The 57,671-nt window shown below is 50.4% G+C and carries 45 protein-coding genes, 4 pseudogenes and 1 CRISPR repeat array (1 of these 50 only partly in view); of the genes and pseudogenes, 2 read left to right on the top strand and 47 right to left on the bottom strand.

All coding sequences use genetic code 11. The features are described 5' to 3' along the window. Window positions 1–319 precede the first annotated feature (319 nt). Window positions 320–1,324: a CRISPR direct-repeat array (repeat unit 29 nt; unit sequence CGGTTTATCCCCGCTGGCGCGGGGAACAT). 96 nt (window positions 1,325–1,420) lie between these two features. From cas2e to tssB, 44 genes and pseudogenes are all read right to left on the bottom strand, one after another. Further along, window positions 1,421–1,714, bottom strand: coding sequence for a type I-E CRISPR-associated endoribonuclease Cas2e (cas2e, locus tag FEM44_RS05315; protein ID WP_000063170.1), 294 nt, complete (start codon window positions 1,712–1,714; stop codon window positions 1,421–1,423). After that, window positions 1,711–2,634, bottom strand: coding sequence for a type I-E CRISPR-associated endonuclease Cas1e (cas1e, locus tag FEM44_RS05320; RefSeq protein ID WP_135523284.1), 924 nt, complete (start codon window positions 2,632–2,634; stop codon window positions 1,711–1,713). Before cas1e ends, cas2e begins: the two co-directional genes overlap by 4 nt. Continuing rightward, a complete protein-coding gene (gene cas6e / locus FEM44_RS05325) occupies window positions 2,631–3,281 on the bottom strand; it encodes a type I-E CRISPR-associated protein Cas6/Cse3/CasE (RefSeq protein ID WP_135523285.1) in 651 nt (216 codons plus the stop codon). Before cas6e ends, cas1e begins: the two co-directional genes overlap by 4 nt. After that, window positions 3,263–4,009, bottom strand: coding sequence for a type I-E CRISPR-associated protein Cas5/CasD (gene cas5e / locus FEM44_RS05330; RefSeq protein ID WP_135523286.1), 747 nt, complete (start codon window positions 4,007–4,009; stop codon window positions 3,263–3,265). Before cas5e ends, cas6e begins: the two co-directional genes overlap by 19 nt. A gap of 10 nt (window positions 4,010–4,019) precedes the next feature. After that, window positions 4,020–5,075: a type I-E CRISPR-associated protein Cas7/Cse4/CasC gene (cas7e, locus tag FEM44_RS05335; protein WP_135523287.1), complete on the bottom strand. Its 1,056-nt coding sequence runs from the start codon at window positions 5,073–5,075 to the stop codon at window positions 4,020–4,022. Window positions 5,076–5,086: 11 nt separating this feature from the next. After that, window positions 5,087–5,626, bottom strand: a complete 540-nt coding sequence (casB, locus tag FEM44_RS05340) for a type I-E CRISPR-associated protein Cse2/CasB (RefSeq protein WP_001402458.1) — start codon at window positions 5,624–5,626, stop codon at window positions 5,087–5,089. Then, window positions 5,623–7,185, bottom strand: coding sequence for a type I-E CRISPR-associated protein Cse1/CasA (casA, locus tag FEM44_RS05345; protein WP_138158922.1), 1,563 nt, complete (start codon window positions 7,183–7,185; stop codon window positions 5,623–5,625). Before casA ends, casB begins: the two co-directional genes overlap by 4 nt. Before the next feature lie 97 nt (window positions 7,186–7,282). Continuing rightward, window positions 7,283–9,940, bottom strand: a complete 2,658-nt coding sequence (cas3, locus tag FEM44_RS05350; protein WP_135523288.1) for a CRISPR-associated helicase Cas3' — start codon at window positions 9,938–9,940, stop codon at window positions 7,283–7,285. A gap of 503 nt (window positions 9,941–10,443) precedes the next feature. Next, window positions 10,444–10,722 carry a PerC family transcriptional regulator gene (locus FEM44_RS05355; protein WP_135523365.1) on the bottom strand — a complete coding sequence of 93 codons (279 nt, stop codon included), beginning with the start codon at window positions 10,720–10,722 and terminating at the stop codon, window positions 10,444–10,446. A 69-nt stretch (window positions 10,723–10,791) separates the two neighbouring features. Further along, window positions 10,792–11,430, bottom strand: coding sequence for an IbrB-like domain-containing protein (locus tag FEM44_RS05360; RefSeq protein WP_135410386.1), 639 nt, complete (start codon window positions 11,428–11,430; stop codon window positions 10,792–10,794). Then, a complete protein-coding gene (locus FEM44_RS05365; RefSeq protein ID WP_135523289.1) occupies window positions 11,415–12,647 on the bottom strand; it encodes a phosphoadenosine phosphosulfate reductase in 1,233 nt (410 codons plus the stop codon). Before FEM44_RS05365 ends, FEM44_RS05360 begins: the two co-directional genes overlap by 16 nt. Window positions 12,648–13,129: 482 nt before the next feature. Further along, on the bottom strand, window positions 13,130–15,298 hold the full coding sequence (locus FEM44_RS05370; RefSeq protein WP_135523290.1) for an AAA domain-containing protein: 2,169 nt from the start codon (window positions 15,296–15,298) through the stop codon (window positions 13,130–13,132). Between the two features lie 237 nt (window positions 15,299–15,535). Further along, window positions 15,536–15,811 carry a hypothetical protein gene (locus FEM44_RS25410; RefSeq protein WP_240726881.1) on the bottom strand — a complete coding sequence of 92 codons (276 nt, stop codon included), beginning with the start codon at window positions 15,809–15,811 and terminating at the stop codon, window positions 15,536–15,538. 507 nt (window positions 15,812–16,318) lie between these two features. Continuing rightward, on the bottom strand, window positions 16,319–16,843 hold the full coding sequence (locus FEM44_RS25415) for a VasL domain-containing protein (RefSeq protein ID WP_240726891.1): 525 nt from the start codon (window positions 16,841–16,843) through the stop codon (window positions 16,319–16,321). Window positions 16,844–16,894: 51 nt separating this feature from the next. Further along, a pseudogene (locus FEM44_RS25420) lies at window positions 16,895–17,026 on the bottom strand (POTRA domain-containing protein); the annotation flags it as partial. A 342-nt stretch (window positions 17,027–17,368) separates the two neighbouring features. Further along, window positions 17,369–17,683: pseudogene (locus FEM44_RS25425) on the bottom strand (type VI secretion system ImpA family N-terminal domain-containing protein); the annotation flags it as partial. Window positions 17,684–17,737: 54 nt separating this feature from the next. After that, window positions 17,738–18,043 (bottom strand): hypothetical protein, encoded by a 306-nt coding sequence (locus FEM44_RS05385; protein ID WP_033884774.1) that lies wholly within the window; start codon window positions 18,041–18,043, stop codon window positions 17,738–17,740. Between the two features lie 67 nt (window positions 18,044–18,110). After that, window positions 18,111–18,566: a type VI secretion system baseplate subunit TssE gene (tssE, locus tag FEM44_RS05390; protein ID WP_135523292.1), complete on the bottom strand. Its 456-nt coding sequence runs from the start codon at window positions 18,564–18,566 to the stop codon at window positions 18,111–18,113. A 381-nt stretch (window positions 18,567–18,947) separates the two neighbouring features. Further along, window positions 18,948–19,354: pseudogene (locus tag FEM44_RS05395) on the bottom strand (DUF2345 domain-containing protein); the annotation flags it as partial. 16 nt (window positions 19,355–19,370) lie between these two features. After that, window positions 19,371–20,586: pseudogene (locus FEM44_RS05400) on the bottom strand (DUF3396 domain-containing protein). Window positions 20,587–20,598: 12 nt separating this feature from the next. Continuing rightward, entirely contained in the window at window positions 20,599–21,882 is a 1,284-nt protein-coding gene (locus tag FEM44_RS05405; RefSeq protein ID WP_135523294.1) for a VRR-NUC domain-containing protein, read from the bottom strand. Then, entirely contained in the window at window positions 21,882–24,404 is a 2,523-nt protein-coding gene (locus tag FEM44_RS05410) for a type VI secretion system Vgr family protein (protein ID WP_135523295.1), read from the bottom strand. Before FEM44_RS05410 ends, FEM44_RS05405 begins: the two co-directional genes overlap by 1 nt. Window positions 24,405–24,408: 4 nt before the next feature. Next, window positions 24,409–24,933, bottom strand: a complete 525-nt coding sequence (gene tssJ, locus FEM44_RS05415) for a type VI secretion system lipoprotein TssJ (RefSeq protein WP_135523296.1) — start codon at window positions 24,931–24,933, stop codon at window positions 24,409–24,411. 35 nt (window positions 24,934–24,968) lie between these two features. Then, the gene (gene tssG, locus FEM44_RS05420) at window positions 24,969–26,057 is read right to left on the bottom strand and encodes a type VI secretion system baseplate subunit TssG (RefSeq protein WP_135523297.1); all 1,089 of its coding nucleotides are present in this window, start codon (window positions 26,055–26,057) and stop codon (window positions 24,969–24,971) included. Beyond that, window positions 26,021–27,790 carry a type VI secretion system baseplate subunit TssF gene (tssF, locus tag FEM44_RS05425; RefSeq protein WP_135523298.1) on the bottom strand — a complete coding sequence of 590 codons (1,770 nt, stop codon included), beginning with the start codon at window positions 27,788–27,790 and terminating at the stop codon, window positions 26,021–26,023. Before tssF ends, tssG begins: the two co-directional genes overlap by 37 nt. Before the next feature lie 182 nt (window positions 27,791–27,972). Further along, complete coding sequence (locus FEM44_RS05430) at window positions 27,973–29,085, bottom strand: lysozyme inhibitor LprI family protein (RefSeq protein ID WP_138158924.1); 1,113 nt, start codon at window positions 29,083–29,085, stop codon at window positions 27,973–27,975. Between the two features lie 28 nt (window positions 29,086–29,113). Then, window positions 29,114–30,727, bottom strand: coding sequence for a type VI secretion system protein TssA (gene tssA, locus FEM44_RS05435; RefSeq protein ID WP_138158926.1), 1,614 nt, complete (start codon window positions 30,725–30,727; stop codon window positions 29,114–29,116). After that, window positions 30,724–30,993, bottom strand: coding sequence for a hypothetical protein (locus FEM44_RS05440; RefSeq protein WP_135523300.1), 270 nt, complete (start codon window positions 30,991–30,993; stop codon window positions 30,724–30,726). Before FEM44_RS05440 ends, tssA begins: the two co-directional genes overlap by 4 nt. Before the next feature lie 2 nt (window positions 30,994–30,995). Beyond that, the gene (locus tag FEM44_RS05445) at window positions 30,996–34,364 is read right to left on the bottom strand and encodes an ImcF-related family protein (protein WP_135523301.1); all 3,369 of its coding nucleotides are present in this window, start codon (window positions 34,362–34,364) and stop codon (window positions 30,996–30,998) included. Next, a complete protein-coding gene (locus tag FEM44_RS05450; RefSeq protein ID WP_135523367.1) occupies window positions 34,357–35,565 on the bottom strand; it encodes a hypothetical protein in 1,209 nt (402 codons plus the stop codon). Before FEM44_RS05450 ends, FEM44_RS05445 begins: the two co-directional genes overlap by 8 nt. A gap of 2 nt (window positions 35,566–35,567) precedes the next feature. Then, entirely contained in the window at window positions 35,568–35,831 is a 264-nt protein-coding gene (locus FEM44_RS05455; protein ID WP_135523302.1) for a PAAR domain-containing protein, read from the bottom strand. Between the two features lie 548 nt (window positions 35,832–36,379). Then, window positions 36,380–36,958 carry a hypothetical protein gene (locus tag FEM44_RS05460; RefSeq protein ID WP_135523303.1) on the bottom strand — a complete coding sequence of 193 codons (579 nt, stop codon included), beginning with the start codon at window positions 36,956–36,958 and terminating at the stop codon, window positions 36,380–36,382. Further along, window positions 36,948–39,416, bottom strand: a complete 2,469-nt coding sequence (locus FEM44_RS25430; protein WP_441316614.1) for a hypothetical protein — start codon at window positions 39,414–39,416, stop codon at window positions 36,948–36,950. Before FEM44_RS25430 ends, FEM44_RS05460 begins: the two co-directional genes overlap by 11 nt. Before the next feature lie 342 nt (window positions 39,417–39,758). Next, complete coding sequence (locus FEM44_RS05470) at window positions 39,759–40,229, bottom strand: DUF3828 domain-containing protein (protein ID WP_028131558.1); 471 nt, start codon at window positions 40,227–40,229, stop codon at window positions 39,759–39,761. Between the two features lie 73 nt (window positions 40,230–40,302). After that, window positions 40,303–40,848: a DUF3828 domain-containing protein gene (locus FEM44_RS05475; protein WP_240726884.1), complete on the bottom strand. Its 546-nt coding sequence runs from the start codon at window positions 40,846–40,848 to the stop codon at window positions 40,303–40,305. 6 nt (window positions 40,849–40,854) lie between these two features. Further along, window positions 40,855–43,215 (bottom strand): type VI secretion system Vgr family protein, encoded by a 2,361-nt coding sequence (locus FEM44_RS05480; RefSeq protein ID WP_240726885.1) that lies wholly within the window; start codon window positions 43,213–43,215, stop codon window positions 40,855–40,857. A 59-nt stretch (window positions 43,216–43,274) separates the two neighbouring features. Then, window positions 43,275–44,090: a lysozyme inhibitor LprI family protein gene (locus FEM44_RS05485; RefSeq protein WP_240731771.1), complete on the bottom strand. Its 816-nt coding sequence runs from the start codon at window positions 44,088–44,090 to the stop codon at window positions 43,275–43,277. Window positions 44,091–44,139: 49 nt separating this feature from the next. After that, window positions 44,140–46,788: a type VI secretion system ATPase TssH gene (gene tssH / locus FEM44_RS05490; RefSeq protein ID WP_135523305.1), complete on the bottom strand. Its 2,649-nt coding sequence runs from the start codon at window positions 46,786–46,788 to the stop codon at window positions 44,140–44,142. Window positions 46,789–46,956: 168 nt separating this feature from the next. Beyond that, on the bottom strand, window positions 46,957–47,448 hold the full coding sequence (gene hcp, locus FEM44_RS05495) for a type VI secretion system effector Hcp (RefSeq protein WP_001007315.1): 492 nt from the start codon (window positions 47,446–47,448) through the stop codon (window positions 46,957–46,959). A 5-nt stretch (window positions 47,449–47,453) separates the two neighbouring features. Continuing rightward, window positions 47,454–49,133: an OmpA family protein gene (locus FEM44_RS05500; protein ID WP_135523306.1), complete on the bottom strand. Its 1,680-nt coding sequence runs from the start codon at window positions 49,131–49,133 to the stop codon at window positions 47,454–47,456. Further along, window positions 49,133–49,822, bottom strand: a complete 690-nt coding sequence (tssL, locus tag FEM44_RS05505; protein WP_135523307.1) for a type VI secretion system protein TssL, short form — start codon at window positions 49,820–49,822, stop codon at window positions 49,133–49,135. The genes FEM44_RS05500 and tssL overlap by 1 nt, the downstream gene beginning before the upstream one ends. Further along, the gene (gene tssK / locus FEM44_RS05510; protein WP_135523308.1) at window positions 49,819–51,168 is read right to left on the bottom strand and encodes a type VI secretion system baseplate subunit TssK; all 1,350 of its coding nucleotides are present in this window, start codon (window positions 51,166–51,168) and stop codon (window positions 49,819–49,821) included. Before tssK ends, tssL begins: the two co-directional genes overlap by 4 nt. Before the next feature lie 15 nt (window positions 51,169–51,183). Then, window positions 51,184–52,728, bottom strand: coding sequence for a type VI secretion system contractile sheath large subunit (gene tssC / locus FEM44_RS05515; RefSeq protein WP_135523309.1), 1,545 nt, complete (start codon window positions 52,726–52,728; stop codon window positions 51,184–51,186). Window positions 52,729–52,749: 21 nt separating this feature from the next. After that, complete coding sequence (gene tssB / locus FEM44_RS05520; RefSeq protein WP_138158931.1) at window positions 52,750–53,247, bottom strand: type VI secretion system contractile sheath small subunit; 498 nt, start codon at window positions 53,245–53,247, stop codon at window positions 52,750–52,752. 505 nt (window positions 53,248–53,752) lie between these two features. Between tssB and FEM44_RS05530 the strand changes: the two genes are divergently transcribed. Beyond that, a complete protein-coding gene (locus FEM44_RS05530; protein ID WP_001424022.1) occupies window positions 53,753–53,944 on the top strand; it encodes a DUF4222 domain-containing protein in 192 nt (63 codons plus the stop codon). 20 nt (window positions 53,945–53,964) lie between these two features. Here FEM44_RS05530 and FEM44_RS05535 read toward each other — a convergent pair whose 3' ends face one another. Next, complete coding sequence (locus FEM44_RS05535) at window positions 53,965–54,192, bottom strand: hypothetical protein (RefSeq protein ID WP_135523310.1); 228 nt, start codon at window positions 54,190–54,192, stop codon at window positions 53,965–53,967. Window positions 54,193–54,539: 347 nt separating this feature from the next. Between FEM44_RS05535 and FEM44_RS05540 the strand changes: the two genes are divergently transcribed. Then, complete coding sequence (locus FEM44_RS05540) at window positions 54,540–55,025, top strand: CaiF/GrlA family transcriptional regulator (protein ID WP_000896657.1); 486 nt, start codon at window positions 54,540–54,542, stop codon at window positions 55,023–55,025. Between the two features lie 306 nt (window positions 55,026–55,331). On the opposite strand, the gene FEM44_RS05545 is transcribed toward FEM44_RS05540, so the two are convergent. Both FEM44_RS05545 and FEM44_RS05550 read right to left on the bottom strand, forming a co-directional pair. Continuing rightward, window positions 55,332–55,862: an OmpH family outer membrane protein gene (locus FEM44_RS05545; RefSeq protein WP_053289064.1), complete on the bottom strand. Its 531-nt coding sequence runs from the start codon at window positions 55,860–55,862 to the stop codon at window positions 55,332–55,334. Window positions 55,863–55,909: 47 nt separating this feature from the next. Further along, a protein-coding gene (locus FEM44_RS05550; protein WP_138158933.1) for an autotransporter outer membrane beta-barrel domain-containing protein crosses the window boundary here: on the bottom strand, window positions 55,910–57,671 show its end. It continues 6,164 nt past the right edge of the window; 1,762 of the gene's 7,926 nt are visible here — the last part of the coding sequence; its start codon lies beyond the right edge, outside the window — the gene reads right to left on this strand; the stop codon is at window positions 55,910–55,912.

The raw sequence follows: 57,671 nt of genomic DNA on the forward strand, positions 1-57,671 counted from the left end.
GGTTTTCGTTTCGAATCAACAAAATGGTAATGATGGAACCAGGACTGAAATGCTGTCTCCCAAAAGCCCGGGAGGTTTGCATTACAACTGCACTACAGTACAAAAGGTCAGACACAGTAAAAAAGACTGGGTAATCACCCCACCAGAGAAAACACGTCTATTGCAAAAGATGGGGGGATTATGTGCAAACTGACTGCGTATTATCGTGAAGGAGATCGGTGAGTAACTGGCATTTTTAAATTACCTTCACTGATCTCCTTCCATGAAAATACGCACGCGGGGAACACTCGTGAATTACATAAACTGCATCAGAGTGAGCCGGTTTATCCCCGCTGACGCGGGGAACACTTCGTGGCGTTCTCCGGGCGGCTGGTATATTGCGGTTTATCCCCGCTGGCGCGGGGAACATTCATTCACAAACTGACCGGAACCGGAGCGGAACGGTTTATCCCCGCTGGCGCGGGGAACATCAGTTGAATCAGACTAATGGAAGCCATAGCTGCGGTTTATCCCCGCTGGCGCGGGGAACATGTCCGGAAAAGTCGGCTGGGTTACGTAAATTGCGGTTTATCCCCGCTGGCGCGGGGAACATATATCAGACAACACAGAACGCATTGATCCTGCCGGTTTATCCCCGCTGGCGCGGGGAACATGATCAACGTCGCGCTGTGATAGTTTGCTGTAACGGTTTATCCCCGCTGGCGCGGGGAACATGGCAATTTGCAGCCAACGCTTACCATTTCTGCCGGTTTATCCCCGCTGGCGCGGGGAACATATCAACTGACTCTATACTACAAAAGAGATAAGCGGTTTATCCCCGCTGGCGCGGGGAACATGCGTCCTGAAGGTATTTTCACGTCAGGGAAAACGGTTTATCCCCGCTGGCGCGGGGAACATCAGCAATGGTACCGGGTGGAAAGATGCTCTTTCGGTTTATCCCCGCTGGCGCGGGGAACATCAGTCCGCTCTGACCAATGCTGGACAGAATGCCGGTTTATCCCCGCTGGCGCGGGGAACATTCCAGGCTGTTCTCCCCACTCACGGGCGATTTCGGTTTATCCCCGCTGGCGCGGGGAACATCAGCCATGAACATCAGCTGTTCAGTGGTCTGCCGGTTTATCCCCGCTGGCGCGGGGAACATTTCTGATTGCCTTTAGTTTTTTGGCGTAATCTCGGTTTATCCCCGCTGGCGCGGGGAACATCTGAAGGGAAATGGCTCAGGTGTCCTGAATAACGGTTTATCCCCGCTGGCGCGGGGAACATGCCATCCGGCACTCCACCGGTTTACCGGTGAACGGTTTATCCCCGCTGGCGCGGGGAACATACTAAGCATATATGTTTGTTTTTAAACAACTTTATTTGACATCAACAATCTACCAACTAAATTCAAACATTTACTTATTTTTTAATAACGGATAACTTATTGATTATCAACAGGAAGAAAAGAAACCAACCGTAACCCATCCAAATCCACCGGAATACGTCTGTTTTCACCCCAGGTCTGAAATTCAAAACCCGACTCGGTATTGGTCGCCCAGGCCATCACCACATTTCCGCAACCTGCCAGTTGAGAGATTTGCTGCCAGATCATCTCCCGAATACGTTTGGACGTATCTCCGACATAAACACCGGCACGCACTTCCAGGAGCCAGATCGCGAGCCGTCCACGTAAGCGCGGAGGGACATTTTCTGTAACAACGACGACCATACTCATCCGCCGCGTCCCCGGTGACCGCTATCGCCCAGCGTTTCAGGTTCAGGGATGGCAGGCGGTAACATATCCGGCGCGGGTTGTGGTGGTTCAATTTCACCTGCGGCAAGCACTTCCTCGATTAACGGAATTAATTTGCCCGTTAACTTACTGCTACGGAAAATATCACGACAGGCCAGCCTCACTTCTTTATCTGGTTCTGCGGGTTGCCTCGCTGCTATTTCAAATGCCTTTGGCACAACCGAATCAAATTTAATGATATCGGCTATGTCATAAACAAATGAAAGCGGTTTGCCACTATGGATAAAACCAATAGCGGGCGCATATCCCGCAGCTAATACTGCAGCTTCAGAAATACCGTACAGACATGATGTGGCAGCACTGATGCAGCGATTCACAACATCACCTTTTTCCCAGTCTTTAGGATCGTATTTGCGACCATTCCATTTCACACCATATTGTTTCGCCAGTAATGCATAGGTCTGGCGAACACGGGAGCCCTCAATTCCCCGTAGCTGCTCCACTGAACGGCGAGCTGGCGGGGGCTCACGAAAACGTAATTCATACATTTTGCGCACCACCTTCAACCGTAGCTCTTCCGTTAAAGCCAGCTTTGCCTGGTAGAGTAATTTATCTGCCCGCGCCCCACCGGGTTGTCCGGATGAGTAAACGCGAACACCCGCTTCACCTACCCAGACCAGCAGTGTTCCCACCGTGGCGGCAAGATGTACCGCCGCGTGGGAAACTCTCGTTCCGGGTTCGAGCATAATGCAGGCGACTGATCCCACCGGAATGTGCGTGCGGATCCCGGTTTTATCGATCAGTACGAAAGCGCCGTCCAGTACGTCGATCTGACCGTACTGGAGGAAGATCATGGAGGTGCGATCTTTTAATGGGATCGGGCTCAGCGGTACAAACGTCATGCCTCTGCTCCGGGTTTGATAAGCATCAGACCACAGCCGAACGCCCGGCTTTTGCCATACCCCTGGCTCAGACGTTGCAGAAATAATCCGGGATCGGTGACCGTAAGCATCCCCGTATAATCCACGCAACTGAACTGGATCAGTTGCCGGGCGTTTTCCCGCCGGAGTTGCTGTTGTCGGTAGGCATCAACCGAAGTATCCAGCAGTGTAAAACCGCTTCTTTCCCCCTGCGCTGCCAGCCAGTCCAGCGCAGCCTGTTGTTGATGCAACCAGACATCAATTCCTTCCGCCTGCCCCCTCACCTGCCGTTTCGCCTCCATCAGCAGATCGTGGCGCTTGCCCGCTTTACAGATGGTTGGATTCGCCCGCAGGTTGAAGCAAAGGGATTGTCCGGTACGCAGCTCCGGCGCAAATGGTCGGCATTCGATGGTGAAAATTTCACTTTCCGCCGGACATTCCTGCGACAGGACAAAAAAGCGAAACGCGCCCTGGAGTTCTTCCCGACGATAAAGAAATTGCCTTTCTTTTCCGCCAGGGAAAAGATCCCACAGCCACTGATGCATCACATATTCACCGCGATCCACCAGATGCAGCAACTGCGCAGGCGAAAGCTGGCCGGTATGTAAGGTTATTCTTGAGAGGTACATGGTTCCTCCTTGCTGAGCCACGGCCCCTGATTGATGGTGCGCTCCCCAAACAGCCATTGCTGACGATTTAAAGGAACATCCCGGCGGCGTAATATTTTGCTCACGACCAGGCCATCGTGCTCCCCTTCCCACCAGCATTCATCCTGAAGTTTCGGGAGTGAGACTTTCAGTTTGTGGAAATGATCCTGATACTGTTTGTATGCGTTACGTAAGACATGAGACGCGTTGCCTTCGAACAGTAACGGCGCAAGAGGTAATGCCAGCGGATGACTTTTTCGCCCCAGATAAAGCGGAAAAACCGGATGGCGTAAACCTTCCTGCAACTGCTCGAGGCTGTATGGCGCATCGGTAGTTTTTGCTACAGCCACCATCCACCAGGCATCGGTGTAGTAGTCGCGCCGGGAGATAATCGCGCTCAGAAGAGCAGGATCGCTCAACTCTTCGCGACGGCTGAAATAACGCGCTTTACGCACCTCTTTTGGCATCTGGATCGTGTGATAATCCCGTGCCCAGCGCGGGTTACGGCTGGCGCAAACCACCAGTGAATAGTGGCGATTAAACGCGTTTAAGCGTTCGGTATCATCACGCCGGATCCCTACCCCGGCAGCCAGCAGCCCCAGCAATGCTGAGCGCGAAGGCAGTTCATGGGTATGACGCACTTCGCCGGGGGCATCGACGCCCCAGGATGCCATCGGCCCATGAAGCTGAAAAATCAGATATTGGCTCATAAGCCGCCCCTTACGCGCAGATAAAGTCCAGCACGTCCTTCATGCTTCCCTGTTTGTTCATCACGTCAAAACTTGCGTAATCGGTCTTCTGTTCGTAGACCGTATTCATGTTTTCGCGAAGAGTTGTAATACGCTGCACCGCCACCTCTAACTGACGGGTGCCATTAATGGGTTCATAGAAAGCTGCCGCCAGAGAACGCGGTTGATCGGTGCCTTTTTCTGCCAGCGCCCAGGAGGCATAAGCCCGGCTGGCAAAGCTGTTTTGTTTTCCGGTTGGAGAGACTTTGAGCGCGGCTTCCGTAAAGGCGCGTATGGTCTGATTAGCTAACGCTTCGTCACCGCCGAGGTTTTCTACCAGCAGATCTTTATCAATGCAGATATAGGTGTAGAAGAGCGCAGAACCGAATCCGGTTTCTCCCAGATGCCCGGCACCGGCATCTTCAGAAGCCTGGCGTAAATCATCAACGGCGGTGAAAAAATCATCTTCGACAATCGTTTCACTGACACCAAACGCGTGCGCGACCTGGCAGGCGGCTTCAACATTAAACTCAGGTTTATTCGCCAGCATACGACCAAACATGGCGATATCTACCGCCATGCGATCTTTACGTAACAAAGAGAGATCTTCCTCTTTTGGCGCGCGCTTTTCTTCTGCCAGTTGATGGGCCAGCGCTTTTACGGCGTCAAATTCTGCCGGGCTGATATGGACTAACTGTTCAGTTTCGGCGTTACTGAGCGGATCTTTTGGTTTTTTGTCGTTTTTAGCTTTTCCAAGATAATCCGCAATTTTTGCCGCCCATTCGATGGCTTTTTTCTCTTCGATTCCTTTCTCAATCAGGATAGTTGCCGCCTCACGCGCAATACGCCCACTGCGAATACCAATATGGCCCGCCAGTGCCTGTTCAAAAAGTGCAGAAGTGCGCCACGCACGCTTCAGACTTTGCGAGGAAACACGCAGTCGTGTTGCTCCACCCAGCACCACAGTTTTCGGCGCACCGGTATCATCACGGTTAAGGTTGGCAGCAGGGTAAGCGGTTAACAAATGAAGCTGAATAAATGTCGTCATGAGATAGTCCTTTATTGATTTTGTTCGTTATCGGCGTCGCCAGCCTGGTAATATTCCAGCGCCCAGCGGATACGGATAAATTCGGTTGGCCGCTGCTGTCGGCGGTGATGATTGAGCAGGTCGTCGCTCTCCTGGCACCAGCGGAAAATATCTTCTGCCAAAGAGATAAGATTGACGGAACCATTTAATAATTTGACCGCGCGACGTAACTGACGTAGTAAATCATCCGGCGTTTTTACTGCCGACAGACGAGTAAAACGTCCCTCAGACATTACTGCCGCCAGCTGCGCGGCAAAAGGCTGCCGTTCATCAATAGCTTTTACATTGGCGCTAACTGCGGCGACCAGCGCCAGTGCGGTAAAACGCCACTCTTGTGCTTCAATTTTCCACAAAGTGTGGGTCTGCATCAGCAGAGAACGAAACCCTTCTGACAAGCAAACATCATTAACCGTTGTGCTACGCCGCAGACTGGCACGATTGCCGCGTTTAGCCTGCAACTCTTCGTGCCATTTACGCAGCGTGGCTTTGTGCTCCTCTTTTACAATGCTCATTCAGCAGCCTCCTGCTTTTTCTCCCTGGCGGCTTTAGCATTTTGCTTCTCCGCCGATGTTGTAAAATATTTCTTGCGCGCGGTCATGACGCGTTTCAAATCAACGGGCTCATATGGACTGGTGAATACACGCTCGTCAAAATCCTGACGCGCGAATAACCAAATTTCCTTTTGCCATTTGCCGAGTAATTCATCCGCATCCTGACCTTCTTCAATTCTGCGCACTAACCTCAGGAAGCGATGCTGAGTTTTGTTCCAGAAGTCGATATCCACAAAACTAAAATCCCCCCGTGCGCCTTTTGGATCGGAGAACCATGCTTCTTTCAATGCACTCCGTAACAGACTCAGAATTCGTGAAGCCGTTTGCGCAGCCAGCCGCAGTTTCGGTATCTGGCCTTCTTTTTTATTGAGCAGCAGCGGGAAATGGTGTTCGTACCAGCAGCGCGCTTTCATGTTGTCGAAATCATAGCCAAATCCCCACAGGCCCACTTTTGCCTGTTTCAGACTGCTGGCATTGAAGAGTTTCACCACCAAAGCGGGAAGTTCCGTATTGTTTTCTGATTTACCCGTTTCGATAAGGCCTAACCAGTCGCGCCAGATTAAACCGCCCGGTTGTGGTTTTACGGAGTAAAACTCGCCTCCCTCTTTAAGGGGTACACGGTAAGGCGTTAAGGGATGCTGCCACATGGCATAATTCGCACCGTAATTTTTTGTCGTCATCAGGCTCAGGAGCGCGTCGCTCTGCTCACCGCAAATATCGCAGTTACCGACTTGAGTGGTATTAAAATCAATACGAATACGGCGCGGCATTCCCCAGTACGCCTGGAGTTTATTGACCTGATCATAGGTTACCACCGCACCGGCCAGTTCGCTGGTTCGCGTCGGGCCAAGCCAGGGGAAAACCAGATCATCAAATTTTTTGGGTAACGGTAAGTCGGATTCATCCTGCGGCATCACATTGAGCCACAGTTTGCGCCACAAGGGCGTTTGTTGATTGCCCTGATATTCCTGTAATTCAATCAGAGTGGTCATCGGCCCACCGCCGCGCAAACCGGTGCGGTAGCCTTTGCCACCTGACGGCGCATTTAACTGTAGGGAGAACAGAGATAACGCGGAACAATGAGGGCATATATGTTCAGTCACGCCACGTTTAATAAAGTGGTCTTTATTAAACTTCGTTGTTTGAGCGCCGGGAATCTCAGGCAGTAGCGAAGCGACCGGAATTTTATCTCCGGTGAGCGCCTCGAAATCCTGCATAAATGAAGGGGAATCTGGCCCAAACTGGAAAGCGTGCTCTAAGGACAGCAATGCTTCCCGTAGCTTTTCAACTTCCAGTCCGTCTTCCCAGATATCATCCCAACGACGGTGATCTTTTGGCGCAAAGCTGGTTTGTAGTAGCCCCAGCAAAAACTGCCATGCCGCCCCCTGGAGATCTGCCCGCGGCGCAGCGATATCGACAACATTTTCATCCGCCAGATCGACTGGCGCCAGTTTGCCTGTCGTTCCGTCTTTAAGACGAACGGGCAACCACGGGGTTGTCAGAAGTGAAAACGAGTTCATACGCATCCTCTCGTAAAAAAGACCATCCCTGGCCGGTTGTCCATCCTTCCATCTTTTTCTGTGTATCAACTATTCAGAGAGTCCTGTCGCAGGCATCTCAATCAACCTTTCCAATCAATCCCTCCGTAGCCGAATACCCGCAACTTTCGTCATCGGAAACTAAAATCACGTTTGCCATCTCCGGATCTTGCCGCTGTTCAATGCACCACTGCCTGAACGCTTCCCCTTCCAGTAAAGAAAATTCATCCCGATGTTTTTTCCACCAGCTTCGACGCACTCTGACAACACTCATCTCCCATGCGTGAGCACCGGTGGCATAAGGCTTCACCACGCCGTTAATACAGGTAGCCAGCCACAGGGAAACAGACTCCTCAGCCAGACGTGTCGACTGTTTTTCAGGGAGGTAATCGTTGATATTGGCGGCATAGCCGGGCCTGAAGTTCAGCACAAACTTTTTAGCCATTGCGCGATCGCAGTAATATTTGCCCACTTGCTCCTGCTCGCTGCGGGCAAATCCTTCCGGCATTACCACGTCCTCACCGTAGACTGATTCAATAAGAAGGCGGGCTGAGTGTGGCATCTGAATAGCGCCTTGCTCACGCAGCACACGCTGGGTCAGCCAGATTCGCCCATGATCCGGGTAGACATATGCACTGTTACGCATGGCACTGCCGAACCATTCGTCACCAGGAGCGTCGTCCCAGACGGGGGCCAGAATCAGCAATTCAGGAGGGGAACGCTCGTCTTTTCCGTCACGCTTTAACTGACCATTAATATCGCGGATATGCCGCTGTAATCGCCCCGCGCGTTGGATCAGCAAATCGATAGGGGCCAGGTCGGAAATCATTTCATCCATATCGCAATCAACGCTCTGCTCCAATACCTGAGTGCTAATAAGGACTTTTCCGGCACGCTGTGAACCGTCTTCTTTACCAAAGCGTGCCAGCGTTTCCGTTTCAATTCGCTGGCGATCGCTAAAAGCAAAGCGGCTATGAAAAAGTGAAAGGCTGGAAGCAGGAATGACGCCGCGGGCAAGCAGCTGACGATGAATCTTAATAGCGTCATCGACAGAATTCCGAATCCAGGCGATGCATTTCCCCTGACTTACCGCCGATTCGATACGCGCAATACACTCTTGTTCACTATGGAGCCAACCCACGCTCACGCTACGCTCAACTTCTTTGCGCGTAGCTACCCGGTGTGAATTCACATCCGATTTCGTGACATGCGTCAGCCAGGGGTAATCTTCTTTTTCCAGGAACGGAGCTTCTTGCTGACCCTCTGCGCCACGCGCAAAGGCGGCGACGAGTTTGTCGCGCTGCTGTTGGGATAACGTAGCAGAAAGCAAAATGACGCTGTTTCCGCCGCGCGCCTGCCGTTCGATCAACCCTTCAAGAATGCACGACATGTAAGCGTCACAGGCGTGGATCTCATCAGCCAGCAGGATTTTATTACTCAGCCCCAGAAGCCGCAGATTATTATGTTTGAACGGCATCACCGCCATCATCGCCTGATCCAAAGTGCCGACGCCAATTTCAGCCAGCAACGCCTTCTTGTTACTGTCGGCAAACCAGGCCGCACATCCCTGACTGAACGTTTGTTCATCCGGTTCTTCTGACCCGACTAAATCACCGGACCAGAGTGATTCATTAAAGCGGTCCATTAATGTGCGGGCACTGTGTGCCAGCACCAGGCTGGGGCGAGATTCTGGAGAATAGAAAGCAAGCCAGGTTTTGACCAACCGATCGTACATGGCATTGGCCGTTGCCATTGTTGGCAGGCCAAAAAACAAACCCTGTGCTTTCCCCGCAGCCATCAACCTGTGCGCCAGGATAAGCGCCGCTTCTGTTTTACCTGCGCCAGTCACATCTTCCAGAATAAATAATTGTGGCCCTGGCTGGCTGATATCCAGATCCAGTACCTTTTGCTGTAACGGTGTCGGGTGCTCAATAAAAGGAAACAGCGTATTAATTCCGGTGAAAGGCACGGTTTGTGCTTTTGGCGGGAAGACGGTTAAGGCGTTTTGAGCCTGAACTAAAGCCTTTTGCCAGTAATCTTCAATATCCATTGTCTGTGCGACGCGTGGAAAAAATCGCGTTGACGATCCCGTCCAGTCTGCAAGTACGACGGTTGCAGAGATATACCAGGAAAGTTGTTTTATAAGTTCAACTCCCTCGTCCTCATCCCAGAATGCGGGGATCTCGATGAGCGGAAACAGTGGTTTGATTGCAATGAGAAAATCTCGTGCAGCAGCTTTATCTTCAGGCAGAAAATTATCCAGTTCATCAATACTGTCAGGAGGCCGACCATGATGCCCGGTAGTTACGGGCATCCACATATCTATTACCCGTTTGAGCTTGCGCGGAGAGAGTGAAGATGAAGGAAGCAACTCTTCGCATCCTCTTAAATAATGATGCCACAACCAGTAGCCCAGCGTTGAATGAGAGATTTTTTCGTAATTTTTTCTGGCACCTTCCGGCCTCCTGAGTTGTGGGTGCAGGTAAAGTTGCTGAAATGAGCGGGCAAATTTTCCCGTATCGTGCCAGCACAACAACCAGGCGAAAAATTGTGCTGGCTGCTCCGTGTTAGCGAAACCTAATTGACGAAAATAGTCAGCCAGCCCGAAGCAGTTGCTTTTAACCATTAAATAGCCCATTGCGGCTACATCCAGCGAATGCCAGCAAAGGAGGTGATAGTCGTCACCACCCTCTTTCTCGCCACGTCGGGTTTTTCCCCAAAAATCCCAAAAAGTCATATTAACAAAAGTCTCATCATGCCAAACCTGAATATATTTCCGCTGCATTGCTTTACAAAAGTCGAAAAAATAGTTTCACACATCTTTAATGTCTTTTCATTTCAGGACAAATCAAAAACTTCAATATTCTCCAACGCACACCCTTTTTTGTATAATCCGCCATAAAACAACAATAATTTGGCAGTCTGGCTGTATGTCATATACTCTGTCGGTAAATATTCGGAAATATCACGGCACCGGTTATATTCCCCCTTATTTTGACAGGTAGTTCAGAATCCAAACAAACAATTTATTGCTGATGGAACAACTGCTGTTGTTTTCGCGGGGACCAGGGGGCATACGTAAGCATAAAGCCAGCACAGCCTGTTATACTGATTCCCTGCAGAATAAGTTAGAACTCTGCCTGATTCAGAAGGCGTTTTCTTCATCGCATAAAAGTTGCCATGTCATTGATATACTGTTTGCTATCCCTTTCTTCATCATTAATACCGGTTACCTGAATATCAACAGGTAGGTATACCTTTTCTGAATACCTCCCCGGATGGACTGGCAATACCCATTCGTCTCAGCGTGGCATCAGCGGCTTTCGACACCTCACTGATATCCAGTTTCTCCGGTAATGCTGGCGGTAATATCTGCTCCAGACAATATTCCCGTCGCAACAACAACCACTCCCGTTGTGCTTCTGTACATTCAACATTGCCCATAACGAAAAGCCAGCGGGCAGAAGCTCTGCGCCAGCAACCAGCAGCCTCCAGTTTCTGCGCAACCGTGTCTTCCACAACTTCCGGGGTACTCTTTTTCCTGCTCAAAACATTAACTCACTGAAATAATATACATATATGACGGTCTCAGCGAACCGTCCATGCCGGACTGAAATCCTCTTCCTGAAACAGCTCCGTCAGCCCGCTAATCTGTTTCAACCTGAGAACTTCATCCTGGTCCATACCCAGCTCCGTACCAATACGTTCATCCGTCCAGCCCAGCCGCGACAGGTCCCTGACAATATCAGACATTGAAGTTATCTGGTGCTTCCCCCTGGCCCGGTTATGTCTAATGGTTGCAGCAATACGTGAGGCCTGTCCCTTTCTTTCCGGATTAATACAGGTCACTGGCAACCAGCCCTTCAGGCGTTTTCCCGTACCTGCTTCCCTGCCCAGTAATTGACGATGAAAACCATCCACGACCAGATAATGCTCCTTCTCTTCCGAGACAACCACAGGCTGCGTGAACCCATCCTGCTCCAGTGAATGTTTCAGCAGTTTCTTCTCACCCGGCGCCATGACATTGGGGTTATAATCGTTGGCCACCACCTCATCTGCTTTCACCCACAGCACACAGTCCACAGGCTCCTGTGCAAATGGACTGACCTCATGAAGCACCCTGCGCAGATGATTCAGGGCCTGTATGGCCTCTTCTTCTGGTCGTTCCTGGCTGAAGTACTGACGAATCATGTTGCTCAGTATCTCCGGTGTCACAGAATCCCCCATTCCTTCCTCCTTTCTTTCATACGCTGCAGATAACGTTCATAGTGCCGGGGTTTGTTCGGACTGAAGGAGAGGGTACGGCACCAGAAATCATTCTTTATGAGAGTCTTACAGATACGTCGCCAGGACGGAATATCCCGGCTCCCCAGGTCATTTTCCTGTTCATCCGGGATGTCATCCGGAAAGCCCCGCGTCTGATACCAGCGGAGATAGACAGCTATCTTGTTGCGGTAATGTTCTGCCGTTTTTTCCGGCATCACATCCAGCAGGAACATCGCGTAACTGCGCCAGGTATGATGGGCCGGTTTTGATATGCGCTTACGCAGGGCAAAATAAGCCCCGCTTTCATTGGCATAAAGTGCCCCGCTGGCAGCCCCTGACACCCGCTCACACATCCTGGCCCAGGTTTCCGGCTCCAGAACATGATAAAGCCACAGCCCCTTACGCTGTTCAGGACCAAAAGGCTCACAGACACGCATGTTGCGTAACGGCACACCGGCACGGTGCATCAGGTCATACAGGGGATTGTAGATAGCCCGGGTTCTGGTGTGATATATCCAGATATCACGAGTTTTCCAGTCATACAGCGGATACATGGTGTAGTAAAACCCTTCAGGCGATGCCGTTGTCCAGGGCTTATCATCGGCATATCTCAGTTTGCGCTGGGACACCAGTCCCATAAAGCGATTGAGCGATTCATCCGCACGGACACCAGTCAGCACTGCCACTCCACACCGGTTACCGGCAAACCAGGAAGAAAATGCCGGAACAAATTCTTCAAAAGTCATGGCATACCGGTAAAAGGGAAAATACGCCATATCCGTAATAGCCTCTTCAGGTGCCTGGCGAACCCACTCCACACCTGGCTCCCAGCATATCCACTCCGGCTGAAACTGAGAGACACCGTTTACCGTAGTCAGGGGGAGTGCCACCCAGTAAAAGGTTTCCGTCACATCATGGTACATTTCCCGCATCTTCTGAATATGTTCAATGGTGCACTGGTACTGGGCTTCCCAGTCAATAAACAATACAGAGAAATGACATTTTTTCCTGCGAGCCACATTTGCCACCAGATGAAAAAGCACGGTGGAATCCTTTCCACCTGAAAAAGACAGGCATACAGACTGAAAAGTTTCAAAGATCCACTCAATGCGGGCGGTTGCTGCACGCAGAACATTTTCTCCAGTAAGAATTTTTTCAGTTAAAAATGTATCACTCATTTTCCTGACTTTATGTCGAATAATTCTGTTTATGCATTCAGATAAACTTCATTAATACCATTACCGCCTTTGGGTAAAAAATAACAATAAAATTCATCAAATATCAATCTATTTTTGTTTATTACTCACTTCTTTTTTACTGGTAATGCTTCTGAAAAAAAATATAAACTTTCAACTTATACCATCCTTTCAACTTGTAAATAAGGGGATATGATGCCAGATGGTAAACGATTCAAATATCATTTTGCAGGAAGTATTCACTGTAATAGAACTACCCCTGATAAAGTTTATTCACGAAAGAATTATTCAACAGAACCATTTCCTGTTAACTTTGAACAATAGCACTTATTTTTATATGTATCGGGAATGCGTTGATGTAACCAAAACAAAGAAATCTGTGCCCATGGATTTCGTACAATTGTGTGTAGCGTATGACCTAATCAGGCTTGAGGACTCCCGCTGCAATGTTTTTTATTCAGACATTAGCCTGACAGACCTGACAGAAACGCTCCCAACTTCCCTTCTATATCACTGTCTATAGTACGTAATCTTAATAATGGCAGGCCACATTTCTTCAGTATACTGTTTTTAAGTTCATCACGTTCAGCCTGGACACTGGTCAGATGATAACCTCCGTCCACTTCAATAACCCCTAATGGTGTCTTCCCGACCTTATAGTAAACAACAAAGTCACAACTGGCCCGGTTGCGCATGAATAACAGCTCACGGTGTGTAAAATCTCCCCGCTCCAGCAACACCAACTGATTCAGCGCTATTTGTGAATGAAACATCATACTCCGATAACTATCCTGCGACATGATATCCCGCAACAGGCAGGCAACAATCTGTTCTGACTTAAAGCGTGAATCATTTGAATTCAATCTACTATTCAGTCGTTCCAGTGATTTGTCATACTCACTGTACAGCAAATCAAAAGCTGATATCACCGGGCTCTCGAAAATTTCTCCGTCATCAGCGTAGTATTTGATGTAACGAATCAGTGCCGCAATATGTCCAGCGTGGCGTTCAAATACATCATTACCAGTCACCAGCGTAAATTTATTTCGGGCCCTTGAAACAGCGACATTCACCAGTTCAGGATTATCAACAAACGCGATGTTCCGACTTTGCTGGCTGCTGCGTTTCTTATCCAGCACAGTGGAAAACACTATTTCATCGCACTCCCGCCCCTGAAATTTATGCACCGTCGATTTCACAAAATCAGCGGGCAGCACTGTTTCAGCCAGATTAACCTGTGCATTATATGGAGCGATGTATCCCCTGCTACTTTCTTCATCCCAGTAATGACCTTCCAGAGATTCAAGCTCCCTGAGATTTGAAAAATTACGGGTATGGTTTCCTTTTGCCGTGATGACCAGAGATAATGAGGCTTCACCTGAATCAACCGTTAGAGGTATCAGAGCATTATCATAAAACTGCTTATTACAAAATTGAATGATTTTAGGATGACAGCGATAATGCTCTTTAAGAAGAGTTACTGGCACCATGTTCCTGAACAACATACAAACCGAATCAAGTAGACTATATTTCTCACAATTATAGTATTCTGCCGGTGGAGATGGGCTGTTCGGGAGTAATACGGGAACATGTGGAAGTTGCTTACGATCCCCTACAACGATTACATTACGGGCACATCCCAGCCCAAGTATTCCCGGAATAATATCCTGCTGTGAGGCTTCATCAATAATCACATAATCAAGAAGGGCACCCTTACCGATAGAGTTAATAATCGAATGCGTGCTGCTACCAATAACCGGAAAACGCTTTATAAAACGGTCAAATTCATCCCTGTATGTCTCTGCCGAGAATGAATTTCTTGTTGAAATATTTCTTCGCAGATGTTGCTTTAAATAAAGCACAGACCATGATGTCAGGCTCCCCAGTAAAATTTTGAAATCAGATTTTTTTAATACTTCCTCATATTCATTCAGAGAAATTTGTTTTTCCCGGATAGTTTTTTCATAATAAGAAAGCTGAAGAAAAGTAAACAGTGCCAGCCTTCTCTCCGGAATCATCAATGGTTTGACTTTCAGTATCCTGAAGTTTAACAAAAAATCAATTCTGTTTCTGAATCCAATCCGCCTGTCAGAAAGGTAATGAATATAAGCCATCAGGTCGGTTGTTTTTTGTGAGGAAAATCGGTATTTGTGAGAAAAAAGCTCCTCCGGTCGAAGATTCTGACTCTGCCATTGCTGCAGGTATTTATACTCAATATTCAGCTCATTAATTTCTGCTTTTAACGAAGCGACCTGGTTAATGGCATTCAGGTGTTTTTTCACTTGTTGAAGTACATCATCAATCGCATTTGCAGACGGTGAGTCAGGTAAGACTTCCTCAGAACGCGAAATCGACGTTGAAAAAAACTGTTGCCTGTTCTCCGTACTCCCCAGTCGTGCCACCACATACCCCAGTTGCTGTTTGTCCATCTTTTCATAAACATTACTGACAGCTGAGTTATTATTGGACAAAATTGCCACTGTTTTATTCTGAATTAATATATTAGCAACAATATTGAGTATAGTCTGTGTTTTACCTGTTCCAGGTGGTCCTTCAATAACTGAAATCTGTGAGGAGAATGCCCGTTCGACAGCCAGCAACTGACTTTCATTAAGACCAAACGGAAAAATCAAACCCCATAGCGAATCACGTTTTTTACTCTGTCCTGAACAGTATGCATGCAAGGCGGTATCCGGATGAGGAACTATTTTCTTTATCTGCCTAAGGATATTCTCATCGATATTTCGGTTATTACCACGAGCATAAAAAATACGTTCATTAGCCACCCTACACAAGTAATTAAACACGGCATGCTCTGTAAATGCTGAACACTGTTGAAAGTCAAGGCCGGTCGTTTTCATGATGTAGGGTCACTCACCCTCGCGGTAATAAACAGCAGCATATTTATCACCATATATAATAACCCGTTCAGCCCGGGATGTTACAGCGTCCCCTTTCTTTTCGAGGAAAACATTTCGCAAATTTACAGTTGGCGTTATCTGACATACAGAAAGCGGACGAGTATATTTTTTCCCGCTGCGAAAATGACAGGTCAGCATAACCTCTCCGTCGTCATTTCCAGCCCACAGCGTCCAGTCGGTAATTTTATGAGTCTTATTTTCACCGTCAACATAAATCGTGACCATATTCTCACTCAGAAATTATCATTTAACTTACGGAAAATTGTTAAGGCACTCCCGATATTAGCTCCGGAGGATTTTCCACAACTCCGGGACTGTTAACATATTTCCGCCTGCCATATATACATTGAATTCAGTCATAACAGTCAATACCAGAATTACAGGAACGCGATGCCGATACGCTGGTTATTAAATACTGGTAGCCCTGGGCACTAATTCATCACGATACTCTGTATTTACTGTTTTCACTGCTTTTTACAACCATTCCACCAGGAAAAAGAGTCCATTTATCACGCTCCTCTTTAACGCCTGCCAGCCTAATTTAAGAATGGATACCGTGGGTGGAATAAACAATACTTACTCCGAACTGCTGTCATATTTCTGTTCTGGTATGCCACTATTTCGTGGGCACTCTTCACACCGCAATGAGTTTCAAGGAAACGAATCTCTTTGATTGTTCATGGTGTACACATTCTTTTGGGTTTATTTTTCATTATCATATTTTATCAACCATTATGGTTGTCTCTCCGGTTTGCCTGCGAGCTCCATCTGATAACGATTAATCAACTGATTCAGTGCCATTTCAGCCTGTTTTTGCTGCTGTTCGCTGTCGTTTTGTTGACGAGCCTCACCATAGCGCCGTAACTGCTCTTCTGCCGGGATATGTCGGTTAAAAGCCTGCATGATGCCAAACACCGCCGTTTTCAGTTCACTGACCGTCATGTATTTTCCCCGCTGTTCATCCAGACAGTTCAGGCGCTCAGCCAGTTGCTGTAAACGGATCATGCCTTCGTTCCAGCCCGTCATCGCCTCTTCCGGGAGCGCACGACTCCTTACACTCTTCTGCCAGTTATCCACCATTTCCTGTACCCGGGGATTATCGGGGAAAAGTACCATCAGTTGCTGCAGCAACTGCGCACTGCGCTGCAGGTTGTATGCCGGGGGTAATTCTGTCAGTCGCGTTATCTGCTGACCGGAAAGGGTTATCCACTCTGACGCATGATTTAACAGTGAGGATGTTCCGCTGAGCTGTGTCATCTGGTCTGCTGAAAGCACATCCGGTGGTGGTGTCAGCAGCGCCCTGAGTTGCTGCTCCGCCGGTGATGGCTGTGTCAGAAGCTGCCATCCCGGAATGGCCACGCTGACAGCCAGCAATGCCGCACAGACACCTGTTACAAACGGTTTCAGAAACGTGGGCGGGGTGTTTTGAAGGGAGGATGTGGGCTCTGTTTTTGTTTCAGAAACAACATACACCAGACGGGAGTTCGGCAGGGGCTGATGTTCCTGTACGTCCCGAGCATCAGACCGGAGTGCCTGAGCAGGAAGGGTTACCGGAGACGACGCTTCGCCCTGCACCGGCTGATTTTCCAGACGGGTGATATATCCCTTCACCATGGCTTCCGGTAAAGCCACTTTACTGCTCTGTTTAAGTTCGTGCCGGGCCAGTGTGTCACTCAGTGCCTTCAGGAATGTTTCGGTCTGATACAGCAGGGGCAGGTTATCACGGTCGTCCGGTGGCATGGCCCGGAGCGTTTTTTGCAGACGGTTGAACAGACCGGTAATAATTTCCAGCCGGGCGTGGGTATTCAGCGGCCACATCACTGACCAGTGATGCCGGGTCAGCGCCACAATCAGAGCCAGTCCTTCATTCAGGCCACTTAATCCTGTTGTATGCATCCGGGCGATGGTGTACCAGGATGCTGTCTGTAATTCCACACCATTGTGTTCATACAGACGCAGGCAAAGCGTTTCCACGTAACGCCAGTCCATATCCGGGCGTGCCGGGTGGGTCAGTTTGCTGATTTCATCGCGCAGGGCAGCATAATCCGGTAATGACCGGGGGTCACCACCGGTTTTCAGTTTCACTTCAGAAGTCATCGGCAGATTCAGTGTTGCTGTATTAAATCATGATTAACAGTTACGGAAAGAACATCAGTGTGATACCGGTACCCGGGAAAGGTATTCCACTGCGCGGATAATTGCCGGTGTCACATCCCACCGCCGTTTCAGAACCGGTAACAGCTCATTAAGGTTTCTGATATAACGTTCAGTGAACAGCCGTTGTCCGTCCCGGGTTAAATGAAAACCGGACTGATTACAGGTAATGGTGATATGACAGGTATCGCTGCCAATATATACGGCTTCCTGAGGTCTGAATCTGACATTCCAGTGCCAGGAGTACGGCGAGTGGTTCAGATAAAAAAGACGCATCTGAATATCGTTAAATAACGGGTTCATAATCAAAATCACAAAAAATATATTTTTCATCCGGACCACCCACACAGGGGCTGCCCGGATAAAAAAATCAGACATGATAATAAGATGAATTGTCCACAAACTGCTGTTGCTTAAGATAGCGCAGCAACACCCTGCCCTCCGGCATAAATGTTGTTCCGTAACGAACCAGCCCGGCATCTTTAAGTTCTGCATCAATGACATAATGCAACTCACCAGGCTGAGTCTGTTCCTGCATCGTCACGTCAACGCGCTTAATACGTGGCTCATACTTCAGCAGAACGTCTGAAAGCACGCGCATCAGTTGATGCGCCGTACCCGGCATTCCCTGCAGAACGGTTGTCATATCCGGCAGCCCATAGTCCGGAAGATGTTTAAGGCTCCCGGCCCGGGTATTCAGAATACGCTGCATGTTATCGAGCACCGACACGATGACCTGATTTTCTTCACTGACCTGATGGAGGTCGAGGCCACCGGTAAAATTTCCGTATAAGGTTTCGTAAAGGGAGGGGCTATGATGAGACATCACAACTTCTTCTCATAATCATTTAATCGTGGAAATAGTTCAATCAACACACTGGAAAGAAGATTACCGGAGTAAAAAATCGATTCGACATTTTAACTTTTCCTTTTTGACGCTGCTTTCTCAAATAATTAATATGCTGTCTGTTTTTTGATCCCGTAGAAAGCATTATTATAAAAAACACCAACAATCCCATATCGATAAACAAAGATATAAAATTCATTTTCACCAGATTATCAAGAAAATCTGAGACCTGAGAAAAGATAATCAACAACAGGCTAACGACCACAGGATATCGATACCCCATATCACGAAGTCGCTGTACATTTAGCAGCATAAAAACAAATCCTGTAGCACCTGCATCATTTTTGTGACATCCATTGACTACGCTCCCTGAACGATAGCATCGTTGACTTTGATGGCATTGAGGAGACATTCAATACAAATTTGGCCATTAAGTGGTGGATACAGGTCCAGGAGAAGCGGTATGGGTAGCGGCATTGTTGCCGGGGCTGCCACCATCGTCCGTTTCGTCCGCCGCAGATACGTCGCCATCGTACCGTACTCTATTTCCCCGCCTCCAGCCGCAGGTAACTCCCCCCGCCAATCAGCGTGATGCGTTTTTTCCCGGCAAAGGAGATGTCACTCGCTGAGCTCAGTGTCAGCTTCTTCTCAGCAAACAACCGCATGCTGCCGTTTTGCGCCTGTACCTCTACCGGCCCTTCCCCGGATTTCAGGCTAAGTTGACCGGTGCGGGCAAAAAGCCCCGGCCTCTCTCCGGCCTGCACGGTCATTCAGCACACGACCTTACTCAGGTAGTGTATAAACGCTACCATTGTCATCTCGTTTCAGCAGTTTCCAGCAAGCCCTGTGCTGCTTACCGTGCTTATCCTCAAACGGGGGCATTTTCTGCCCTTCGCGGGTCTGGATGTACTCGGTGGTGCCATTAACCATCGCGGCCCATTGTCCGGCATGGGGCGCTATTTCATCGGTCCAGCATTTAATGCGTTCGGGGGCGCAAGATTTCCCCATTTCTTCTTTATCGAGCAGGGCGCTGGCTTCGTCAAAACGGGCAAACCATGCCATTGAAGACGCTTCTTCAAACTGAAGTCCTTCATATTCTGAGTAAAAATGCAGACCATTGCGTCCATCATAGCGAATGGAACGAATGACCTGGTTCACCTTCACCAGCAGCGGCGATAAACCTTCTGTTTTCATCTCTCCCAGTGGCGGGGGGAGTTCACCGGCTTTAAGTACAACACCATTGTTATAGGGTAGCAGGCTAATTTCAGGCGTTTTAGCTAAACGATGTTTTACTCTCTCTGCCCCCCCCAGTTTTTCCAGCCACGGCGTACCGAGAATGGTGTACCAGCAGGCACCTTTCAGCCCCTCAACGGCTTCACCGCCTTCAAGCGTCCCAAGAGAATCCACCATCACACCCGGAAAAACGCTGCGCCAGGGCGAATTCATAGGGAAACATCCGTTCGAATGCATAAGGAAGTGCAAACGACAGTCCTGCATAACCACTTTCCACGGTGAAGTTGTCACACAACCACATCAGCCAGGCTTCATATCGCTTTTTACCATCAGCTTCTTTTAGCAAGGACAATGGAAATGTTAGTTTAATAACTGAACGGTCATTGTCATTATGAAACACCCTTTTTCCCATGATAAGAATGTCGTAATCGGGGGCTAAAAAATCCTTCTCTGCGCTACTCAGATACCAGGAAAAAATCTCTTCAGGCGTTGAATCGAGGATCTCCTGCCGCTTTTTGGCGTAGTTATTATCAGTGATGCCAACCCAGTTTTTGGTGATCGTTTTTTTCAGCCAGGGTTTAAACTCCCCATAGAAGCGATCCACGCACTCCACCATCCTGCGGCGGACTTCTGGCGTATGTCCGTCCTTAAAAAAGACGGTGATAATCAGACCGAGATTGACTGCCGGACTGCCGTCTTTGTATTTCACGGAGGCTTCCGGCAGCCATTTCTCAATGTAGTTCAGCTCAAAATCATGCAATTCCATACCTGCTCCTGTTTAACCAACTGCCAGTACCGCCGTACCCGTACCGAGAATCGTCGCCAGTGTTCCCCAGGCGCTTATTGCCAGACGAACAATCAGTAAAAACGCGCCAATAATGGCTTCCGGGATACCCAGCGTTACGACCAGTCCGCCGACACCCACAGCAACCAGAATAACGCCGACCGTTTTCGCGACGTTGGTTAAAACCTGTACCCAGTCCACCTGTTTCAGCATATCAAGCGTCATATCGGTGGCGTGCTGTATTTCTGTCCATGCGACCTTAATCTGGGCGTTGGTCCAGGATTTCACCGACTTACCGGTTTGGCTGGCCCAGACCCAGACCTCACTTCCCTGCCGGTAAACCCACTCACCGCTGTCGTTAAGCCAGCTGGCTGCTGAATTCAGGACCAGTTGCATCTCTTTTGACAGGGCATTCCAGCCTTCAGCCACACCACGCACCGCCCCCTCACTGAGGTCAGATACTACTTTACCAGCGTAAGTCCAGGGCTCTATTCTGGCAGCAACGGGGGTTGATGGCGGACGGGGCATAAAGACTGGCGGGTAAAGAGCCAGCGGCCAGTATTTCGCGCCGCTGGTCTGCCAGGCTTTCATCGTCACGTTGACCACCTGGTCAACCCACTGGTGCTCTTCCGGGCGACAGTCGTGAATCTCCAGAATGGTCATGCGGGTTCGGTTCCTGCCCACAATCTGCATATATTCGTTGTACTGCTCCCGAGAAAGAACATCCCCCGGAAACTTCACCTCCACCAGACGGGCCAGGTTATCGCTGTGCATATTACCTTCAGTATCCGGCCCCGCCAGTCCGGGCCAGCGGTCCTCCTTATTTTTAACAATAATCACGTCCGGGCGGCGGTAAATGCCCCTGCCGGGCACAGGGAAAGGATTGGTCGTGTGGCGACGGCCAGCACCGTCTTTTTCCAGCAGCGTACTGCTCAGAAAAGGGCGTGGCGGCGTAGTGCGCATATCAAACGCCACCTCCGCCTTATAATACCAGCAGTAATTGCGGGCGATTTCATCCACGCGAATAAGACCACTCATAATGGTCTGCTTAAGGCTCATCTGGTAAGTTTTACCTTTCCGGCGGATTTGTACCGACAGTTGCGGAAAACGCATGGCGTATTCCACCTTTATATGCAGGTACTGACGGTTTTCCGTGGTTGGCAAACGCGACTGCTTTTCGACCATTTCGACACCCGTCGTAGTGCAGTCCCACGGCTGGTTGTTCGCCCCGGTGGGAATATCAGATGTCGGTGTCTCGGGTAAATCGGGCATTTCCATTATGACAGGCTCTCCCTGAGTTCGGTTTCCAGTTGCTGCGTATCGGTTTCCCCCACAAACCACATCGTTTCTTCGGGTTGTGGTTTTTTAACAAAAAAATGCAGTTCCACATCCTCCTGTTGGCGGGTGTAAATCGGCACGGAGCGGCCTTCGTTATCGCTATACCCCGTTACTGTCTGACCTGATGGAGTGGTGAGGCGATAGGGGGTATTGACCAGAATATTGCCGTGTTTGTCCTGCAACCGATAGATAGCCGAGTAGATATGCGAAGTACTCATACGGGGGAATGCCATCGGCATACTCTGCGCAGCCGCCGTCATCGTCCGCTTCACCCGACGCATACAGGTTGCCGTCGTGCCGTATTCAACCTTCCCGGCCTCAAGTCGCAGATAGCTCCCCCCACCAATCAGCGTGATGCGTTTTTTCCCGGCAAAGGAGATGTCACTCACTGAGCTCAGTGTCAGCTTCTTCTCAGCAAACAACCGCATGCTGCCGTTTTGCGCCTGTACCTCTACCGGCCCCTCCCCGGATTTGACGCTCAGTTGACCGGTCCGGGCAAACAGCCCCAGCCTCTCTCCGGCCAGCGCGGTCAGGTTGCCCATTGTTCCGGTACTGATATCACCTCCGGCGTTGACAGCCACATTTCGTGCTGCACTCATCTGCATATCTTCACCGCTGGTCAGCGCCATTCCTTCCGGTGCCGAGAAAAGCACAGCTTCATTGAGCGGTTTCAGCCGCTGCTCAAACATCTGTATCTGACTGTCAATATCAGCCTTCAGCGCCTGTGCCCGTTCTGCGGCATTTTCCAGTTGCTGCAGTTGCAGATTAAGCCTGTCGATTTCCTTCAGCGCGGCATCCATATCCAGTGCCTCGCCCTGTGCTTTCGCCTGCGCATCCGCAGCAACAAAAAGCCCCTTCCCTGCTCTCAGGGTTCCCCACTCATCGGTACGCAGCTCTGTGCCTTTACCCCGCAGTTGCCCCTGGCTGTCCACCAGATGCCCACTGTTAAGCTGTGTCTTACCGTACTCCGTGGCGAGTTTGATATGCTCCTCACCGCGCCTGTCCTCCATCCGCAGTTTTGAGTTAGCGGGGGTTCTGAGGATGTTCCGGGTGTGATTGTCCCGGTTCACGGGGTCAGGATGCTCAGCGTCGTGCAGTGCATACGCGATGTAGGGCAGGTCAATATCGCCATTGCTGTATGCAATCGCTACTTCGGTGCCATCACTGAGCGGCGTATGCCAGCCCAGCGTTTCACCGGCACAGGGTTTTGCCATCCGCAGCCACAGGTAGCCGAATCCGGGTTCCGTCCCCTCCCGGTCAAAGTCCATCTTCACCCGGTAGCGCCCCTGCCCGTCCAGATGGGCGTAGATATCATTCTTCTCGCGACTCTCAATCCGTGCCGGAAGCGTGCCCGGGATAACCGGACGCGGGATTTCTGCCGGTCGGAAACAGTAACGTTCGCTGTAAGGCATTCCCCATGCTGACACATGCAGCCGGGAATCCCGGGCTCCCCGGTAAGTCACCAGTGTGAGGACTATCCCTTCCTTCAGGTCCGTAATGACATCCCCCTGCGGTTCCAGCACCTGCCCGGGGGAGAGGTGTGCGGCGTTGCTGAACAGGTGAATGCGGGTCGACCTGTTGAGTTCCCGCTCGTGGTGAAGCCGGGCGTAAAACGCACCAGATTCGGTTTCCGACTCCGGGCTGGCATCGTCTCCCGCTTCACGATAAGGTGCTGCGTAACGGTAATGCTCCCCGGTGGTGACCGCATCATTACGCACGCTGACCGTCGCATTCATCGGCGTGGTGGCTGTCCGGTAGTTGTAATCACGCGTGGTGACAGTGCCGGTGGCGACGTTGTGCCAGGTCCGCACATCCCAGACCGATTCTGCTGCGCCGTCGAACAACCCCGAGGGCTCGTTGTAAGGCAACCGCACATCAAACTGGTAGTGAAGCTGGCTGTCGGCAAAAATGTACGTATCCAGTCCGCGCACATCATCCATCTCCGTGCGCCAGTAAATCCCCACCTCAGACAGAATACGCTGAATGAACTGCAAATCTGTTTCCTGCCACTGGGTGATAATTTCACGCGACGGGTAAGCGCGTTCCAGTCTGAATTCAAAATCAGCGCCCTCCAGCCCGTGTTTGCGCAGCACCTGCTCCACCACCTCAGGGACGGACTGGTTCTGAAATACGGCACACTGCCGGGTGTGCTCCAGCAGTGCCAGACGGGAGCTGAGTGTAAGCCGGTAGTGGGACTGGTCTTTCGATGTGGACAGCCATTCCAGACGGGTCACAATGCCATGGACATTTTTGCCGTTACGCATCCGCAACGACGCATATTTCATCAGTACCTCTTCCGGAGGAATGTTCGCATTCCGGGAGGTGAACCCGATATCCCATCGGAACGGCTCACTCAGTGCTTCCCTGCCACGAAAGCGTAAAACATCAGGCTTTACTGCACTGCCATTAATTTCCAGAAAGTAACGGGTCTGCCCGTCAAAAAATGCTGACCGGTTATCCATCACGTCACTCCTTTACCGGCACAAGGCTGAGCCAGCCATCACCCAGTTCAATGGTGCGGGGCTTATCCGGATTGAGGTCATCACGGGTCAGTACCAGGCGCCAGCGATTGTCCTTCTGTTCTGGCCGGTTAAACAGTCCCACCACAGCCACAAACTGCGCATCTTCATCCATGGGCATATTGAGCGTCACACTGCCGCCGGGCATCACCAGCAGCTCTTTTGAGGCCAGCACGTCGTCCTTAAGTACCGTATCGGCATTACGCAGCAGTGTCTGGTAATCGGCGACATCAACGGCTTTACGATCCCTGAGCTGGTAAACCCGCACCATGGTTGCCAGTGGCGTCTGTGCGCCGTCAGCGTTAATGGCCGTGCGCGGGGTAAAATCCAGATGCAGCGTTTTGATTTTTTTGTAGAAGATGGATTTCGTGATGCTGATCGTGCCGTCCGTGACGGTCTGCGTCAGACCGCAGCCTGCGAGCAGGCCACAGGCAATAAACATCGGCACCCACCAGCGGATTACTGTTACCATTCAGGCGTTCCTTTATTGAGAGAGAGAACAGGTGATTATTCGAAGCGATAATGTCCGTCTTCAGCAGGCGGTAGCGCAGCACATTTCAGCCCTTCGTAGCAGCCCAGACTGACCGTCAGACTCTCCCGGCCATTGCTGAGCTTGCCCGCTTTCAGCCCCAGCAAACCGGTACGGCCCAGCAGAACAGGCCTGCCTTTGCCCAGGCGGGGCTCAGGCAACAACCGCACGGGAACAGTGAGTCGCAGCCGGACGTCACTGCGGTAGCCGAGATAAACGCGCAGCAGAACCAGCAAATCGGTATGGAGGACACCTCCGGGCAACCAGCCTTCCGCTTCGTTCGGATCTGCTGTTTCCAGTGTCATCAGGAGCCGGCTGCATGCTTCCCCTGCCGTTTTACCCAGCGTGGCCCGCTGCGAAAGACGGATGCGGTTTCCGGCACCCAGCCCACTGCGGTTATCGATATGGACCTTAACCGGATCAGGTTTGGTGATAAGTGCACGGGTATTCGGTGCCAGCAGACTCACCAGAGCCCGGATGCCTTCAGCATTGCGGGTGGGTAATCGCATGGCACCCAGTAAGGCCAGGAAACGGGAAACCGGCGTTGCCACCTGTTCAGCGGTGCCGGGTATACCGAGCCCGACCAGCCCCAGCAGACACTGCGATGTGGCATCGCGTCCCCCCTCCTCAAAAGTGGCCGGATATGCATATTTTCGCCAGATCCGGTAGTACTGCGTGGTTATGCGGTGGCTGAAAATATCCAGAAATGAGGTGAGCGCCTCATATCCTTCACGGCGCTGCGTAATATCATCCAGCCAGGACGTCGGCAGAGGTGAGTCCACCCCATACATTCCGAGAAATGTCGTGCGGATCGTTGGGGGTAATGTCGGACGGTCTTCGTCGATCTCCACCGCTTTCAGGGTGCTGACCGGGAATCCCATCCCGGGCCAGGGCCTGAATCGCACCGGGTCATCGCCCGGATGGCTGGTCGTGCCCAGTTTTGGCCCGTCCGGATTTTCCTGCTCCAGCAGCTGGCAGAAACGATAAAAACTGGCCCGCCAGATATCGTTGTTAAGGGCCAGGGCCTGCGTCAGCCCGGTACGTGCCGGCTGTGATTCTCTTTCCATCTCAGTCGTTTCCCTGTGGGTTGCAGTACCAGTGTGAGCTGGTTGAAAAGGTGGACATCAGCGTAGAGCGCAAAGAAACGGTGCAACATCTCCCCGAAAAGATTCACATCGCCCTCGCCGGCAAAATTATCCATATTCAGCGTGACCTCAATGTCCACGCCACGGAGCATAAAGCCCTTTTCAAAACGGCGGATCAGGGTGTGCTTCACGGCAACGATGGCTTCAAGCCGGCGGCGGTTCATTTCATCATCGGTCCAGTCATAGAGCGCCAGCGTCCCCCGCAGCACCTCCGGATTATCCATCATGCTGAGAAAGTTTGATCCGAGGTGACTCATCACCCGCCAGTGAAACCGGTCATTTGCCGGGGGATACAGTGGCATCGTCGGTGCGGTCAGGTTCATGACTCTGACGGGGACTTTGCCGGTTTTGACCACCCTGTCCAGGAGCGTACTTTCCAGCGCCCTGCGCGGAAGCTGCCCGTTGGTCGCGGTGATTCGCATCGAGAGGGACTCCGGTTTATCAGACAGCTGCTCCAGTTCGAATGAGCGTCCCCCGAGAACTAACCATGTGTCATACAGGCCGGAGGGTCCCCGTTTCACGCGGGTGTGGTAATAACGTTCAGGAGCATCGTGGCGCATCATACCGCCCCGGTGCCGGAAGCTGGTGAACGGGACATAAGGGTGTCTGCCGTTCTTCACCGAGCCGTGAATGTTATCGACGCTGTAAATTTCGGTGTGACCATCCTGAAGACGCAGCGGCCTGAGCAGGTACTCGTTATCCAGCGGGTTAAGGATCAGCGGGTCGGCTTCCAGGGTAAAGAGATTGATAACCGGCGCACAGTGCAGGCGGAAGTTTTCTGTCTCAAAAGGCAAACCGGATGACCAGGCTTCACTGAGCACAATGTCGATTTCAAACCAGGTACTGGCCGCAGTGAGCCCAATGGTGTCGAGGCCGCGCAGTTCAACAAACATAAACTTCGGACGGAAGCTGAAATACTCCAGCAGCAACTGGTAACCACTGAAGGCTGTATCAGCTTTCTTCCACAGGCAGTCATTGTCGTCAAAGCCCATGGGTCTGCACCAGCCGTCAAACTGATGACGTCCGGTATATGTCCCGGCATGACGCGCATACATGGCATGTACACGCCGGGTCATTGCCAGATGCAGCGCAGCGCTTACCGGCGCCTCTGCGTTAAGAAAAATGGCGACTTTGTCGATCCCGGCTTTATTCCAGTCCACTTTTTCAGGGCATTCGAAGCGCAGACGGATAGCAGAGCGGCCATCGGATTCAGTATGGAGGCGGGCATCAGCAAGGTGCAGCGGTTGTAGCAACACATCGCGGGTCGTCCGGTACTGACAGGCGGTTTTATGCGGCCCGACAGGACGGGACAGAACGGAGAAGCCTTCGGCCAGTATTTCGGCCTGACGCAGACTACGCCAGTCAGGCGAGAACTCAACGATGGCCAGCGACGGGATAGTCCGCATATAGTGCGGCCACAGCAGACTCACCAGCCCTTCGGTGAGCTCCGGCAGGTCATCATCCAGCTTTTCACGCAAACGTCCCATCAGGAAGGCAAAGCCTTCAAACAGACGTTCCACACTGGGATCGCAGGCGCCAGGCTTATCCAGATTCAGCATTGCTGCCCGATCAGGATGGGCACGGGCAAACTCTTTACCGGCTTCCCGCAGATAGCGCATCTCTGCTTCGTAATAGCGCAGGGTTAAATCATCCATACAATTTTAAATACTGATTTATTTAATTAGGTTCTTTGGCTATGTATATTTCTGATTCAGAATCGCCCTGATAAGAATATGTATAAACAGAGAGAATCAGATCTTCTCCGTCATAGTTTATATAGAATGGATCCAGAATACCTTCTACGGGGATGATTCGTTTTGTTGTTTTTTGGTTAATGTCAGTTTTCCAGACGATACACACCTAATGCACCGCTATATATCAAAATAAAATGTATTGCTGTCATCTCCCCATACATATTTCCGGGAATATCCAAAAATATCATCAGTGATTGAATTATCAGCCTTATCCGCAAAAAACATTCAATCCCTGGTCCTTCCGGCATGGTTGGCTGGATTTTACAATACCTAAATGCCTTCCATCCGGTCTTTGAACGTACACCGTCACTTGAAGCAAGTCTCCATTTACGATCAGGTGATAGTAATGAAGCATTACACTCTGAAGCCCCACAATAACCCGTCCATGGTGTTGTTTCCTGGCTCAGTGCTTCTGCCTGCCCGGAGGAAATATCTGAAATACCTTTACCTCCATCCGGAGTTATAAACAAATAATGATATTCTTTATGTGAATCATTCCTGACAGAAAAGTACGCTAAAGCGTTTCCCTGAGCATCCCGGGTACGGGATATTATATCCACATTACCATCATACTGTTGAATGATGCGGGGGCTTATACCATCCACAAGCTCCACAAGAAGTGTGGCGTTTTTACCCTGATACTGTCCACTGACAGAAATATAAATGTACAAATCACCTTTAATTTCCTGATATGTCAGTACTGACGACACATACATTTTTTCAAAATTAATTCCTCCATCAAAACTATCAGATGAAAATATTTTTTTTACAAGCCATGGCGAATCGGTTATTGTAAATCCGGATCTTGTCTTTATTGGACCATCCAGCATTTCATCCAGTTTGTCACCTTCACGGTTGAAAATATCATTGACATTCCGGAGATTGTTGCTTGCTGCTAAACTTCGATTGCGTAGTAAATAGCTATTGGTAATACAGGAAACATCCTCCAGGCAACTGTTTCTTTCTTTTAGCCATTCTTTTTGACGTTCCACCAGACGTCCACGGCTTAAAGAACTGTCATAGGTCTTTTTAAAAAAATTGTTAAGCGCACTGTCAAGTCCTGATAAATACTCATTGCTACATATCGTTTTTTCTGTCGGTGATAAATCTGCAAGAGAACAATCAAATCCCGCAGATACTGCAATTTTGCAGCCAGAAAGAAGACATAAAGCCAGAGCAATAAAGCGATAACGCATGATATTCCTTGTTTGTTTCCATTCAGGATTATTGGCAAAGCACCATGGCACGGGCCGGGTCAATGGCGATCAGCCCCGCCAGCAGCGTATCCATCTCAGGCATCAGATGGGCTTTATCAGATTCACTGCGACCGGCTTTCATCCGTAGCAGCCTCAGGCGTCGGGCCCGGACTTCAAACAACAAAGCAGGCTCCCAGTCTTCCAGCGTCAGCTGTGGCGCACGGGTAATGAGTTCACCAAGCAGATGAAGCGCCATATCGTTCCGGCCATACTGCTCTGCCACCCGGGCCATGAGCAGGCGTATCAGCCAGCGATGACGTGGTGTATCCATCCCCGGCCGGGACTGGAGCCAGGCAAGCGCCGCTTCAGGCCCTTCCGTGTCTCCCTTTTCCATGGCTTCAGACTCAAGGATCAGCACATCGTCAGTCTGGCCATTAACAACGGCAGGAATGGCAGCTTCATCGCCGTACATCACATCTTCTTCATTCACTTTTTCAGCGATCCAGGCGAGGGTGACCTCGTCAGCAAAGGGAGTACCGTCATTCCATGCCAGCCCTTCAAGGCCCGGGAGACGTTTAAGCAACAGCCGCAGATCTGACAGGACAGCGTCAGACCAGGAATCCCAGGGCTGACCAGCATGACTGAGTCCCTGCCAGAGATACCACTGAAGATCGAGCCAGAAATGATTCACCCCTTCGCAATACATCTGACTGGCCAGTTCAATCAGCTCAACCCAGTTTTTCTGAAGCCAGAGTCGCTTAAGCTGAGCGCGATACCCGGTTTTCGGGGGTACCAGACGGGTACGCCCGCTACTGTCCAGCGAAGGGAGCTGATCGACCGTATCCCACCGCACCGTCTTCATCAGCCGGTGAGAAGCCAGCCAGCCCTGCGGCTGCCCGCTCAGCCAGCGGGAAAGTAACTTGGCCTGGTCGAGTAAGTCGCGGCCCGATGTCACTGCTGCCAGTTGTGGTGAGTCCGGGGGAGCTGATTCACGCCCGGTCTCCCGGGGACTGCTGTTCTGGGGGACCAGTGCCTCCATACCCCCTGAACGTGCCAGGCGGTTCTCAAGCGCGGAACAAAGCCCCGCAAAAGACGGTTTCTCAGCCTCCGGCCAGTCTGCCACGGCGGATCCCAGCAGGCTTATGGCACCCGCCGTCAGACCGGCCTCATTGCTGTCCACCCCGGGCCATAACAGCAGTGCATCAGTCACTTTTGCACTGTTCAGCCACTCCAGCGCAGCTTTCCGGGCGGCAGGACGCCGGGGATGACATGCCTGTCCATAGCGGGTCAGCATCGCAACAAGAAGTAATAAGCCTTCGGACAACCCTTTTTCACCGTCGCGGGTGAGACGGGCCAGCACGTACCAGGTCACGACTCGAATATCTCTGGCGCATTCGCAAAGGCACTTCTGAGCCAGTTCGCACAACAACGCTGAATCGGTACCTGAAATCTTATTGATCTCTTCACGCATCAGCTGAAAATTATCATCGTATGCAGGATCGTCCCCGGTTTCAGATCCGGAGGTGAATGGATGCAGCCAGTTATCCCAGAGCGACAGGGCCTCATTTGCGCGGGAAATGAGACTCAGCCTTTCTTCCTGGCTGGCGGCGCAGGCCGTTAACAGGGCTTCCGGTGAACTCATTCTTGTTCCTGTTTGTCAGTCTCTTTCATAAACCTCACGACCGCTTCCGGAGAAGCGTCGTCCTTACTGTTGACGATTTGTGGTGGAGTCCATTTCAGCAGCATATTTTCTCCAGCTGAGTGAGTTTGCCCTTCCGGTAGCTTACCGGTCGTTTTTTCTGACATGGGGGCGAAAACGCCGACGGGCGTGAAGGAACCTTTCTCTGAAAGGGTGAAAAATGTGCCCATCAGTCCCCGGACCGGCGCCGGATGAATGCCCCTGTTCATCTTTACTCAACACCTTCCGTGCCGGCGGCGACGTTAAAAATGGCGGTGGGCAGCATAAACCCCTGTAGCTTCAGTAAGGCAAGCGGACCGTCGCCCAGCTCACTGCGCATGACGAATTTCAGAGGATTACCATCAGCAGTGATCCACACCAGTTGTGTACGGCTGGCATCAAGTGGCGTGATCAGGGCTTTGTCCAGCAGGCGAATAAACCCCCAGTTCCCCTGGTGACTGGCGTAGAGTTGCATACCACTGCTTACACTCCGCCAGGTGAGCGACACACCTGGATAGTAAGTATTCCCCGGCCAGGTGAAGCTCTGCCAGCTTTCCATCTGATTGAAGTAATCCAGATTCTGTTCATCGAGGGTAAGCTGCACTCTGGCAACATCCCGTGAAGGACGCGCCATCAGTTCGAAGTGAACCCCCGCATCGCCCTGAGAGAACACGATATCTGACAGCTCTGCCAGCTGATTAATCGCCCGGAGGAAATCCGGACTGACAACCATCCCCTGGCTTGCGGAAGGATCAACAACCCAGCGACTCCCCTCCTGGTGGAGGAGCCCGCCAAGATGAGTTTTCAGGAACGTCGTGATCCGACCCGAGTCGCTACGCAGGAACTGTGCCAGTAACGGCAGGGAGGCATCGCTGCCGGTGGCTTTAAACGGATACCGCCCCGCAAAAGCCTTATTCCACTGATCGACTATGGTTGTCTGCCAGCGGGTATTGAGGCTGCCCGCAGCCGGGACAAGCACCTGACGCCAGGCCAGATCCAGCGGTTGTACAAACAACGACTGACCAAATCCACTCCATTCCTGTCCCAGACTTGCTGCGACCAGGCTGCCGTAATCGCGGGTGTCCGTCAGGTCGATGGCTTTGCCCTGAAACACGGCCCGGGCCAGCATCTGCGACATCGCCTGCGGATCCGGGGCGCTGGTAACCTGCTGAAGCTTCAGCCGCATCTGGGTTACACGGGCGAGCCAGGACCGGAAGCTCAGATTACCGTTGCTACCCGCCCCCTCTTTCCCCTCCATCAGCCCCGACAGCGGTCCAAATACCCCATCGAGCGGGCCTTCAGAGCCCTGTTCCTGTTTAATAAACTGCCTGCCATTTTTATTCTTATCGAGCAACTTTTTCGCTGAATCCACGATTGAATCAGCCAGTGCCTCACCCTTTTGCCCCGTTTTCCCCTGGTAGTTCAGCGTGTTCATCAGTGCAACTAACGGGGACTGACGGACGTCACCGATCAGACTCAACTGGGCAATGGCTTCGGAAAGTGACGTGGCTTCCTGCCACTGTATGCTGTTGAGCATGTTCAGCCAGGCATTGCCAAAATCGATAAAATAGCGTTCAGTCAGGCGGGTCTTCAGCGCCTCCGGAGAGATATCGCTCCCTGTCTGATGCGTCTTGTCCGTCAGTACCCAGTCAATTTCATCGCGGCGGGTTTTCACGACCTCGTCAATCGCATCCTGTACCTGCTCTTCCCAGGCCTGACGCGTAAACATTCCAGGAACGACTTCGTCAGTGCTGAATACTGTTGAGGCATCGGTGTCACTGGTCATATCCGCAAGCGTTAAATCAGGCCAGTTGCTGGCCACGCGCTTAAGCATCTCCTGATATAACCCGGACTCAGCGTTCCGCTGGCCTATTTGCTTAAGCAGAATCTGACGGACCGTACTGATTAATTCATCGTCAGGCTTAATTTTCCATTCCGGATGCGCCGGAAGGTTTTGCGCATAAAAACCCAGCAGTTTCGGTGCGAGGTTCTGCCATATGCCATCCGGCACATTCAGGCGTTTCGGTAAGGCTTTCAGCGCGTTTTTCGCCAGCCAGCCGGCGTCCGCTTTGTCCGGACGCGCCAGCATCAGATAACTTTTGAGTATGTCGTAAGTATGCTGTGTGCCCTGCGTACGGGCATCACTGGCAGGAGGGAGTTGCACAAAGGCATTCAGCTGCTGCCTGAGACTGTCTGCGGTGGCATCCCTCATCAGCTGTGCGTTATTTTTCGCATACAGCGGCCAGAGCGCGGCCAGCGTGTCGCTGTCCTGATTAAGACCAAATCGTGTGTACCATGGCGCACCGGTTGCCTCACGATGTTGCAGACGGGCAATGGCCTGCTGGAGCACAAGCTGGCTGCGCAGGCGTTCAGCCAGTGGTTTTGTTGTATCCGCTGCCTGTCTCGCCGTTTCCTGCGCCTGATAAATCTGAGTACGGTTAACGATCAGGGACAGCAATGTTCCGGCCCCCCACAGGACAATCAGGGAAAGCAGAATCAATCGCAGCATCTTCAGCCAGTTGAAGCCCAGCTTCCTGCCGCTAACAGCATCACAGTCATCAATAATAGCTTTCCAGTCAGGTGTGTCGGGGCATGTGTTTGGTACCGCTCCGGCAACGGTCAGTTCAGGGCTGAACATGACACCGCGTAGACGCCAGGCCGCAGTCCCCTGCATCAGTCCACTGAGCAAAACAACCAGGCTGGCTCTCAGCTCCTGCCGCAGTCTGAGTGACAACTGAAGGAGACCGAAATCAGCAGGATCATTCAGTATCTGTGCCATTCCTGCTTTTTGCAGGTGTAACGCCAGTGTGGAAAACGCTTCGTCCGCACCTTTCACAGTTCCTTCCGGTCCGAAGATGACCCCTGTTGCGGCCGCTTTCGCGTCCTGCCGGGCACCGGTAGCGTTGTCAGTCAGCCACAGCCAGACTGGCGCCTGCCAGCCAAGCTGATGGTCGGCTTTCTGGCGGTAACGCAGGAGGGCATCACGTTCGCCATCCGTCGGGAGGGCTGAAATACTCATCACCTGAATGATGCCATCAACCGGTTGCCCGGATCGCAGACGTTTCAGTTTTGAAAGGAAGATCTCGTCCGGGAGTGACTGCGCGTCTCCGCCATAAATCAACACGTAGCCGTCACCTTCCTGCCAGAGGTCATGGCAAAGACCCGGGGCCGCTTTCCGGACCACATCCGGATCCCCCATCACCAGCAGAAGTCGTACCTTACGCTGCCAGCGACGCCCATAGCGAAAGCGCAAATGTTCTGAAACGGCATCTTCACTGAAAACCGGTTCATCGTCGTCTTCACCGGGACTGGGGTTCACCACCGGAGTGATACTCTCAGCCTTTTTCTGCCCCCACTGGAAATACAGCCCGGATTTACCGGCAAAGTCGAAAGCCTTCTCCGTCAGCCAGCCGAGCAAAAACAACGTGGCAACCAGTATGGCGCAGAATGTGAGTATGCGCTGACTGCCATACGGACCGAAGCCGGTGGCCGAAGCGACGTTTTCCGGAAAAGCATAAAAAAGAAATGCCACGATGACCGTCAGAAAAAAGGCGACAGTTACAACAGAGCCGATGAGTGTTTTTACTTTTACCTTAGCCATTCCCGGGTGATTCCTTGCGAACTTCTTCTTTGGTGATGACGGCGACCCAGACGTCGTCTTTGTCAGTGGTGGGCTGGGCAGCGATAACCTGCGCCCCTCGTTGTTCAAAGGCAGCATCAGCAAGCGTGATGGCAAGCCATGGAGCAGCATGGCCGGTATAGCCCAACACGGGATCGATACTGAAATTGTCTTCTGAAAGGCTAAATGTCACTCCGTTCTCTTCGCAGGCATTATTCCAGCCACTGCCCGACGTCAATGTGGGACCGGAGATCCAGCTTCCCTTGAGCTCATTGGGCCGGGTCTTCGCCCAGAGCAGCGCCCGGGTAAGTGTCTTTGTGAGCGTTGTTTCTGTTCCCCTTTCGGGGCGATGAAGGCGAAGTGCATCCGGCCAGGCATGGGTGTTGCGGTTGCTTAATACCACCATTGAGACAGCATCAGCATCTTCTTCCCGGGGAGAGGCAGGTAACGACAGCGTGATGACAACCAGAATGCCTGGGGTGTCCCATCGCTTGTCCAGCCAGGCATCAAACGCCCCCAGTCCTTTTCCGGTCATCAGGCGAAAAATCCTGCCCGTCTTGAGTGAGAGGTCGGCTTTAAGCTGCTCTTCAATCAGGGGATACAGATCGTTATCACAATCCAGCACCAGCCAGCATGGTAGCGCGGGCGGAAGCGGCTGAACTATCCCTTCTACACGCGTGGTCAGTTTATTCACCGCCCCTTTCAGAGCCTTCGTTAAATCTGTCTGATATTCTGGTAATGCCGCGTATCTGACCGGTTTGTCACATCCTCTTGGGTGCGAGAAATCGATAGCAGGCGCCGCGACTTCCATTGCCTCAAGCAGGTCATCGGCTTTGTTTCCGGCCGGGCTCTGAATATAAGTACCGAGGATCCAGGCGCAGCGCTGACCACGCAGAATTTCACTGTCAATAAGCGCTTCCCGCTCGACATTTCGGGACTCAGCTCCCACCTGCCCGGCTTTATAAGCAAACCGGCGTAAACCGAAAATAAGCCCCCACGTGCAAAATGGAAGCCCCAGAGCGGTGAACCAGAAGACAAATCCTGTTCGTTCTGACGTCCAGCACCATAATGTGAGCGCTATCCCCCCCAGCATGATAAATGCCAGGAACAACAGCCAGCGGCGAGTATCGGGGCGCACTATCTTTGGGGCCTTTTCAGGGATGGCATCCAGCCAGACCGGCATAATCAGGCAACCTTTGCTGCGGCAAATGAGCTGATCAATGTGCAACCACAGGCGCATTTATGACCGTGAAATGCCACCGGGATGCCATGATCAAGATAATCAGGATTACCTTCAATAATGGTGGTAGGACCATGACCCGGGATCGGACATGACACTTTGTCGCCTTTACGTGCAATACCGATCCCACCGAACTTCATCGTTTTAGAAGCAGTCAGGACGGAACCACCGTGAGTAGTTTTATCACCTTTACAAATAATCTGAAGCATTATTAAATTCCTCTTTCTTATCTCTTCACTAATTCATCATTCTTTAATTCCCATGTTTCTGCTGGGATCTTTTTATTCGTGCCATCGATAGTGATTGTCTGGATTTTTATTATGAATGTTTCCGGGCCACTGATTATTGATAGATAGTGTTCCCCATCGCATGTATTTACCATTGGGTTATCAATAAATACTATTATTTTTTGCCAATTTCATACAAATATGAATGCGATACTACAGATAGTGCGCAATAAAATTCACATTTGTAACCACCTACATATTTACAAACTCGTCATTAATTTTTATACCACAAACATTCTTTTCTGAGGAAATAATTACCCTTGGCATTTCACCTACAACAGCAAAATTATTACATGTGAGAAATGCAAACAAGCTATGTTTTTCTTAAGTCCATTTGGTTAGCTTAAACTAACATTTATCACGGATTTAGAGTCGAATCTATTAACTCAACCCTGAACGTTCACTGATACATGTCGCATCCGAATTTTACTACTGTCGTTTTCTCATTATGATGAATATTCATGAGAGATTTATTGATTATTACACCCGTCCAATGATTCAATTAATTTCACATATTCATTATTATTAAAATTAAATAAAGTCGTTTTACATACAGGATTATCACTCTTGCTTACTGAGATAGATTGACCGGTTATTGCAATCATTGAACTATTTTTATAAGTATCAATCTCAAATGGAAGACCAACAGGGGTACCATTATCAGACACATCAGCATAGTTATAACTTCCATTATTATCTGATGGAAGTGTTGCTACAACTTCCCCTGATAGTTTATCAATAACCCAACCACATACCCAATTATCACGAAGGCATTCTTTACCATGACCGCCAAAGGCTGTATAGATTCTAAAGTGCCCTGCAAAATTAACAGGCTTTTTTAATTCCTCTTGGACTGCATTCTTCCAGTGTTGCGAGTAATTTTCCTGCTCTTTATTAAAGTGAATATTCTTTTCAAATGGTCCGTTGCTTACAGGAACTAGGTAGTCAGAAAACTGAGGATTAGAACTGTCTTGTGAGTACGTTACAAACGACAAGAGCATGCATGACACAAAAAGCAAAAATTTGTTTGATTTTTTATTACATCCCATTTTTAGAATCCTCAAGAGCTTTAATCATCGTATCTGGTAATAGGTGAGCTTTATTCAATCCATCACCAGAATAGTACGACTCCCCCTCAACTTCTGCCACCCTAGGTACTAACCTGTATTTCTTTTTACCATTTTCATAAACCGGCAAACCGTTTGCATCCAATACTGGTTCTTTTTTAGGGCTTATACTCTTTCCTTTACGGACACCAGCTGATGCAAATTCTTTCGCCCACGCATAAATCGCATCTTCAGCACTTCCGTTACCCTCAAGATAATTGATAAATGCTGGCCGTTTCAATCTAATCAAAAACTGCTCAAATATCTGATCCTGCATCGCAGCATCGTATAGTTTCGAAGTATCAAGATTAAGTGCTTTTACTGCTCTTTTAAGCGTCTCTGGGATTATCTGGAATCGACCTGTGGCGAACATATTTCGTTCTCTTTGGGCATCAATTACCTCAGATATTGTCATTTTTGTGAGATTAGTATTATAGTGCGGGACAGATTTACCTGTCTTAGTAACATTATATGCCGAATAATCATTTTTTGACTCGACACTTCCCAAAAGGTTTGCAAACTTGCTATGCGCCCACCCAGTATTTTTCTTTATTAATGCTCCAAGAAAGGCAATCGGATGCATATGCCACAACGAAGGCCCCAGTTTCTCCGTGGTCACATCCTGCATCCAGGCCATCTTATCAAGAAAATCCTCACTGTATTTCTTCCATTCAGGTGCATCTTTCTTTAGTGCATTCAGAAATGGTTGCCAGATTGCATCGTCTTTTTTGAAGTACCAGTCGCTGGGATGTTTAACGATTGTTTTCTGAAGAACATCACGATAATCGGGATTATGAAGTGCTCTCCAGTATTCCATTGGAGAGTAACGATCGCTTCCACTATCAATTTTATCCAGCAGGCGCTGATAATTATGCTTCACCAGCGCATGGCTGGTTCGCGAATCATCGATCGCAGCCTCATAGAGTGAGTTGATAAGACTGCGGAAGAATCCAGTGGGCTGTTTTTTTCCATCCAGGTAATCAAAGCTGGTAGGCTCTGCGATTTCAGTTCTGAACCCCAGCTTTGCCAGATCATACTGTGACAAAAGTTGAGATTCCACCTGACCTTTTGGCACGTACGCGTTTTCTGGCCGCAATTGCCAGTATTCCTGTTTGGTCGACTTATCGACTTCTGTTTGCACCTGTTTCAGTGGCAGAATTCCCGTCCTGACCGTCACCCCCGTATCCTTCGTGAATGTTCCTGTAGAAACATCTTTCTTGTACAACGCAAGTCCCGGGGCGTACTTCAGCCAGAGTGGATTATTTTTTCCCACCTGCTCAGGATTGGTCAGGAATTTCTCCAGATTATCATCCATACTCGTGCATTCGATGTGTACCTGATATCGTGCCTCATACCCCCCATCCTTTGGTGCCTGATAGTAGCCCATGTGCCCAATCGGGTCACCAGCCTTAATGGCGAATGGGGAACGGAGGCTTACTGTTTTATCGAATACCATGACTTCCTTTGCGGGAGGCAGCAAGTGTCGCCACCAGCCGGGCCCGGCCCCCGACGCTGGCTTAACATTGTTGTTATCCACAACAACCCAGTAGCGCTGACCGGGAGTGAGAGTACTGCTGGTTTTTTCTGGTAAACCCTTTAGCGTCACAAGACCGTATTTTCTCTTGTTACTTCCTGTAGCGTTAAGATTGCTGTCTGCCGGGTCCCACTCCACTCTGGCCCCTTCAGGCATGTACCCTGCAATTTGTGGAGAAGTTTCATCTGAAGTCAGTTTCGCCGTCAGCCAGTCCATTTCAGAATATGCTTTTAGAGTGTCCTGAACGACCCACTGATTTTCTGCTTCAGATTCATAAGCTGAATACGGCGCAAGATGCATATACAGAGTATAGAAATGCAGTCCGCTGGTTTCTTTCTCACCCGGCTGGATATAGTGTTTCACCAGAACAAATGAGCCCGAAAAACTTAGCGGACCTGATTCCCAGCCTAGCGTCAGATAATCCTTGCAGACACGATAAGCAACAACTTCCCCATCAGCCATACAACGTATAGCCTGCTCGCCTTTAAAAGGAACCGGAAAATCTATCGCTTCAAGTGGAGACTTACCACTAAGCGCACACCATGGCGTCGTGGCTTCGGTGATATGGATCCCACCATGCCACATGCCGTTGCGGCCTATCATGTACAGTCCGGTAGATTCTCCCGCTAAATGAGCGAGTATCTCTTCCTGATTTTTAAACTCACTCCCCCGGTTGTTGGAGGGAATAGGCCAGACAATTTTAATTTTTCCTTTTTGGGTAGCCGAGGCGTTCTGCTCTGATGTGGTATTATCACCATAACGATAAAGTGCATAGGGTATATTTTGATCACGATATATCTGGGCAGGATAGAACCCCTTTTCCTGGATAAAATCAGATACCCAGTGTGTACCATTAAACATCGCCATATGTCCATGCACATGATGTGGTGCCGCCTGGATTACGACAACATCCCCCACTTGCTGACCAGAAATTGTGAATACACCGCCACTACGCACTGTTGTCGCGTTATCCACAACTTTAAAGCCATTTTCTAGCAGCCATGGACCGTAGTCTTTTGCTGATTCAATTCCTGAGTTCTTTACCGATGCCCCACCAGCAATCAATGCTTTTTTAACATAACGGGCACATTTCGACTCACCATATTTAAGTTTTTTATCAATGCCCTTTTTAAAATTATCAGCATTAATTTTAGCTCTGGTCAGAGCCTGTGAGTTCAAAACGCTAACTGCGATTTTCTTGTCCAGCATTTATTCTTCTCCCTCTGCTTGTCGAGGGCAATAAATACTACTATGGAATATAGGCTTAACAGAATCCATTAACCACTTACCTTTTTCTCTAGCCAGGCTAATGGCATACAGGGACACGCCCTTACCATATCCTAATGTTAACTTAACCTGTGCGACCAGGTCGTTCTCTGAAACAGTTTCCACATTAATGCTGTCTTTCCATTCTTCACATATATCCTGAGCATCTAAAAAATAATCGGCACCTGATTCATCATTATCCCGCAGGCTTCTGAGATGTTCAGTTGTATATTCAAAAATAGCTTTTTGTGTTAGTTTGTCAGCTGATTCCATGTCAGGCATTTCAGACGCGACAAGGTAATCATGATAAAATCTGGCAACAACTTCCCCAGGCATTGAACTATTATTCGCTGAAGCCAGGGCCACATCAGACACGCAGAACAAGCAGCAAACAAAAAGAATCATCTTCAACATAAAAATCTCTCCGTAGATATGTTGGTATTTGTATGAGCAGTCGATGTGAGAACTTTAGAAAATGAGCAGGCTCTTACTGTTCCGATACGCTGGTGATTTTCCATTTCTCATCAATTATTTTTAGCATAACTTTAAATTTAACTTTAGGCTCAGAGCCCGCCCCTAAAATAACGTTTACTGAAGAGTCATTCTCTTTCTGGAAAACATCAAAGGTACTTATATTTGCTCTCCACGAAGGATAAATATCCTGTGATTTTGTAAAGTAATCAACATCAGTATCAACCCAAACACCATGCCAGTTGCAAATATAACGCTCTTTAAACTGTTTGCATTCGTGCTTCTGTGAACATTTCCCTTCGAGTTCTTCTGCCGACACTGAATCATCAGAATCATAATTACACATCATTGAGTCGTTAATGCTTTTCATCAATTCATCAGAAACATATTGGCTGAGAAGTCGGCTATTGTCTGATGATTTTTCTTTCAAATATGACTTATAAAACTCGTACACCATGCTTTCTGCGCTTGCTTGCACGGATGCCAGTGTAAAATTTGATAAACAAAGCAAAGATGCAAACAAAAACACATTACGCATATGAGAAATTAATGGATCCATCATCAGCCCTTAGTCGTTAAAAGACTTACTGCTGATTTTATTTTCCTGAGTGATATCCGTCAGGCTGAAACCAGGTGCTTCGTTGGGGAGATTTGCGCCAGAACCAGGCACCAGATAGTCAGACGCCTTCACAATAAACTCACCCGATGAGCCGTGCTCAATACCGTTCTTACTCAGTCTCAGGTAAGACCCGCCACCGTTCAGCGTCAGGGTTTCCGGGGTGCTGATAATAATTTCATCTTCACTACTGGTCACCGTCAGCTGTTTCTCAGAGAACAGCGCCATCGTGTTGTGCTGAGCCTGAATCTCAATATCTCCCTGGTTGGCTACCAGCTTCGCCCCGTCTTTATGCACAAACAGACCAAGGGCTTTTTCCACCGTTACCGACAGATTTTTCATCGCACCGATATCAAGATGCTGGCCTGCATTGATCATGGTGTTACGGGTACTGCAGAGCTGAAGGTGTTCACCTGAGGTCAGGGCCACCCCCTGCGGCGCGCTACCCAGCAGGACCGCAGACTGGAGCTCCCTGATTTTGTCGGTCACAAAACTAATCTGGGTATTGATATCACAGAGCAGGGCACCGGCGGCTTCGGCTGCACTGTTCAGGGCCTGCATCTGGCTGTTAGCCTGGTTAATCTGACTTATCGCTGCCGCCATTTCCAGTACCGGTCCCTGGGCTCTGGCCTGGGCATCTGCCGTCAGGAATAACCCTTTTGCCGCACGTACAGCCCCATGCTCATCCGTTCGCAGTTCAAAACCGGCACCTCGCTTTTCACGCCGGCTGTTGACCAGGTGTCCCATGTTCAGCTGTGTTTTGCCATATTCCGTTGCGAGCTTGATATGCTCTTCCTGGCGCTTATCCTCCATCCGCAACTTATTGTTCGCAGGAGTGCGCCACACGTTTCGCGTATGGTTGTCACTGGTGACAGGGTCCGGATGCTCTGAATCATGCAGGGCATAAGCAATGTAGGGACGATCCGGATCTCCGCCATCAAATACAATGGCCACTTCAGTTCCGTCGATAAGCGGTGAGTGGAAACCGTACGTATCACCGGCATAAGGTTTAGCCAGCCGCAGCCACAGATAAGCGTAACCCCGTTCTGTACTGTTGCGGTCGAAGTCCAGCTTCACCCGGTAACGCCCCTGATCGTCCAGATGGGCGTAGATATCGTTCTTCTCGTGACTCTCAATCCGCGCCGGAAGCGAACCGGATATCACCGGGCGACTGAGCAGTGCCGGACGCCAGCAGACGGTTTCGCTGTAGGGGATCCCCTCAAACGTCAGCGTAAAGCAACTTTTGCGTGAACCGCGGGAACGCACCGTGGTGATAACGATGCCTTCCCTGACGACATCGGGTAACGTGCCGTCCGTTTCAAGTACCTGACCCGGCGTCAGATAAGGGCTGGAGGAATGCCCGCTGACACGATACTGCGCATTCAGAATGCGTTCGTGGCGCAGACGGGCAAAGTATGCCCCGGTCTCCGGGCTTTCAGCGTCACCTGCCGTCAGGAAGGGTTCAGCATAATGGTACGTTTCTCCGGTGGTGATCCCTTCCTTACTGAAAATACTTTCGGCACTGTCCTGAGGTTTCAGCGCTTCACGGTAGTTGTAGTCCCGGGTGACCACACTTCCGCTCACCACGTTACAGGTGGTCTGAATATCCCAGATGCTCTCCTGTCCGCTGTCACTCATCCCGGCCTGATTGCGCAATGGCAGCGTGATGCCAAATTCATACTGCTGCTGGCTGTCCTGGAAAATCACTATGTCCTGCTCAAGACGGCTGTCCATTTCATAACGCCAGTAAATCCCCACCTCCGCCAGCAGGCGCCGGATAAACTCAAGGTCAGTCTCCCGCCACTGGGTGATGAGCTCCCGGGGTGGATACTCCCGGGAGAGCCGGAATTCAAAATCCTGCCCTTCCAGACCATGTTTACGCAATACCTGCTCAACCACTTCAGTGACTGACTGATTGAGGTAGATTTCGCTCCCTTTCGTATAGTTCAGAAGGGCGATACGGGGAACGATCGTCAGTGCGTAACGGGTCTCATCATTCGAGGCAGAGATACGGCGAAACGACTCAACCACGCCGAATACCCTCCTGATCGGCAGGGCCGGTGTTCCGTCAGACACCGGGGTCTGGAAAGTAAATGATGCTGGCTTAAGCAGTAACGAATCACAGGCAATATCCGCAGAAGAGCAGGTAACGACCACGTCATAACGCCAGGGCTGACTGAGTTTCTCTTCTGCCCTGAAATTAAAAACATCCAGGAAGTGCGGGCAATCGTGAATATCCAGTCTGTAACGGGACAGTCCCAAAAATTCATCAAAATTTTTCTTCGCCAGAACAGTCACTGAATCACTCTTCACCCTTATATCCCCCACACTTCCTCAGACATCAATATTTACCAGAACAACAAGCCGGACAGTTAATCACTTTCCCCCGTCAACCAGGAGATTCTTTCATCCGTCATCCGGGTTTGGCACTGATAAATGTCAACTCTATGTTGTATGTTTGTTGTTTCTGATGTTGCATCAGAGAGCTTTCCACATTTCGACGTTTTGCTGTTAACCCATGCCAGCTGTTCTTTTTTCATTGAATTACGAACAGAATCAGGCAATGCTTTCCATATTGCATTCAGCTCACGGTCTGCCCCTGCATAAGCAGACTGTGCTTTCATTAACTCTCTTTGTAAGTACGTGTGAACAATCTGTTCTTTATTGACTGACAGGACGCTCATCTCGTATATGGCTCTGGAGATATAGGAGCGACTAAATTCACTAAAAATAATGTTCTTGTTATTATCAGCAAGCCTGGCGCTGTATTTAACAACATCCCAAGTGACATTATCATTATTTATCCGACCACCACCACGAGTAATATCTGACAAATAATCAGGAAATTTTTTTACAATATCGAGTGTATTTTGCGGGATCTTAACTGAAATAGTGGCGCTACAATTCAGACCGTAATTCCCTTTACCGGATGTTGATACATTAGTCACGTTCACAGCCATGCCGTTCAGCATCTGCTGATAAACTGAAACAGGTTTATCATAATTAAAATCACCCTTCGTAATAAAATCACTTTGCAACAGCCCCGCAGCGTCGTTTTTTATATAATCGGAAAGTGCTTTTACTGCATCTTCTCTACCGCATTTGAAATCATTTGAATCAAATAATCCGGCATTAGCCGTACCAGTAGATGCAGTAATCACTGCTAATAACATCATTCTTTTAAACATTTTCATTTCCTTTTTATACACCGATTTGGAATGATTAAATCCTCATCGCTCATTCACAGCTAAATGCCAGTACAATCTGTTCTTCGTCACCCCAGTTCATGGTCAGGGAAAATGGTTTCTGCTTCGCGGCCATATGGCTCAGCAACTGCCGGCTCAGTACCGGCAGCAGTTGCTGGTTCAGCAGACTCTCCACATTCCGGGCACCCGTATCCGGCAGCAGGCAGGCTGATGTCAGGGCATCGTACAGACGTTCATCAACCGATGTACTCAGTCCATAATGGCAGTGCAGGCGTTCACAGACCTGTGCAAGCTTCATCTCCACAATGGTGCGCATGGCAGACTGTGTCAGCGGACGGTAAATCACTGTCTGGAAACGGGCGAGCAGTGCAGGCTGGAAATGGTCGCGCAGCAGTGGACGGATAAGCTCATGCAGCTCAGACTCCGTTGTCTCCGGCTTCCCGCTCAGTTGCTGCATCAGAAGGTCACTGCCCAGGTTGGAGGTCATCAGAATGACCGTATTACGGAAGTCAATTTCACGCCCCTCTCCGTCGCGCATAAAACCCCGGTCAAATACCTGATAAAACAGATTCAGCACATCCCGGTGGGCCTTTTCCACTTCATCCAGCAGCACCACACTGTACGGACGCTTACGTACAGCTTCCGTCAGAATACCCCCCTGACCGTATCCCACGTACCCGGGCGGTGACCCCTTAAGCTGGGAAACCGTATGGGGCTCCTGATATTCCGACAGATTGATGGTAATCAGTGATTTTTCGCCGCCGTACATCACGTCTGCCAGCGCCAGTGCCGTTTCAGTTTTTCCCACACCACTAGGGCCAACCAGCAGGAACACCCCCTGGGGGCCGTTACCGGATGTCAGACCCGTTTTCGCCGCACGCAGACGCTGTGCAATGGATTCCAGTGCCACGTCCTGTCCGACCACCCGTCTGCCGATATCCTTTTCCAGATGCAGCAGTTCCGTCTGTTCGTCCTTCATCAGGGAAGATAACGGCACTCCGGTCCAGTCCGCGACCACACCAGCAACGGTGCGTACATCAACATCCACACTGAGCAGGGGCTGATTCTGCTGAATGTCGTGCAGTGCCTGCTGCAGATGCTGTGTCTCACTCTGACGGGAAATATCGCTGCGGCTTTCAAGTAACTCACCGGTGAGTTCGCGCTCCCGGGCGTACTGCTGCTCCAGGTCATCACGTGCTGTCACCAGCACATTCTCTTCCTGCTCAATGGCAGACAGACGTTCGCCGTGATTCTGATGACCAACCGCAATATCTTCCAGCAGTGCCTGTTTTTCCATACCAAGGGAAGCGAGCTGTGAACGGATACGGGTCAGCTGTTCCGGCACCGTGTCGAGGCTCATACGCACACGGGCAGCAGCGGTATCGAGCAGGTCAACGGCCTTGTCCGGTAACTGACGTTCTGTCAGATAACGGCGCGACAGCGTGACGGCAGCACGTACCGCCTCATCGGTGATGTGCACGTTATGATGTTCCGCATAACGGGATTTCAGGGAACGCAGCATCAGACAGGCCGTCTCATCATCCGGCTCGTCCACTCTGACCATCTGAAAACGCCGCTCCAGTGCTGCGTCACGTTCAAAGTATTGTTTGTACTCAGACCAGGTGGTGGCAGCAATGGTGCGCAGTTCGCCCCGCGCCAGCGCAGGCTTCAGCAGGTTGGCCGCATCCGCGCCGCCGGCCTGATTGCCGGCCCCGATAAGGGTATGGGCTTCATCTATAAACAGCAGAACAGGGGCCGGTGACTGCTGCACGGCATCAATCACGTTTTTCAGACGCTGTTCAAATTCACCCTTCACGCCGGCACCGGCCTGCAGCAGGCCGAGGTCAAGGGTGCGCAGGGTGACGGGTCTGAGTGATTCCGGTACGTTACCTTCCGCAATACGCAGGGCGAGCCCTTCCACCAGAGCCGTTTTCCCCACACCGGGGTCTCCCACCAGAATAGGGTTGTTCTTGCGGCGACGGGAGAGAATATCCACCATCTGACGGATTTCCGTATCGCGTCCCGATACCGGGTCAATTTTACCCTCTCTCGCACTGGCCGTGATGTCCCGGGTGAATTTATCCAGCGCACCCTGTAACACCGGCGGCAGGTCACCTGACGGTATACCTGCCGTATCCGCACCGACAGGGCGCCCGATAAAGGTCACATTGTCTCCCTGAGGCAGCACAGGCTCTGCATCCTGTAACGTCTCCGGACACTCATCAGACTGCGCATCCAGCAGCGGGGACAGACGCTGCAACTGGCTCTGACTCAGTGTCAGCAGAGGCCACAGCCCGTCACAGCGAACCAGGTGCGGATTTTCCGTCAGGGCACCCAGCAGATGCACGCTGCGGATATGTTGTTCTCCCTGTAATGAGGCCATCATCCAGGCCTGTTTCAGCAGGGCATTCAGGGACTGCGCAAGCTGCGGGCGACTGCGTACGCTACGGGGCTGGTTATCCAGCCAGCCGAGCAGCGACTGCCATATCGCGTCCATATCCCAGTCATAACGCCTGCCCAGCACGGTAAGGTCTCCTTCCCCCTGCTCCAGCAGTTTCAGTAACCAGTGCTCCGGGGTGATTTCCGCATGGGCCCGGGTCTGGCAAAGGGAGGCTGCGCCTTCCAGTGCACGGGCACAGTAATGATTAAGACGACGTAACAGGGCTGCCGAATTTTCCATGTTATTCACTCACTGTCAGGAGACCGTCAGGCACGCTACCGCCCTTCGCCGTAACCCAGGCGCATCAGGTCTGTGTTCAGGATTGAGAATTCTTTCTTCAGCACCCGCCAACAGATGCTGAAGAAAAAATAAAAATGACGGACAGGATGCCCTGTCCGTCCGGCAGAATTACGCGGTGGTACGCTCACTCCATGCGTCGGAATGAATGATGTTGCCGTCCTTGTAAGTCCAGGTGATTTTCTCGTAGCGCAGTTCCACCTGTTCAAGGTGGTTATGCTTCTCATAAACGGGATTCTTGATGTCGTGCATGACCGGATTAACCTTCACCACCTTCACGTTCTCAAGCTTCGTATTGAAGTACTCCACCTCCTGACCGGCGTCATTGATTTTGTACCACTTAAATTCAGCAGACTTCAGGGTCTGCCCGGTGGTCACGGCCTTGTAAAGGTACGGGCTGGAAGAATCAATTTCCTTGGTAAACAGGAACGGTGTGTGAATACGGGTACCGGTCAGCTTACCGGTGTTGTTATCCGTCGGGATGTAGAGGCAGTGCTCCTGAGCCACCACCTCAATGCTGCCCTCACGGTCCTGAACATCCACGGACCCTTTGATATCTGCGCCGCCATCATCTTTCAGCCACAGATAAACTGGAATTGCCATAAAAATTACTCCGTTATGTTTTCTGATGCGCCCTCTTCCGGCGCAGGGGAAGCGTCCGGCAGACGACAGGCATCGGCCTGCGGTACCAGACTGATTTCAACACGGCGGTTACGCGCACGGCCTTCCGCCGTGTCATTCGGGGCCACAGGGCGGCTTTCACCGTATCCCTGCACGGCAAAACAGCTTTGGGGAATATCGCCGGTATCCCGCATCCAGTCGCGAACGGCCTCTGCACGCTTCAGGGACAGGACCTGGTTGCGCTGCGGGTCACCGGTATTGTCCGTGTGGCCACTGACCACAATCAGCCAGCCTGCTTTTGCCTTAATATCCACCAGGGCATTCACCAGCCATTTTGTGGCGCCCGGCTTCAGCGTCCATTTACCGGCATCAAACAGCGCCAGACTGTCGAGACGGATGATTTGCGGAGGTGCTTCCGGCTCCGGCGCTGGTAAAGGCGGAACCCAGGTATCGATAGCCTGCTGCAGGGCCAGCCACAGGCGTTGCCCCGGGTAATAACCGAGGCTGTAACGTAAAGGCACTCCCTGACGCTGCCACTGCTCAAGCAGAAGCGCGTCCTGTTTCAGTGCAGCCAGCGATTCCGCCTTAGGACGGTAGTGATCCATCGGGACAGCATTCCAGCGCTGTAAATCGGTGCTTACCTGACGGATCAGATCACGATTGTTAAGCGCAGAAATCCCCAGCGCGGTCAGAACACACAGCCATATCAGCAAAATCAGACGACGGGTACGCTGGCCTCCCTGTACCGTCGACGCAAAAGGTGCCAGCAGCGACAGAACCGCATCCGGGAACATCCCTGCCGACACTGTCTGCCCCGGTTTTCGGGAAAACTGCAAACAGGTACGGGAACAGAGCCTGTCGGACCAGACTGACGGGGTCCCCGGAAGAACTGCACCAAGGCGCATTGCAACGGAAAATGCTCGTACAGGTGGCGTCAGCCGGTCAGCTTTTTCCAGCTCATCAGCCAGCGTATTACGAATAAAGGAAAATGCCTCGCTGACGGCCGGCAGCGCCAGAATATTGGCTTCCACCTGCAGCCAGTCAGTGAACGCCTGAGGTGCATGATTAACCGGGCATACAACTGGTTTATCACCCCGGACGATTATCCACGGTGTTTCAGGCCCGGAAAATTCGGCACTCAACACCACCGGCAGTGCGAACCCCGTCAGGGATTTAATCTGATTACACTGCTGGCGGAGAGTTTTCAGTGTGAAACGAAGAACCGCTTCATCATGATGCCAGTCTGGCAGGCAGCGGTACATCACAGAGAGCTGACCGACCTGGCGCGGGAACTGCGTCTGTATGCTGCGGACAACGTCAGTTAAGCGGCTGACATCACCGACCCGCAGCCAGCATCCCCGGGCTGTTTTACGCAGAGGACCGTCCTGAAACAACGCTTCCGGCATGTCACCACACACCAGTACAACAGGGGCCCGGGTGCCGGATAATGCCGGTTCAGCATCTGTCAGGGTAACGTCAGATGTGAGCTTTTGCTTTTCACTCCGGCAGTTTTTAAAAACAGTCCAGCCTGCCAGAAGAAGGATCAGCAGAGTAGTCAGACCGTTAAAAACATTGCCTGCCGGAATGAAATACCACAACAACCACAGCAATGTGGCAACAGCCACCAGGACGTGCAGGGCTACCGGAATGATGACAGAGCCACGCATCAGCCATGCAACTCCGGTATTTGTGATGACAAAAGAGACTGGAGCCAGAGGTGCCCCCCCCACCAGATAACGCCGGTAAGAATGACGGCGAGCACTATCCAGAACCAGACTGAGCGCATCAGACGCCAGCGATGTTTCTCCATCCGGTGAACAACCAGGGACAGACCGGCATCAGGCGGTGAAACGCGTTCAGAAAGGGCTTTTATGACCTCATCACGCTGCGACTGGCTGACTGCTTTCAGGCAGTACACCCCCTGAAAACCCAGCGCTGTCACCCGGTGATAGCAGGTTAAAACGGCCGGGTCCGGTGAAGGCTGACGCAGAACCTCTGCAATGCGATCCCACAGAGCCTCACCAGCCCGAAGTGAGCCAAAAAAGCGGGCCTGAAGCGGCACTTTACGCCAGGCCACCTGGCCTTCATCAACGGCCGGCTCCTCTCCTTCCTTGCTCTTTTCAGGCTTACGGCTCATCACCGTTTCGTCCAGAAGGGCGCATTGTGCATAGGTAATATGCTCCACACTGGCATCGTCATAACCGGCACGCTCCAGTGCTTCCCGCACACTTTCGACCTGTTTAACGCATTTGTTGTAAAGCGCTGTGCCATCGGGCGTGAGTGCACCTTTTTTCAGCATGGTGACAGTAAGCCATGTCTCCATCATCAGCTGGTCGATATCAATATCCTGTCTCATGAGCGCAATACCGCAAACAGTTCAAGTTCCAGGGCACCAAGTAACTCAGGCACATAGAACATACACACTCCCTGCTCCAGCATTTCATGTGCAGCGGGACTTTCCATATCAAGTGCAAAGTACTGGTTTTCCATGCGTACAGGCAACACAGCCGGAACCCTGCTCACCGGGATCAAAGGGATCCCCCGGAGTGCCGCACCATAGATCTCACTGACATTATCTGGTGACCCCGCCAGACAGAGTGCCGGAAATTTCTCAGCAACCTGCCAGGCCGGAATATCCGAGCGCACAGACAGCCAGAGATCAGCCTCTTCGCGCAGGCGGATATCGTGAAGGCTGGCCTTCCAGGTCTGTCCATCCGGCCGGGACATTTCCAGAGCAATGACCCGGGATGGCAGACTGGCCTCCAGCAGACCCGTTATCAGGTCGAACAATGGAAAAAACGCACTGGCAGGATCCTTGTGGTCATAACCCGGTATGGCGTCAGGATCATGCTCCAGGGAAAAAGTCAGCATACTGCCTGCCAGACGAGCGAGCTCCGCCCACACCTGTTCAGGTGGGCGGGAAGGAAAACGTTCGTATTCCGTCAGTACACTGGCGTGGGAATTCAGCGCATTCAGCAACCAGAAAAGGGAAACATCAGCAACAGCAAAATCGGCGAGTCTTTCGTTACTCTCACGACGCATCGCCATCAGACGCTGGCGTCGGGAGCGTAACTGACGATTGAGCAACACCAGACGTTCGCGCAGGACCGGACTTGCCCCAAATGACGCCACCGGAGGAATAAAAGACGGATCCTGTCGCCACGCATTCTGACCATCTCTGATCAATCTTGCTACCGGGCAGACTTTCCATGAGTCATTGTTTTCATGGGCAAACCGAATGGTAAAATTAAACCGGGCAACGGCCATGGGCTCTTCTTCAGAGCCAAAAGCATCCTGCAACGTTACCCACTCTTCCCGATAGCGAACGGGTCTGTCTGCACTGACACCTTCCTGCTCAACGTTAATCACGCCAGGCTGCATGTGGGGAAGAGCAATAACGACAGTTACCGCATCGTGGTCAGCCAGCTGACCGGCATCTAACTCTCGCGGTGCCGGAGGCAAATCGCTCCTTTGAGCATCAATAAGTGTTCCGTCTTCCAGCCAGAGGCGTAACTGCGTAATCTGGATCAGCCCGGATGACAGAAGACTGTCATTAAGCTCAACCTTTTCCACTCCCCAGGGAAACGGGGATGCCAGCGCAGAAATACCGGCACTGCGAAAAGACTCCCATTCAGTCTGCTGCTGAAACTGTTGAGGAGAGAGCAAAACACCTTCGCTCCACAGCGGACGGTAAATCTTCATTTCCCGACGCCTGCCTTACGCTTTTGCCTTCGGCATCTGCGAAACCAGTGACAGACTGACGTCCATACCTTCCACCTGGAAATGTGGTACAGCATAGAGTTTCACGCGGAAGAATCCCGGGTTGTCTTCGATATCTTCCACCGCCACTTTTCCGTCACGCAGCGGATGCGAGGCCTGCAGTTCATCACCCGGATCGGTCATCTCCGTCACCAGTCCCCGGATCCAGTTATTCAGCTCCAGCTCAAGCAGACGGCGATCTTTGGTGGTACCAATATTTTCCCGCTGTATGATCTTCAGGTAATGCGCAATGCGGGACAGCAGGAAGATATAGGGAAGACGGGCATTAATACGGCTGTTCGCTGTCGCATCCGGTGTATCGTACAGTGCCGGTTTCTGGGCGGAATTGGCGGAGAAGAAGCAGGCATAATCCCGGTTCTTGTAGTAAGAAAGCGGAATAAAGCCCAGATTAGCGAATTCAAACTCCCGCGTTTCCGGGATCATCACCTCTGACGGAATTTTGACCTGATTACCGGTTCCCAGATCATACAGATGGATCGGCAAATCCTGCACCGCACCACCGGCCTGAGGCCCACGGATCTGAACACACCAGCCGTTGGTGACAAAACTGCGCACCATGTTGGCGGCAAAAGCAAAAGACGCGTTCGTCCAGAGATATTTATGGTGATCCGGTCCTTTCACCTCTTCAACATAGTTAAAGCTGCGGACAGGTACGGTATCCGGGCCATACGGCAGGCGTCCCAGAACTCGTGGCATCACCAGGCCAATATAGCGGGCATCGTCCGTCTCACGGAACGCGTTCCACTTGATATACTCGGCACGCTCAAAGTGGTTGCCAATATCCTTGATGGCAGCCACCTCTTCCATGGTTTCTTTCTGGAAGAAAGCCGGGCCAACTGAACCAATAAACGGCATATGTGCAGATGCCGCCACCCGGGAAATATTTTTCAGCAACGCCACATCCTGTGCAGATGCATCAAACTCCCAGGCCGAAACCAGGGCTGCAATGGGCTCACCACCCGGCGTGTCATACTCAGCCACATAGGTCTGCAGATAAAGGCCGCTCTGAATAATTTCCGGCGCATCCTCAAAATCCTGACGCAGATCGTCTTTGGACAGATCCAGCAGCTCAATTTTCACATTACGGCGGAAGTCCGTTTTATCCACCAGAGACTTCACGCCCCGCCACAGGGACTCCACTTTCTGAAATTCCGGATGATGAAGCACGGCATCCAGCTGACGGCTGATCTGATAATCAAGCTCTGCAATATGATGGTCAATCAGCGCTTTATCGAGTTTTTCCACCTGCGTGCCAGCTTTTGCCAGACACTCCATAAACACCTGCATCCCTGCCGTCAGGCGTTCATCTGCAGACGCTTCTGACATGGCCTGTGGATCCTGCCAGATATCCAGTGCACTCAGGGCAGATACCGGACTCAGGTTAATTTTTTCAAACAGGGAAGCATATACGCTGTCACCGGCATGCGCTTCAGATACCACGCTCTCTGCAACGTTCTTTTCTTTCTGTACAGACATCAGCATTTTCTCTCGTAATCCGTTAAATCACGCCTTTTCCGGCACCAGTGCACTCAGTTCGTTACGTAACTCCTGGCTCAGTGCCGGGTCACGCAGAATTTTTTCCAGCTCTTTACGGAAAGTCACGTTATCCAGCAGATTGGCTTTCAGGTCCCGCAGAAGGCTGCGCATGGCCAGCATGGCTTTAAGACGGGGAATCTGTCGGGCAACTTGCTCTGGCGTGAAGTCGTTCATATTGTGGAAAGTCAGGCTGATGCTCTCTTCAGAGCCATCACCGGCAAGCGTGTTCTCCACATTCAGACGCACAGACGGGGAGATATCAGCCAGAACATCATTAAAATTGTTTTTATTAATATCCGTTTTTACACGCTCTGACACTGGACGCTCTTCCTGTCCGTTACTGAAATCACCGGCAACCAGCAGTTTGAGCGGAAGCTCCACTTTCTTCTGCCCGCCACCTGTATGTAGGTCTAATTTCAGATTTACCCTTGCTTTCGGGATTTCATTCTGAAATGAACTGCTCATGACTCTCTCCTGTGAAGCCTGCATCTCAGGGGTTCCATCACCGCAGATGCCTCCCCTTGTGCACTGATTTAATTTTGATCATTATAGTACGAAGATCTGTAAAATCTCAATATGACAGACATATCGATCGATATAACACAAATATTCAGATCTTTGTTCTGCTTTATATCGCAAAACCAGCATATTGCAAAACTTATAACCATGATTAATGAAAAACCGCAGGAAATTATTCCGATGAATGCTTTTAATACAGCCAGTTATGTCAGAAAAGTTCAATTTTTGATTCTGGTCATGGAAAATCACGATGAGTAACGATTCAGCATCATTTAAGTGATTTCAGGAAAAGAGAAGGATATGAAGGAAGAGCACAACAAAATGCAATGAAAGAAGGAGTGAGGGGATTTTTAGTAAAAACAGAAGATTAACAAAACACATCAGGAGGCAGAGACTCCTGATTCAGTAATACCACATGAAAATTTAGTTAACTGTTACCGTACTAAAATTTATGTCAGAAGATGTTCCATTACCGAAAGTCAATCAGCGATACAGAGACGATCATGGTGCGCTTGTCACCGTGACCAGTGTTGAGGAAACCCGGGTGGTGTTTATGCGGGACGGCTATCCGCATCCCTGTATGCGGCCAATGTACAACTTTCTGGGAAAATTCAAACCCGAACCCCGGGAAGAAACAGAATAAAACGAAATCCCTGCCGGCAATCACACTGCCTGATGAAGCCCAGAAAACCACTCCGGGTGTTCACTGTATGCCGTGTTCAGCGCATCCCAGGAAACGTTTATATAAAAGCTGTCCTGCAATTTCCGGGTAACCACCTCTGCCAGGTGGTTCCGGTTATCCGCCAGGCCGGCATAACCTCTCTCTGCCAGCCACTCATTCAGTTCATGTTCCAGAGACAGATTGATAATATCGTAATCGGACCTTGCCATTCCCGTTTCCTTAGCACATGTTTTCAGGCACGGATATAAAGTATAAAAAGTGATAACCTGCAACTGTCAAGAAAAACTCCGCCTCTCGTGCCAGAATCAGATATGATGCATAAAATATCTTTTACATTCAGAATAATCATACACTCACTGCCCGGATTTATATGTTTAAATACCACAATTTCCGGACATTTTTAATTACCCCACCTGAAACATCAGGACTTTATATAAAAACAAAATCCGGATCACAAAAAACCATAATACAGGAGAATAAAAACACACATTTTCCAGAAAAATCTCAAAAAAACATAGCAAACCGAACGATACTTATCTGAAGAACGCAAATTATTATGGCTGGCGAAATTTTTACATCAATACATAACAACTACAGGCACAGAATACCTGCTGGTGTATCTGATCTTGTCGAACAACCTCTTTATATAATAGTAGCAACATGGGCGATGAGAACTAATACGTTACTAACAACGGAAGAAGTATCCCGTGAATTTTTACTCACTCAGCAACGCGCTACCGACATAATCCATTACATTCACAACGAAGGTTCTAAACATATTACTAGCGAACGTATAACACTAATAAAAAACACGCCCAAAAGAACAAGATATCGTGCGCTAAAAATTATTAATGTAACTCCACTACCAAAGCAGTTATTAAAAAACATCCGAAGCACATTCACTTCTGTTGAAAGACAAAAGTCAGAGAGACTAAGCAAAGAGGATTTCATAAAAAACCGGGATAAACTTGACACAATCAGAAAATGGATGTGCATCAGAAAAGTCGGAGAAAAATATTCTGATATTTCAGAGTATTTATAAACAACAATCACCAGTATTTTTCCTGACAACAATAACCATAATACATAACTTATAAACCAGGGAAAACAAAACCAGAGAGGACTTCATTCCTCTCCGGAGCAGAATGATTCTTGCTGTATGCCATAATCATATACAGTACAACCATAACATGCCATCACACTTGTCTCTTGCGGGCACTTCACCCTCCCGACAGAGGACTGTTAATTATTTAACGGCATAAAGTTTCAACAGCAAGCCAGCAAATCTGAATGATTACAGATGCTGGCCTGCTGAATCTCCCTTCTGGAAATCGTCAGAATCTAGTGATTACTTACTTTGTTCTGGTTTCTCTTCATCCTTATTGCGCACTTCCACTTTGGGTAATTTATTAAAAACCAGATTTTCTTTTTCAACCAGAGTCATGACTTCTTTGGTGATATCAGCTGACTCGTTATGCGCAAGCACAACACCTGAAGACAATACGGCAATATTTTTAGGATTGTCTTTTCTCCATGTGCCTATGGCATTATCTATCGCACGGGATAACACCATTTTTGCGCTATTTTCCTCAATAACATATTGTCGTTCCAGTTTTTGTCTGGCATCAAGAAGCAGCGCCTCTTTATTCGCGTTATCTGCGAATGCTTTTTGCGCATCCTCATAGCCTTTTTCAAGAATACTCTTAACCTCATTCAGATGCTTTCTGGCCATGTCTCCGGCGGTAGACTGATTATAAATAGCATCGATATTAACAACTGCAATTTCTTTTGACTTTTTCATATAAAAAACACCAGTAAGTACAATCAGCAACAGCAGCACTACTGCATTAACAACAGAAAATTTCATTACAGAACTCATTATGACTACCCGGATGTGGCAGGAGGGATCCTCCTGCCACTGTGTGATTAAAATGTATACTTAATACCCAGCATTGCCTGGGCATCACTGTACCCTTTATCGCCGACCTGAACGCCAACATTGCCCCAGACATTCAGGTTATCTGACAATTTACCCTGAACACCCGTTTTGACTTCAGCAATATTTGTGGCTCCGTCCTGACTGAGTACCGTATTATCCATTTTGACACTCCAGTCCTGTGTATTATGGATCCAGTTAACCTCCACAAAAGGCTCGAACTGATGCGCCTTATTGTCATCAGACGCACTCTTACCTTTCAGGTAAGTTCTGACGCCCAGACGACTCTGGATATTGCCGTCTCCGTTAAGCTGAACTTTCGTGCCGTTTTTCTCCTTATGTTCGCCGGCTCTTACATTCATCCACGTAAGCTGGGACTGTGGCTGAATATACCAGTCATAGTGGCTTCCCTGGCTGCCGGTAAATTCGCCGGCTTTGAAGGTATAACCTGCTTCCACTGAACCGGTAAATCCACGGGATTTCCAGGACTCCGCCGCCAGTTTTTCACCATTAACGGTATTATTAAACCAGCCGTACTGGATCCAGGTGTCAACATAAGCCCCGGTGTCATTGCCGTCATTCTGCTGCCACGTTCCGTATAAACCGGTACTGTAACCACTGATCGAGCCTTTAGATTTATATCCCGAAACCGAGGATGTCGTGGAGCTCTTCTCATTCCCGTAACCGGCCATAATACCCAGCTGCAGACGCTCCTGACCGTCAGTCCACTGTGCAATGCTGCCACCCAGTTGCACAACATAGCGGTTGCTTTGCGTATTCAGTTGTGAACTACTGTCCTTCCAGCGATTATGACCGCCAACATGACGCATCCACATACTGGTTGCTTTTTTCTCACCAGTAAACACGTCGGTATAGTAAGTTTCCCCCTCACGATCGTGCATTCTGGTGTTGAACAGCGTGTTAGCCGCCGCAATGTTCGAAATATATGAGCCAGCCTCCGGGCGATAGACCTTCTGCACAGGTTTATCCGGTGTTGGTTTTGTCTCCGGTTTTGTCTCCGGTTTTGTCTCCGGTTTTGTCCCCGGCTCCGGCGGCAATTCAGAGCGTAGATACCAGTTACCGTCGGTACCACCCGCATTACCTTTATGCAGGAAATATTCCCATGCCCCGGCCACAGCACGATTCTCCAGTCTGAAGTTACCGTCAGACTGACCACCGACATGCACAATCTCAATGCCGTCAGCGGTCTGAGCACCCTGGCCCCGGACGTTATTCACCACCACGCCGGTATCGCCGGAAGTGTTACCCGTGACAATCAGTTTGTCAGTGGCAGAGGTATCATCCCCCAGCACGGTATTGATAATTAACGTACCGCCACCGGTGTAATCGCCATTTACGGTCAGGGTATTTCCTGTCTTACCACCGGCCAGACGAATGACGCCGGTATTGGTCAGTGAGCCAACCGTAAAATTGCTTACTTCTGCGTTCTCATAGCCTGAAAGTGCATTCAGTGATGCCAGCGTTCCCTGGTTATTAACATGACCTGCAACGGTACCCTGCCCACTGAGTGTGCCGCCATTGAGAACATGAATATTTCCGGAGCCTGACAGCGTCGCATCAGCGGCGCGGGTGACAGAATCATCACCGACAATCAGGACGCCGTTCTCAACAGTGGTATCACCGGTATAAGCCAGCTCATGATTAATGATCAGATTACCCGCCCCCTGTTTCACCAGCGCACCGGAACCCGTAATGTCATTTTTCAGCAACCAGCTGTCGCTGGCAGTAAGC

Source organism: Escherichia sp. E4742 (genome assembly GCF_005843885.1).
Taxonomy (GTDB): Bacteria; Pseudomonadota; Gammaproteobacteria; order Enterobacterales; family Enterobacteriaceae; genus Escherichia.

Coding starts and splice junctions, on each gene's coding strand:
- FEM44_RS05440 (WP_135523300.1), bottom strand. CDS start 30,993: ATGAACAGGGGCATTCATCCGGCGCCGGTCCGGGGACTGATGGGCACA.
- FEM44_RS05360 (WP_135410386.1), bottom strand. CDS start 11,430: ATGGGGGATTCTGTGACACCGGAGATACTGAGCAACATGATTCGTCAG.
- FEM44_RS05455 (WP_135523302.1), bottom strand. CDS start 35,831: ATGCTTCAGATTATTTGTAAAGGTGATAAAACTACTCACGGTGGTTCC.
- FEM44_RS05530 (WP_001424022.1), top strand. CDS start 53,753: ATGTCAGAAGATGTTCCATTACCGAAAGTCAATCAGCGATACAGAGAC.
- FEM44_RS05460 (WP_135523303.1), bottom strand. CDS start 36,958: ATGGGATGTAATAAAAAATCAAACAAATTTTTGCTTTTTGTGTCATGC.
- tssF (WP_135523298.1), bottom strand. CDS start 27,790: ATGGATGATTTAACCCTGCGCTATTACGAAGCAGAGATGCGCTATCTG.
- cas5e (WP_135523286.1), bottom strand. CDS start 4,009: ATGAGCCAATATCTGATTTTTCAGCTTCATGGGCCGATGGCATCCTGG.
- tssL (WP_135523307.1), bottom strand. CDS start 49,822: ATGAGACAGGATATTGATATCGACCAGCTGATGATGGAGACATGGCTT.
- tssB (WP_138158931.1), bottom strand. CDS start 53,247: ATGAGCAGTTCATTTCAGAATGAAATCCCGAAAGCAAGGGTAAATCTG.
- FEM44_RS25410 (WP_240726881.1), bottom strand. CDS start 15,811: ATGGTCACGATTTATGTTGACGGTGAAAATAAGACTCATAAAATTACC.
- tssK (WP_135523308.1), bottom strand. CDS start 51,168: ATGAAGATTTACCGTCCGCTGTGGAGCGAAGGTGTTTTGCTCTCTCCT.
- FEM44_RS05535 (WP_135523310.1), bottom strand. CDS start 54,192: ATGGCAAGGTCCGATTACGATATTATCAATCTGTCTCTGGAACATGAA.
- FEM44_RS05540 (WP_000896657.1), top strand. CDS start 54,540: ATGGCTGGCGAAATTTTTACATCAATACATAACAACTACAGGCACAGA.
- FEM44_RS25415 (WP_240726891.1), bottom strand. CDS start 16,843: ATGACACAGCTCAGCGGAACATCCTCACTGTTAAATCATGCGTCAGAG.
- tssH (WP_135523305.1), bottom strand. CDS start 46,788: ATGGAAAATTCGGCAGCCCTGTTACGTCGTCTTAATCATTACTGTGCC.
- tssG (WP_135523297.1), bottom strand. CDS start 26,057: ATGGAAAGAGAATCACAGCCGGCACGTACCGGGCTGACGCAGGCCCTG.
- cas7e (WP_135523287.1), bottom strand. CDS start 5,075: ATGACGACATTTATTCAGCTTCATTTGTTAACCGCTTACCCTGCTGCC.
- FEM44_RS05545 (WP_053289064.1), bottom strand. CDS start 55,862: ATGAGTTCTGTAATGAAATTTTCTGTTGTTAATGCAGTAGTGCTGCTG.
- FEM44_RS05405 (WP_135523294.1), bottom strand. CDS start 21,882: ATGGAAATGCCCGATTTACCCGAGACACCGACATCTGATATTCCCACC.
- FEM44_RS05470 (WP_028131558.1), bottom strand. CDS start 40,229: ATGTTGAAGATGATTCTTTTTGTTTGCTGCTTGTTCTGCGTGTCTGAT.
- cas1e (WP_135523284.1), bottom strand. CDS start 2,634: ATGACGTTTGTACCGCTGAGCCCGATCCCATTAAAAGATCGCACCTCC.
- FEM44_RS05445 (WP_135523301.1), bottom strand. CDS start 34,364: ATGGCTAAGGTAAAAGTAAAAACACTCATCGGCTCTGTTGTAACTGTC.
- casA (WP_138158922.1), bottom strand. CDS start 7,185: ATGAACTCGTTTTCACTTCTGACAACCCCGTGGTTGCCCGTTCGTCTT.
- FEM44_RS05450 (WP_135523367.1), bottom strand. CDS start 35,565: ATGCCGGTCTGGCTGGATGCCATCCCTGAAAAGGCCCCAAAGATAGTG.
- tssC (WP_135523309.1), bottom strand. CDS start 52,728: ATGCTGATGTCTGTACAGAAAGAAAAGAACGTTGCAGAGAGCGTGGTA.
- FEM44_RS25430 (WP_441316614.1), bottom strand. CDS start 39,416: ATGGCGATGTTTAATGGTACACACTGGGTATCTGATTTTATCCAGGAA.
- tssJ (WP_135523296.1), bottom strand. CDS start 24,933: ATGGTAACAGTAATCCGCTGGTGGGTGCCGATGTTTATTGCCTGTGGC.
- cas2e (WP_000063170.1), bottom strand. CDS start 1,714: ATGAGTATGGTCGTCGTTGTTACAGAAAATGTCCCTCCGCGCTTACGT.
- tssE (WP_135523292.1), bottom strand. CDS start 18,566: ATGTCTCATCATAGCCCCTCCCTTTACGAAACCTTATACGGAAATTTT.
- cas6e (WP_135523285.1), bottom strand. CDS start 3,281: ATGTACCTCTCAAGAATAACCTTACATACCGGCCAGCTTTCGCCTGCG.
- hcp (WP_001007315.1), bottom strand. CDS start 47,448: ATGGCAATTCCAGTTTATCTGTGGCTGAAAGATGATGGCGGCGCAGAT.
- FEM44_RS05365 (WP_135523289.1), bottom strand. CDS start 12,647: ATGAGTGATACATTTTTAACTGAAAAAATTCTTACTGGAGAAAATGTT.
- FEM44_RS05410 (WP_135523295.1), bottom strand. CDS start 24,404: ATGGATAACCGGTCAGCATTTTTTGACGGGCAGACCCGTTACTTTCTG.
- FEM44_RS05485 (WP_240731771.1), bottom strand. CDS start 44,090: ATGTTTAAAAGAATGATGTTATTAGCAGTGATTACTGCATCTACTGGT.
- tssA (WP_138158926.1), bottom strand. CDS start 30,727: ATGAGTTCACCGGAAGCCCTGTTAACGGCCTGCGCCGCCAGCCAGGAA.
- cas3 (WP_135523288.1), bottom strand. CDS start 9,940: ATGACTTTTTGGGATTTTTGGGGAAAAACCCGACGTGGCGAGAAAGAG.
- FEM44_RS05385 (WP_033884774.1), bottom strand. CDS start 18,043: ATGAACCCGTTATTTAACGATATTCAGATGCGTCTTTTTTATCTGAAC.
- FEM44_RS05475 (WP_240726884.1), bottom strand. CDS start 40,848: ATGATGGATCCATTAATTTCTCATATGCGTAATGTGTTTTTGTTTGCA.
- casB (WP_001402458.1), bottom strand. CDS start 5,626: ATGAGCATTGTAAAAGAGGAGCACAAAGCCACGCTGCGTAAATGGCAC.
- FEM44_RS05500 (WP_135523306.1), bottom strand. CDS start 49,133: ATGCGTGGCTCTGTCATCATTCCGGTAGCCCTGCACGTCCTGGTGGCT.
- FEM44_RS05430 (WP_138158924.1), bottom strand. CDS start 29,085: ATGCGTTATCGCTTTATTGCTCTGGCTTTATGTCTTCTTTCTGGCTGC.